Annotated in this window: 51 protein-coding genes and 1 pseudogene (1 of these 52 running past the window's edge); 30 read left to right on the top strand and 22 right to left on the bottom strand. The window is 72.1% G+C overall.

Annotated features, from left to right (window positions below; genetic code table 11):
* Nucleotides 1-108 precede the first annotated feature (108 nt).
* The 8 genes from ACCP09_RS32685 to tkt form a co-directional block, all read right to left on the bottom strand.
* Nucleotides 109-1302: a sensor histidine kinase gene (locus ACCP09_RS32685; protein WP_027928732.1), complete on the bottom strand. Its 1194-nt coding sequence runs from the start codon at nt 1300-1302 to the stop codon at nt 109-111.
* A gap of 132 nt (nt 1303-1434) precedes the next feature.
* Nucleotides 1435-2682 (bottom strand): serine hydrolase domain-containing protein, encoded by a 1248-nt coding sequence (locus ACCP09_RS32690; RefSeq protein ID WP_433752607.1) that lies wholly within the window; start codon nt 2680-2682, stop codon nt 1435-1437.
* Nucleotides 2683-2756: 74 nt separating this feature from the next.
* Nucleotides 2757-3536, bottom strand: coding sequence for a 6-phosphogluconolactonase (gene pgl / locus ACCP09_RS32695; protein WP_020421295.1), 780 nt, complete (start codon nt 3534-3536; stop codon nt 2757-2759).
* Nucleotides 3536-4522 (bottom strand): glucose-6-phosphate dehydrogenase assembly protein OpcA, encoded by a 987-nt coding sequence (opcA, locus tag ACCP09_RS32700; protein ID WP_020421294.1) that lies wholly within the window; start codon nt 4520-4522, stop codon nt 3536-3538. Before opcA ends, pgl begins: the two co-directional genes overlap by 1 nt.
* Nucleotides 4519-6051: a glucose-6-phosphate dehydrogenase gene (gene zwf, locus ACCP09_RS32705; RefSeq protein WP_123685949.1), complete on the bottom strand. Its 1533-nt coding sequence runs from the start codon at nt 6049-6051 to the stop codon at nt 4519-4521. The genes opcA and zwf overlap by 4 nt, the downstream gene beginning before the upstream one ends.
* Nucleotides 6048-7664 carry a glucose-6-phosphate isomerase gene (locus ACCP09_RS32710; RefSeq protein ID WP_378332324.1) on the bottom strand — a complete coding sequence of 539 codons (1617 nt, stop codon included), beginning with the start codon at nt 7662-7664 and terminating at the stop codon, nt 6048-6050. Before ACCP09_RS32710 ends, zwf begins: the two co-directional genes overlap by 4 nt.
* Before the next feature lie 4 nt (nt 7665-7668).
* Complete coding sequence (gene tal / locus ACCP09_RS32715; protein ID WP_027928737.1) at nt 7669-8778, bottom strand: transaldolase; 1110 nt, start codon at nt 8776-8778, stop codon at nt 7669-7671.
* A 23-nt stretch (nt 8779-8801) separates the two neighbouring features.
* Nucleotides 8802-10907 carry a transketolase gene (gene tkt / locus ACCP09_RS32720; RefSeq protein WP_433752611.1) on the bottom strand — a complete coding sequence of 702 codons (2106 nt, stop codon included), beginning with the start codon at nt 10905-10907 and terminating at the stop codon, nt 8802-8804.
* A gap of 295 nt (nt 10908-11202) precedes the next feature.
* Here tkt and ACCP09_RS32725 point away from each other — a divergent pair, with 295 nt between their 5' ends.
* The 6 genes from ACCP09_RS32725 to ACCP09_RS32750 all read left to right on the top strand — a co-directional run bounded on the left by ACCP09_RS32725 (nt 11203) and on the right by ACCP09_RS32750 (nt 17949).
* Complete coding sequence (locus tag ACCP09_RS32725) at nt 11203-12180, top strand: heme o synthase (RefSeq protein ID WP_026153203.1); 978 nt, start codon at nt 11203-11205, stop codon at nt 12178-12180.
* Between the two features lie 87 nt (nt 12181-12267).
* On the top strand, nt 12268-14556 hold the full coding sequence (locus ACCP09_RS32730; RefSeq protein ID WP_433752654.1) for an AAA family ATPase: 2289 nt from the start codon (nt 12268-12270) through the stop codon (nt 14554-14556).
* Nucleotides 14557-14565: 9 nt separating this feature from the next.
* A complete protein-coding gene (locus ACCP09_RS32735) occupies nt 14566-15153 on the top strand; it encodes an FKBP-type peptidyl-prolyl cis-trans isomerase (protein ID WP_017983021.1) in 588 nt (195 codons plus the stop codon).
* Between the two features lie 218 nt (nt 15154-15371).
* Entirely contained in the window at nt 15372-16166 is a 795-nt protein-coding gene (locus ACCP09_RS32740; RefSeq protein ID WP_433752614.1) for an SDR family NAD(P)-dependent oxidoreductase, read from the top strand.
* An 8-nt stretch (nt 16167-16174) separates the two neighbouring features.
* Nucleotides 16175-17152 carry a DMT family transporter gene (locus tag ACCP09_RS32745; protein ID WP_027928741.1) on the top strand — a complete coding sequence of 326 codons (978 nt, stop codon included), beginning with the start codon at nt 16175-16177 and terminating at the stop codon, nt 17150-17152.
* A 110-nt stretch (nt 17153-17262) separates the two neighbouring features.
* Entirely contained in the window at nt 17263-17949 is a 687-nt protein-coding gene (locus ACCP09_RS32750) for a hypothetical protein (protein WP_027928742.1), read from the top strand.
* A 159-nt stretch (nt 17950-18108) separates the two neighbouring features.
* Here ACCP09_RS32750 and ACCP09_RS32755 read toward each other — a convergent pair whose 3' ends face one another.
* Nucleotides 18109-18561 carry a winged helix-turn-helix transcriptional regulator gene (locus tag ACCP09_RS32755; RefSeq protein WP_027928743.1) on the bottom strand — a complete coding sequence of 151 codons (453 nt, stop codon included), beginning with the start codon at nt 18559-18561 and terminating at the stop codon, nt 18109-18111.
* Nucleotides 18562-18651: 90 nt separating this feature from the next.
* Here ACCP09_RS32755 and ACCP09_RS32760 point away from each other — a divergent pair, with 90 nt between their 5' ends.
* Both ACCP09_RS32760 and ACCP09_RS32765 read left to right on the top strand, forming a co-directional pair.
* Nucleotides 18652-19245, top strand: a complete 594-nt coding sequence (locus tag ACCP09_RS32760) for a dihydrofolate reductase family protein (protein ID WP_123685954.1) — start codon at nt 18652-18654, stop codon at nt 19243-19245.
* A gap of 75 nt (nt 19246-19320) precedes the next feature.
* On the top strand, nt 19321-21282 hold the full coding sequence (locus ACCP09_RS32765) for a phosphatase PAP2 family protein (protein ID WP_433752618.1): 1962 nt from the start codon (nt 19321-19323) through the stop codon (nt 21280-21282).
* A gap of 1 nt (nt 21283) precedes the next feature.
* Here the strand turns inward: ACCP09_RS32765 and ACCP09_RS32770 are convergent, their stop codons facing one another.
* Nucleotides 21284-22501 (bottom strand): PucR family transcriptional regulator, encoded by a 1218-nt coding sequence (locus ACCP09_RS32770; protein WP_378332331.1) that lies wholly within the window; start codon nt 22499-22501, stop codon nt 21284-21286.
* 136 nt (nt 22502-22637) lie between these two features.
* On the opposite strand from ACCP09_RS32770, the gene hpnC reads away from it, so the two are divergent.
* The 7 genes from hpnC to hpnH are packed head-to-tail and all read left to right on the top strand — an operon-like array spanning nt 22638 to nt 31123.
* Nucleotides 22638-23534, top strand: a complete 897-nt coding sequence (gene hpnC / locus ACCP09_RS32775) for a squalene synthase HpnC (protein ID WP_378332332.1) — start codon at nt 22638-22640, stop codon at nt 23532-23534.
* The gene (gene hpnD / locus ACCP09_RS32780; protein WP_027928747.1) at nt 23531-24385 is read left to right on the top strand and encodes a presqualene diphosphate synthase HpnD; all 855 of its coding nucleotides are present in this window, start codon (nt 23531-23533) and stop codon (nt 24383-24385) included. The genes hpnC and hpnD overlap by 4 nt, the downstream gene beginning before the upstream one ends.
* Entirely contained in the window at nt 24382-25737 is a 1356-nt protein-coding gene (gene hpnE / locus ACCP09_RS32785; RefSeq protein WP_433752621.1) for a hydroxysqualene dehydroxylase HpnE, read from the top strand. The genes hpnD and hpnE overlap by 4 nt, the downstream gene beginning before the upstream one ends.
* On the top strand, nt 25734-26744 hold the full coding sequence (locus tag ACCP09_RS32790; RefSeq protein WP_027928749.1) for a polyprenyl synthetase family protein: 1011 nt from the start codon (nt 25734-25736) through the stop codon (nt 26742-26744). The genes hpnE and ACCP09_RS32790 overlap by 4 nt, the downstream gene beginning before the upstream one ends.
* Nucleotides 26745-28646 (top strand): squalene--hopene cyclase, encoded by a 1902-nt coding sequence (gene shc, locus ACCP09_RS32795; protein WP_433752623.1) that lies wholly within the window; start codon nt 26745-26747, stop codon nt 28644-28646.
* On the top strand, nt 28643-30115 hold the full coding sequence (ispH, locus tag ACCP09_RS32800; protein WP_433752625.1) for a 4-hydroxy-3-methylbut-2-enyl diphosphate reductase: 1473 nt from the start codon (nt 28643-28645) through the stop codon (nt 30113-30115). The genes shc and ispH overlap by 4 nt, the downstream gene beginning before the upstream one ends.
* Nucleotides 30116-30118: 3 nt before the next feature.
* On the top strand, nt 30119-31123 hold the full coding sequence (gene hpnH / locus ACCP09_RS32805) for an adenosyl-hopene transferase HpnH (RefSeq protein WP_017983007.1): 1005 nt from the start codon (nt 30119-30121) through the stop codon (nt 31121-31123).
* A 35-nt stretch (nt 31124-31158) separates the two neighbouring features.
* Here hpnH and ACCP09_RS32810 read toward each other — a convergent pair whose 3' ends face one another.
* Together ACCP09_RS32810 and ACCP09_RS32815 are read right to left on the bottom strand one after the other, a co-directional pair.
* Nucleotides 31159-31560, bottom strand: coding sequence for a hypothetical protein (locus ACCP09_RS32810; protein ID WP_378332336.1), 402 nt, complete (start codon nt 31558-31560; stop codon nt 31159-31161).
* A gap of 49 nt (nt 31561-31609) precedes the next feature.
* The gene (locus ACCP09_RS32815; RefSeq protein ID WP_433752628.1) at nt 31610-32257 is read right to left on the bottom strand and encodes an ArsR/SmtB family transcription factor; all 648 of its coding nucleotides are present in this window, start codon (nt 32255-32257) and stop codon (nt 31610-31612) included.
* A gap of 90 nt (nt 32258-32347) precedes the next feature.
* On the opposite strand from ACCP09_RS32815, the gene ACCP09_RS32820 reads away from it, so the two are divergent.
* Genes ACCP09_RS32820 through ACCP09_RS32830 form a run of 3 tightly spaced genes read left to right on the top strand, consistent with a single transcriptional unit; the run spans nt 32348 to nt 35189 of the window.
* Entirely contained in the window at nt 32348-32632 is a 285-nt protein-coding gene (locus tag ACCP09_RS32820; RefSeq protein ID WP_433752630.1) for a hypothetical protein, read from the top strand.
* Nucleotides 32620-33975, top strand: a complete 1356-nt coding sequence (locus ACCP09_RS32825) for an MBL fold metallo-hydrolase (protein ID WP_433752632.1) — start codon at nt 32620-32622, stop codon at nt 33973-33975. Before ACCP09_RS32820 ends, ACCP09_RS32825 begins: the two co-directional genes overlap by 13 nt.
* Nucleotides 33972-35189 (top strand): MFS transporter, encoded by a 1218-nt coding sequence (locus ACCP09_RS32830; protein ID WP_433752634.1) that lies wholly within the window; start codon nt 33972-33974, stop codon nt 35187-35189. Before ACCP09_RS32825 ends, ACCP09_RS32830 begins: the two co-directional genes overlap by 4 nt.
* A 1-nt stretch (nt 35190) precedes the next feature.
* On the opposite strand, the gene ACCP09_RS32835 is transcribed toward ACCP09_RS32830, so the two are convergent.
* Entirely contained in the window at nt 35191-36162 is a 972-nt protein-coding gene (locus ACCP09_RS32835; RefSeq protein WP_027928757.1) for a quinone oxidoreductase family protein, read from the bottom strand.
* Between the two features lie 78 nt (nt 36163-36240).
* Between ACCP09_RS32835 and ACCP09_RS32840 the strand changes: the two genes are divergently transcribed.
* On the top strand, nt 36241-36546 hold the full coding sequence (locus tag ACCP09_RS32840; protein WP_027928758.1) for a hypothetical protein: 306 nt from the start codon (nt 36241-36243) through the stop codon (nt 36544-36546).
* A gap of 3 nt (nt 36547-36549) precedes the next feature.
* Here the strand turns inward: ACCP09_RS32840 and ACCP09_RS32845 are convergent, their stop codons facing one another.
* From ACCP09_RS32845 to mptB, 5 genes are all read right to left on the bottom strand, one after another.
* A complete protein-coding gene (locus ACCP09_RS32845) occupies nt 36550-37464 on the bottom strand; it encodes an acyl-CoA desaturase (RefSeq protein ID WP_051362450.1) in 915 nt (304 codons plus the stop codon).
* Nucleotides 37465-37575: 111 nt separating this feature from the next.
* Nucleotides 37576-38553 (bottom strand): COX15/CtaA family protein, encoded by a 978-nt coding sequence (locus tag ACCP09_RS32850; RefSeq protein ID WP_433752637.1) that lies wholly within the window; start codon nt 38551-38553, stop codon nt 37576-37578.
* 15 nt (nt 38554-38568) lie between these two features.
* A complete protein-coding gene (locus ACCP09_RS32855) occupies nt 38569-39294 on the bottom strand; it encodes an ABC transporter permease (RefSeq protein WP_431908054.1) in 726 nt (241 codons plus the stop codon).
* 65 nt (nt 39295-39359) lie between these two features.
* The gene (locus tag ACCP09_RS32860; RefSeq protein ID WP_123685968.1) at nt 39360-40286 is read right to left on the bottom strand and encodes an ABC transporter ATP-binding protein; all 927 of its coding nucleotides are present in this window, start codon (nt 40284-40286) and stop codon (nt 39360-39362) included.
* A gap of 24 nt (nt 40287-40310) precedes the next feature.
* The gene (mptB, locus tag ACCP09_RS32865) at nt 40311-41921 is read right to left on the bottom strand and encodes a polyprenol phosphomannose-dependent alpha 1,6 mannosyltransferase MptB (RefSeq protein WP_378365592.1); all 1611 of its coding nucleotides are present in this window, start codon (nt 41919-41921) and stop codon (nt 40311-40313) included.
* 223 nt (nt 41922-42144) lie between these two features.
* Here mptB and ACCP09_RS32870 point away from each other — a divergent pair, with 223 nt between their 5' ends.
* From ACCP09_RS32870 to ACCP09_RS32900, 7 genes are read left to right on the top strand one after another with little or no spacing between them, the layout of a single operon-like run.
* The gene (locus ACCP09_RS32870; RefSeq protein WP_037322116.1) at nt 42145-42912 is read left to right on the top strand and encodes a helix-turn-helix transcriptional regulator; all 768 of its coding nucleotides are present in this window, start codon (nt 42145-42147) and stop codon (nt 42910-42912) included.
* Nucleotides 42909-44357: a Fe-S cluster assembly protein SufB gene (gene sufB, locus ACCP09_RS32875; RefSeq protein ID WP_020421260.1), complete on the top strand. Its 1449-nt coding sequence runs from the start codon at nt 42909-42911 to the stop codon at nt 44355-44357. Before ACCP09_RS32870 ends, sufB begins: the two co-directional genes overlap by 4 nt.
* 1 nt (nt 44358) lies before the next feature.
* Entirely contained in the window at nt 44359-45525 is a 1167-nt protein-coding gene (sufD, locus tag ACCP09_RS32880; RefSeq protein WP_431908040.1) for a Fe-S cluster assembly protein SufD, read from the top strand.
* A gap of 41 nt (nt 45526-45566) precedes the next feature.
* Complete coding sequence (gene sufC, locus ACCP09_RS32885; RefSeq protein WP_433752640.1) at nt 45567-46337, top strand: Fe-S cluster assembly ATPase SufC; 771 nt, start codon at nt 45567-45569, stop codon at nt 46335-46337.
* Between the two features lie 48 nt (nt 46338-46385).
* Nucleotides 46386-47672: a cysteine desulfurase gene (locus tag ACCP09_RS32890; protein WP_027928766.1), complete on the top strand. Its 1287-nt coding sequence runs from the start codon at nt 46386-46388 to the stop codon at nt 47670-47672.
* On the top strand, nt 47673-48116 hold the full coding sequence (gene sufU / locus ACCP09_RS32895) for a Fe-S cluster assembly sulfur transfer protein SufU (RefSeq protein WP_017982994.1): 444 nt from the start codon (nt 47673-47675) through the stop codon (nt 48114-48116).
* Nucleotides 48113-48505, top strand: a complete 393-nt coding sequence (locus ACCP09_RS32900) for a metal-sulfur cluster assembly factor (RefSeq protein WP_017982993.1) — start codon at nt 48113-48115, stop codon at nt 48503-48505. The genes sufU and ACCP09_RS32900 overlap by 4 nt, the downstream gene beginning before the upstream one ends.
* 166 nt (nt 48506-48671) lie before the next feature.
* Here ACCP09_RS32900 and ACCP09_RS32905 read toward each other — a convergent pair.
* From ACCP09_RS32905 to ACCP09_RS32915, 3 genes and pseudogenes are all read right to left on the bottom strand, one after another.
* A pseudogene (locus ACCP09_RS32905) lies at nt 48672-49037 on the bottom strand (helix-turn-helix domain-containing protein); the annotation flags it as partial.
* 53 nt (nt 49038-49090) lie between these two features.
* Nucleotides 49091-49459: a hypothetical protein gene (locus tag ACCP09_RS32910; protein WP_433752643.1), complete on the bottom strand. Its 369-nt coding sequence runs from the start codon at nt 49457-49459 to the stop codon at nt 49091-49093.
* Nucleotides 49460-49602: 143 nt separating this feature from the next.
* Nucleotides 49603-51252, bottom strand: coding sequence for a GGDEF domain-containing protein (locus tag ACCP09_RS32915; protein WP_378332600.1), 1650 nt, complete (start codon nt 51250-51252; stop codon nt 49603-49605).
* A 164-nt stretch (nt 51253-51416) separates the two neighbouring features.
* Here ACCP09_RS32915 and ACCP09_RS32920 point away from each other — a divergent pair, with 164 nt between their 5' ends.
* The 3 genes from ACCP09_RS32920 to ACCP09_RS32930 all read left to right on the top strand — a co-directional run bounded on the left by ACCP09_RS32920 (nt 51417) and on the right by ACCP09_RS32930 (nt 55277).
* Complete coding sequence (locus ACCP09_RS32920) at nt 51417-52979, top strand: deoxyguanosinetriphosphate triphosphohydrolase family protein (protein ID WP_027928770.1); 1563 nt, start codon at nt 51417-51419, stop codon at nt 52977-52979.
* Nucleotides 52980-53261: 282 nt separating this feature from the next.
* Nucleotides 53262-54890, top strand: a complete 1629-nt coding sequence (locus ACCP09_RS32925) for an ABC-F family ATP-binding cassette domain-containing protein (protein ID WP_027928771.1) — start codon at nt 53262-53264, stop codon at nt 54888-54890.
* 177 nt (nt 54891-55067) lie between these two features.
* Nucleotides 55068-55277 carry a helix-turn-helix domain-containing protein gene (locus ACCP09_RS32930; RefSeq protein WP_017982988.1) on the top strand — a complete coding sequence of 70 codons (210 nt, stop codon included), beginning with the start codon at nt 55068-55070 and terminating at the stop codon, nt 55275-55277.
* Here the strand turns inward: ACCP09_RS32930 and ACCP09_RS32935 are convergent.
* Entirely contained in the window at nt 55264-56571 is a 1308-nt protein-coding gene (locus ACCP09_RS32935) for a glycosyltransferase 87 family protein (protein ID WP_433752646.1), read from the bottom strand. The two genes, ACCP09_RS32930 and ACCP09_RS32935, sit on opposite strands and share 14 nt — an antisense overlap.
* Before the next feature lie 167 nt (nt 56572-56738).
* On the opposite strand from ACCP09_RS32935, the gene ACCP09_RS32940 reads away from it, so the two are divergent.
* Nucleotides 56739-57203, top strand: the 5' end (the start) of a protein-coding gene (locus tag ACCP09_RS32940) for an ABC transporter ATP-binding protein (RefSeq protein ID WP_027928773.1). It continues 1404 nt past the right edge of the window; the window shows 465 of its 1869 coding nt (coding positions 1-465); it begins with the start codon at nt 56739-56741; the stop codon falls past the right edge of the window.

The following is a 57203-nucleotide window of genomic DNA, read 5'->3' on the forward strand; positions in this document are numbered from 1 at the left end:
GCCTTGACACGCCTGCTCGACCGCCAAAACACTGAAAGATCGGGTTCGGGAGGGGCAGACCGGGGCGTAGCGAAGCGAAGCCCGGCGCCCTACCCACCCGCGTAGCGGCTACACAGCCAAGGGATAACGAGCACGAACCCGAAACCCCCCATCCTCGGTGGAGCAGGTCTCCAAACTCCCGCCGAGCAACCGGGCCCGCTCCGCCAGCCCAGTCAACCCGTACCCGCCGGAAGGCAACTCAGCCACCGCCTCACAAGGCGGCCGCTCGTTGCACACCTCCACGCTCAACGCCCCGTCCTCGCCACGGACGAGCACCGTCGCGGTAGCCCCGGGCGCGTGTTTGCGGACGTTGGTCAGCGCCTCCTGCACCGTCCGGTACGCCGCGGCCGACACCTTCGGCGGCACCTCTTCCGGCACCTCGTCCATGGTCAGCCGCACGGCGACCGCGCTGTTGTGCACCAGCCGCCCCAGCTCGGCGATGCCCGGTTGCGGGCCCTCGTCGACCAGCCCGGACCGCAGCACCCCCACCAGCGACCGCAGTTCCTCCAGCGTGCGGGTGGACAGCTGCCGGATGACCTCGGCGGTCTGCCGGGCCGAGGGCGACTCCTGGGCGGTGAGCACCCCCGCCTGCATCGCGATCAGGGTGATGTCGTGGGAGACCACGTCGTGCATCTCGCGCGCGAGCCGGGCCCGTTCCTCGGCGCGCACGGCGTCCGCGGTGAGCTTGCGTTCCCGGTCGCGGCTGGCGGCCAGCTCACCCAGCTTCTGCGACAGCTGCGCGCGGGCGCCGATCAGCAGCCCGATCGCGATCGGCATCCCGGCCACCAGGACACCGTAAATGCCGTCCAGCACGTGCTCGCGCCAGCTCAGCTGCGCGAAGTCGCTCAACGGCCACTGCACGAACCGGCACATCCACACCAGCGCCGCGCCGACCCACACCTGCCAGTGGGTCTGCTTGCGGGTGGCGAGCATGCCCAGCGCGATCATCGCGGCCAGCTGCGACCAGCCGGTGAGGAACCCGGGCACGGTCAGCAGCACCACGCCGAACGGCATCCAGCGGCGCCCGGCCAGCGCCAGGCAGGCGAGCCCGGACAGGTAGATCGAGTACGGCGGCGCCTTCTCGGGGATGACGAGCCAGACGTCGAGCACGGCGATGAGGATCGCGGTGGCGTCGATCGCCAGCGGCGCCCACACCACGCGGCGAGCCAGAGCCGCGCGGCGCGAGCCGCGGTGCGCCCGGTCGGCGGCCCCCGCGCCTGGGCCGCCGACCGAAATCCCGATGGAGAGTCCCTCGGTGCTCATGGTTTGGACCTCACTCGTCTTGTGGACTGCCTATGAGAGTCCGAGATCACCCGATCGGGACGCGAGTGGGCGCAACAATGTGCGGATGCTAACGGGGACGTGTGGGGTGGCGGTGAACTCCGCGCCCGACGCTCAGAAGTAGGACGGGAACTGATCGCCCGACGGCCAGCTCGTCACCGCGCGGTAGGCGGTCCACAGCGCGGCGTCGATGTCGCTGTAGGACAGGCCGGACGCGTCGTCCCGCTGGTTGAACAGCACCGCCCAGCTCGCCCCCTGGTAGTTGCGCACCATCAGGGTGTAGGTGCCGGGCAGCGAGCCGTCGTGCCACGTGTTGCGCCCGGTGCCGCCGCTGACCGGGCGCACCAGCCAGCCCAGCCCGTAGTACGAGCCGCCGCTGCCGATCCCGGTCTCCGGTTGCGCGAACACCTGGCCCAGCGAAGCGCTGTTCAGCACCGCGGACGGCTGGTCGAACACGCGCGCCCAGCGGACCAGGTCGACCGCCGACGCGATCCAGCCGCCGTTGGCGCCGTGGACGCGCATGCTGAACGTGCCGTACGGGCTGGGCACGGTCGCCCCGGAGGAGTCGAGCACCGTCACGCCGCTGTACTGGGACCGGTACGGCACCTCGCCGGTGTGCCGGGCGATGCTCCAGCCCTGCGCCATCCGCGTGATCCCGAGCGGGGCGAGCAGCTTCTGCCGCACGTAGTCCGCGTAGGCCAGGCCGGTGACCTCCTCGATGACCCGCCCGGCGAGCAGGTACCCGAAGTTGGAGTAGGCGTACGTGGTGCCGGGCGTGTGGTCCAGCGGCCGCCCGGCCATGTAGCGGATGACGTCGTCCGGGTACAGCTCCAGCGGCACGCCGAGCGCACGCGAGATCGTGCGGTCGGCGAAGTTCGGGTCGCCGGAGATCGCGCGGTCCCAGCCACCCAGGTGCTGCAGCAGCCGTCGCACGGTGATCTGCGGCCAGCGGGCGTCGGCGGTGGCAGGCAGGTCCAGGATCGAGGTGACCGGCGTGTCCAGTGCCAGCTGCCCGTCCTGGGCGAGCCGCAGCACGGCGGCGGCGGTGATCGGCTTGGACAGGCTGGCGATCCGGAACAGCGACGTCGGCTGCACCGTCAGCGTGCTGTCGGTGCTGTAGCCGCGGGCGAGGACGAGCCGGCCGCCGTAGGTGACGGCGAGCTGCCCGGCCGGGATGCCCCGCGCCTGCATGAACGTCTTCATCTGGGCGTCGAAGGCGCTCAACGCCGCCACCGCGGTGCCGGTGGCCCGCCACGTCGCCGCGTGCGCCGTCCCGGTGAGCGCGCCACCGGCGAGGAGCCCGGCGCCGGCGGCGCCGGTGAGCCTGCCGAAGGTCCGCCGGGACAGGGGAGTGCGGTGCATGTGATCAGTCAACACGGGCCGCGCAAGCGAAAGGCCCGCCGGCGAGCGCCGGCGGGCCTTCGTCCTGACTCAGATCACGCCGTCGGCGGCTGGTACACGTTCGACAGCTTGCTCGCCGCCGTGCGGTCCAGCAGCCACAGCGTCCGCCGCTGGCCGCGGGCGCCCGCCACGGGCACCTGCACCTCGCCCGCGCCGGACAGGGCCAGCGCGACGGCGTCGGCCTTCGCCTCACCCGTCGTCATCAGCCAGACGTCGTGCGAGCGCCGGATCGCGGGCAGCGTCAGCGACACGCGCGTCGGCGGCGGCTTCGGGCAGTTGCGCACCGCCACCACCGACCGCTCCGTCTCGTACACCGCGGGCGACTCGGGGAACACCGACGCGGTGTGGCCCTCGCCGCCGAGACCGAGCAGGCAGATGTCGAACTGCGGCACGTCGCCGTGGTCCTCCGGCCGCGCGTTGTCCGCCAGCACCTGCGCGTACGCCGCCGCGGCCGCGTCCACGTCGTCGCCGAACTCGCCGTCCGACGCCGCCATCGCGTGCACCCGCTTCGGGTCGACGGGCACGTGATCCAGCAGCGCCTCGCGGGCCTGCTTCTCGTTGCGCTCGTCGTCGTCCGCGGGCACGAACCGCTCGTCGCCCCAATAGAGGTCCAGCCGCGACCAGTCCACCGCGTCCCGGGCGGGGGAGCGGCGCAGCTGCTCCAGCACCGCGATCCCGGTGCCGCCGCCGGTCAGCACCAGCGACGCCGAACCCTTCGCGGCCTGCAGGTCCACCAGCCGCGTCACCAGCCGGGCCGCCGCGGCAGCCGCCAGCAGCTCACCGTTGGCGTAGACCACCACTTCGGAAGAGGCCATCACGCGCTCGCCTTCGCCGACTTCGCGGGCTTCTTCGCGGGCGCCTTCTTCTTGGCGGCGCCCGCCGAACCCGAGGCCAGCTTGTCCAGGCCCTGCAGCGACGCCTCGAACACCTCGTCCGGGTCGAGCCGCCGCAGCTCCTCGATCAGGCAGTCCTTGGTGTTGCGCCGGTGCAGCGCGATCCGCCGCGTCGGCTGGCCCGGCTGCATGAGCGTGCCCACCTTGCCGTCCGGCCGGTGCAGCGCGATCGCGCCCGAGCGGCGCTCCAGCTCCACCGACACGATGCCCTGCGCGGTGGTCGTCTTGACCCGGCGCACCGGCACCTTCAGGTACTCGGCGAGCCAGCCCGCGAGCAGCTCCGTCGACGGCGAGTCGGCCTCACCGGTCACCGTGGCGCCGGTGACCTTCTCGTACGGCGGCAGGTCCAGCGCCGCGACCAGCTGGGCGCGCCAGTTGGTCAGCCGCGTCCACGCCAGGTCCGTGTCGCCCGGCACGTACGCCTTCCGGCGCGCCGCCAGAGCCCTTATCGGGTTGCGCTCCGCCGCCGAGTCGGTGATCCGGCGCTGCGCCAGCTCCCCGATCGGGTCCTGCGCCGGCACCTTCGGGCCGGAGCTGGGCCACCACGCCACGATCGGCGCGTCGGGCAGCAGCAGCGGGATCACCGCGCTCTGGCCCTGCGACGCCAGCGGCCCGTACAGCCGCAGGATGATGACCTCGCTCGCGCCGGCGTCGCCGCCGACGCGGATCTGCGCGTCGATGCGGGCCGCGGCTGTGCGCGACCCGCGGGCCAGCACGATCACCCGGCACGGGTGCTCGCGGCTGGCCTCGTTGGCCGCGTCGATGTGCTCCTCCAGGTGCTCGCCGTCGTCGTCGACGATCACCAGCGTCAGCACCCGGCCCAGCGCCACCGCGCCACCGCGCTCACGCAGTTCGACCATCTTGCGGTTGACCTGCGAGGTCGTGGTCGAAGGCAGGTCGATGATCACGGGCGCCTCCAGTTCCGGCCGCTGCGCTCCAGGACCTCGTCCGCCGACGGCGGACCCCAGGTGCCCGGGGGATAGGGCTCGGGCGTGCCGTTCTTCGCCCAGAACTCCAGGATCGGGTCGAGGATCTGCCAGGACAGCTCGACCTCTTCGTTGACCGGGAACAGCGACGGCTCGCCGAGCAGCACGTCCAGGATCAGCCGCTCGTAGGCCTCCGGCGACGACTCGGTGAACGCGTGCCCGTAGCCGAAGTCCATCGTGACGTCGCGGACCTCCATCGTGGTGCCCGGCACCTTCGAGCCGAACCGCAGCGTCACGCCCTCGTCCGGCTGCACCCGGATCACCAGGGCGTTCTGCCCCAGCTCCTCCGTCGAGGTGTAGTCGAACGGCAGGTGCGGCGCCCGCTTGAACACGACGGCGATCTCGGTGACCCGGCGGCCCAGCCGCTTGCCGGTGCGCAGGTAGAACGGCACCCCCGCCCAGCGGCGGTTCTGCACCTCCAGCGACACCGCGGCGTAGGTCTCGGTGGTCGAGTCCTTCGCGAACCCGGCCTCCTGCAGCAGGCCCGGCACCTTCTTGCCGCCCTGCCAGCCGCCGGTGTACTGGCCGCGCGCCGTCGTTTCGGCGAACGGCTGCATCGGCTTGGTGGCCCGCAGGACCTTGATCTTCTCCGCCCGCAGCGCGCGCGGCTCGAACGACAGCGGCTCCTCCATCGCGGTGAACGCGAGCAGCTGGAGGAGGTGGTTCTGGATCACGTCGCGCGCCGCGCCGATGCCGTCGTAGTACCCGGCGCGACCGCCGAGGCCGATGTCCTCGGCCATGGTGATCTGCACGTGGTCGACGTAGTTGGCGTTCCAGATCGGCTCGAACAGCTGGTTCGCGAAGCGCAGCGCGAGGATGTTCTGGACGGTCTCCTTGCCGAGGTAGTGGTCGATGCGGAACACCGACTCCTCGGGGAAGACGTCGTTGACGATCGCGTTGAGCTCCTTGGCGCTGGCCAGGTCGTGGCCGAACGGCTTCTCGATCACCACGCGGCGCCACGACTCGTCGTCGGACTGCGCCAGGCCCGAACGGGCCAGCTGCTTGGTCACCACCGGGAACGCGCTGGGCGGGATCGACAGGTAGAACGCGGTGTTGCCACCGGTGCCGCGCTCGGCGTCCAGCTCGCGCACGGTCTGCGCGAGCCGGTCGAACGCGTCGTCGTCGTCGAACGTGCCCTGCACGAACCGGATGCCCTCGGCGAGCCGGTTCCACACCGACTCGCGGAACGGGGTCCGGGCGTGCTCGGCGACCGCGTCGTGCACGAGCTGCCCGAAGTCCTCGTTCTCCCAGTCCCGCCGCGCGAAGCCGACCAGCGAGAACCCGGCGGGCAGCAGCCCGCGGTTGGCCAGGTCGTAGATCGCCGGCATCAGCTTCTTGCGGGAGAGGTCACCGGTGACGCCGAAGATCACCAGGCTGGACGGCCCGGCGATCCTCGGCAGCCGCTTGTCGCGAGGATCCCTGAGTGGGTTGCTCCACCCCTTATTGCTCACTCGGCCTCCTGTACCGCGCGCATGAGCTCAGCCAGGCCCGCGGCCCGGTCGGTCAGGTGCAGCCGCAGCACCGGACGGCCGCGCTCGGTCAGCACCTGGCCGTCGCCGAGCGCCTGCGCGTGCTGCAGCTGGCCCAGGGTGTAGGGCCGGTCCGGCACGTCGAGGTCGTCCTCGTTCGCGCCGGTGATCTGCAGGAAGATGCCGTTCTGGTGACCGCCCTTGTGGTACTGGCCGGTCGAGTGCAGGAACCGCGGCCCCCACCCGAAGGTGGTCTGCAGCCCGGTCCGCTTCGCCAGCTCGGGACGCAGCAGCGCCGCCGAGGCGTCGTCGAGCCGGTCCAGGTAGGCCTGCACCGCGAGGTAGCCGCCCTCCGGCGCGGTCGCCAGGAACTCCCGCAGCACGTCGGACAGCGAGCCGTCGCCCGAGACGCCGGCCGGGGCGAAGATCTCCACCGCGTCGTCCACCGTGGTCGGCGTCTCGCCGCCGGTCAGCTTCGACGGGTCGTCCAGCAGCGAACGGGCGGCCTTCTTCGCGGCCTCCACGTCCGGCTGGTCGAACGGGTTGATCTTCAGCAGCCGTCCGGCGATCGCGGTGGCGAACTCCCACAGCAGGAACTGCGCGCCGAGCGAGCCGGTGGTGGCCACCTTGGCGGCGCCGGTGACCGGGCCGATCGCGACCGGGGTCGCGTCGGCGCCCGCGTCGGCGAAGCCGGGGGCGGCCGGGCCGTCCACGGCGACCGGCAGCAGGCCGGTGCCGAGCTTGCCGGTGGACTCGGCGATCAGCTGCTCCGCCCAGTCGGCGAACCCGGTGATGCCGGAGCCGGTGTCGGCCAGCACGACCTTCTCCGCGCCGGCGTTGTGCGCGGCGGCCCACGCGGCGGCCAGCTTGACCGCCGGGTTGTCGGCGCTGTCGGCGCCGAGCACCTGCGCGGCGGCCGCGGCCTGGTCGAGCAGCCGGGCGATGTCCGCACCGGCCAGCCCGGCGGGCACCAGCCCGAACGCGGTGAGCGCCGAGTAGCGCCCGCCCACGTGCGGGTCGGCGAGGAACACCTTGCGGTACCCCTCCTTCTCGGCCAGCTCGGACAGCGGCGAACCGGGGTCGGTGACCACGACGATCCGCCGGGCCGCGTCGATCCCGTTGTCCGCGAACGCCTTCGCGAAGATCCGGCGGTGGCTGTCGGTCTCCACCGTGCCGCCGGACTTCGACGACACCACCAGCACCGTGCGCTGGAGGTCGCCGGCGAGCGCGTCGGCGACCTGGCCCGGGTCGGTGGTGTCCAGCACGGTCAGCGCGACGTTCTCGGTCGCCGCGATGACCTCCGGCGCGAGCGACGAGCCACCCATGCCGGCCAGGACGATCCGGTCGACGCCCTCGCCGCGCAGCTCCTCGCGCAGCGCCTCGATCTCGCCGATCAGCGGGCGCGACGACTTGTGCAATGTGGTCCAGGACAGCCGGATCGAGGCCTCGGACTCGGCGTCGGGGCCCCACAGGGTGGGGTCCTGCGCCGCGACCTTGGACGCGACCTGGTCGGCGACGAGCTCGTCGACCAGCGGGGCCGCTTGCGCGGCCAGCTCCTCGTCGCTGATCGTGACGGTCAGCTCTTCCCCCACCACGGCGTCAGCCCTTCGCCTTCTCGAGCTGCCCGGTGACGGTCTCCAGCAGCTCGGCCCAGGACTTGTCGAACTTCTCCACGCCCTCGTCCTCCAGCGTGCGGAAGACGTCCGGGATGTCGATGCCCACCGCGGCGAGCTTGTCGAACACCTCCTGCGCCTGTGCGCCGGTGCCGGTGACCTTGTCGCCCTCGACCTTGGCGTGGTCGGCGGCGGCGAGCAGCGTCTTCTCCGGCATGGTGTTGACCGTGCCGGCCACGACGAGCTGGTCCACGTAGCGGGTGTCCGAGTAGGACGGGTCCTTCACGCCGGTGGAGGCCCACAGCGGGCGCTGCGGCCGGGCGCCCGCGGCGGCCAGCGCCTGCCAGCGGTCGGTGGCGAACAGCTCCTCGTAGGCGGCGTAGGCCAGGCGGGCGTTGGCGATGGCGGCCTCGCCGCGCAGCGCCTTGGCCTCGTCGGTGCCGATCGCGTCCAGCCGCTTGTCGATCTCGGTGTCCACCCGGGACACGAAGAACGAGGCGACCGATTCGATCGTGGCGAGGTCGTGGCCGTTGGCCTTGGCCTGCTCCAGCCCGGCGAAGTAGGCCTCGATCACCGCGCGGTAGCGCTCGACCGAGAAGATCAGCGTGACGTTGACGCTGATGCCCTCGGCCAGGGTCTTGGTGATCGCGGGCAGGCCCTCCTCGGTGGCCGGGATCTTGACGAGGATGTTCGGCCGGTCGACGGTCTTCCACAGGTCCTGCGCCTCGGCGGCCGTCTTGTCGGCGTCGCGGGCCAGGCGCGGGTCGACCTCGATCGACACGCGGCCGTCCACCCCGTTCGTGCGGGTGTAGATGTCGCGGAACAGGTCCGCGGCGTTGCGCACGTCGGTGGTGGTCAGCTCGCGGACGGCGGCGTGCACGTCCGCGCCGCGGGCGGCCAGCTCGCGGACCTGGGCGTCGTAGGACTCGCCGTCGGCCAGCGCGTTGGCGAAGATCGTCGGGTTGGTGGTCACGCCGGTCACGTGACGGTCGCGGATGAGCTCGGCCAGGTTGCCGGAGTTCAGCCGTTCGCGCGACAGGTCGTCGAGCCAGATGGACACGCCGGCCTGAGACAGCTGAGCAAGGTTGTCGCTCATGACTTCATCCCCTTTGCGGTGATTCAGGAGTTCTTGGTCTTGGCGAGCGAGCGGCGCGCGGCGTCGACCACGGCGTCGGCGGTGAACCCGAACTCGCGGAACAGGGTCTGGTAGTCGGCCGAGGCCCCGAAATGCTCGATCGAGACGATCTCACCGGCGTCGCCGACCCAGCGGTACCACGGCTGCGCGATGCCGGCCTCCACCGACACGCGGGCCTTTACCCCGCTGGGCAGGACCGACTCGCGGTACGCCTCGTCCTGCGCCTCGAACCACTCGACGCACGGCACCGACACGACCCGGGTGGGCACGCCGTCGGCCTCCAGCGTCTTGCGCGCCTCGACGGCCAGCTGGACCTCCGAACCGGTCGCCATCAGCACGACCTCCGGGGTGCCGGAGGAGGCCTCGGCGAGCACGTAGGCGCCCTTGGCGACCTTGTCCGCCGTGGTGCCCTCGAGCACCGGGACGTTCTGGCGGGTCAGCGCCAGGCCCGACGGGTGGCGCTTGTCCTCCAGCGCGGCCTTCCACGCGCCCGCGGTCTCGTTGGCGTCGGCGGGCCGGACCACGTTCAGGCCCGGGATGGCGCGCAGCGAGGCCAGGTGCTCGATCGGCTGGTGCGTCGGGCCGTCCTCGCCGAGGCCGATCGAGTCGTGCGTCCACACGTAGATGACCGGCGCGTGCATCAGCGCGGCCAGCCGCACCGGCGGGCGCATGTAGTCGCTGAACACCAGGAAGGTGGCGCCGTAGGGCCGGGTGCCGCCGTGCAGCGCGATGCCGTTGAGGATCGAGCCCATGGCGTGCTCGCGGACACCGAAGTGCAGCGTGCGGCCGTAGGGGTTGGCCTTCCACATGCCGGTGGAGGCCTTCTCCGGGCCGAACGAGTCGGCGCCCTTCATGGTGGTGTTGTTGCTCTCGGCCAGGTCGGCCGAACCGCCCCACAGCTCCGGCAGCACGTCGGCCAGCGCGTTGAGGACCTCGCCGGAGGCCTTGCGGGTCGCGATGCCCTTGGCGTCGGGCTCCCAGCTCGGCAGCTTCTCGGCCCAGCCCTCGGGCAGGTCGCGGGTGGCCAGCCGGTCGGCGAGCTTCTTGCGCTCCGGGTTGGCGGCGGCCCACGCATCGAAGCGCTCCTGCCACGCGGCGCGCTCCTGCTTGCCGCGCTCCAGCGCCTTGCGCGTGTGCTCGATCACCTCGTCGTCGACCTGGAAGCTGCGCTCCGGGTCGAAGCCGAGGATCTTCTTGACCGCGGCGACCTCCTCGGCGCCCAGCGCGGCGCCGTGCGCCTTGCCGGTGTTCATCTTGTTCGGCGCCGGGTAGCCGATCACGGTGCGCAGCAGGATGAACGACGGGCGGGTGGTCTCCGCCTTGGCGGCCGCGATGGCCTCCTCGATCGCGACGACGTCCTCGCCGCCCTCGACGACCTGGACGTGCCAGCCGTAGGCCTCGTACCGCTTCGCGGTGTCCTCGGACAGCGCGATGTTGGTGTCGTCCTCGATCGAGATCTTGTTGTCGTCGTAGATGACGACCAGGTTGCCCAGCTCCTGGCGGCCCGCGATGGACGACGCCTCGGAGGTGACGCCCTCCTCGATGTCGCCGTCGGAGGCGATCACGAAGATGTGGTGGTCGAAGATGCTCTCGCCGGGCGCGGCGTCCGGGTCGAGCAGGCCGCGCTCGCGGCGGGCGGCCATCGCCATGCCGACCGCGTTGGCCAGGCCCTGGCCGAGCGGGCCGGTGGTGGTCTCCACGCCCTTGGTGTGCTGGTACTCCGGGTGGCCCGGGGTCTGCGAGCCCCACTTGCGCAGCTGCTTGAGGTCCTCCAGCTCGAGGCCGTAGCCGGCGAGGTACAGCTGGATGTAGAGCGTCAGGCTGGAGTGCCCGGCGGACAGGACGAACCGGTCACGCGCCGGCCACTCCGGGTCGCTCGGGTCGTGGCGCATGATCCGCTGGAAGAGCGAGTACGCCACCGGCGCCAGGCTCATCGCGGTGCCGGGGTGACCGCTGCCGCAGTTCTCGACCGCGTCGGCGGCCAGCACCCGGACGGTGTCGACCGCGCGGGTGTCGAGGTCGGTCCAGTCGGCGGGCAGGTTCCGCCGCAGCAGTGGGTTGTTCTCGCTGATGGAGGCGATATCGGACACTGAACTCGAACTCCCCGTCCTTGTCTGTGACTTCTTCTGTCGTGGGGGTCTTCGCGCGCGCAGGCTCCACTCATCTCAATCGATCCCGAAGAGACGATATTCCTGCTAGCGGGCGTGCGCACGACCACAAGCGCAAACCCCGGCGCCAGCCTAGTAGGTCGGGTACCCGGCGGCTCCGGGGCCGACACACGCGGCTCGCGCACCCCGGTGCGCGCAGGGTGCGAGCCCGGCGATTACGATCGGTTGCGGTGCCGGGCTGCCCCGGTGCCACCCGAATCTGACTCAGGGAGCGGAATTGTCGTTGGTGAACGCTGCGCACGGGCGCAGTGACAGCACCAGCGCTGTCGACCCCGGAGGCGAGCGCCCGCGTGGTCTGCGGCGCGTGAGCCGGATCGTCGGCGCCTACGTCGCCCTGACCAAGCCTCAGGTCATCGAGCTGCTGCTGGTCACCACCATCCCGGCGATGTTCCTCGCCGCGCGCACGATCCCGTCGCCGTGGCTGATCCTGGCGACGCTGGTCGGCGGCACCATGGCCGCGGGCAGCGCGAACGCGCTGAACTGCGTGATCGACGCCGACATCGACAAGGTGATGAACCGGACCAAGCGGCGCCCGCTGGTCCGCGACTCGGTGCCGCGGCGCAACGCGCTGGTGTTCGCGCTGGCGCTGGGCGCCGGCTCGTTCGCGATGCTGTACTTCACGGTGAACCTGCTGGCCGCCGTGCTGGCGATCGCGACGATCCTGTTCTACATCTTCGTCTACACGCTGGTGCTCAAGCGGCGCACGGCGCAGAACGTGGTGTGGGGCGGCGCGGCGGGCTGCATGCCGGTGGTGATCGGCTGGGCCGCGGTCACCGGCACGGTGCAGTGGCCCGCGTTCGTGATGTTCGCCGTCATCTTCTTCTGGACGCCGCCGCACACCTGGGCGCTGGCCATGAAGTACCGCGACGACTACGAGCGCGCCGGCGTGCCGATGCTGCCGGTGGTCGCCACGCCGGAGCACGTGGCCCGCCAGATCCTCATCTACTCGTGGGTGATGGTCGGCTGGACGCTGCTCCTGCTGCCCGCGACGAGCTGGCTGTACGCGAGCTTCGCGGTGCTGGCCGGGTCCTGGTTCCTCTTCTACGCGCACCGCCTCTACTCGGGCGTCCGGCGCGGCGTGGAGACCAAGCCGATGGCCCTGTTCCACCGGTCGAACACGTACCTGATGATCCTGTTCTGCGCGCTCGCGGTCGACTCGGCGATCGGTCTGCCCACGCTCGGCCTGCCGTTCTGACGCTCGGCCGGGAATCTTCCGGCGCTCGCCTTCGTTGGGTTCCAGGCCGACTTGTCACCCGATGCCGAAAGCAGGTTGCTCTTGTCCGTGGCTGAGGACCGGGAACCCCAGAACACGACCGACCTTCAGCACGAGCAGGACTACGTGTCCATGCTCTACCGCAGGCTCGACGCCGAGCGCACCACCGCCGAACGGCGCCTGGAGCGGGCGCTGCGCTCGCACGGGGAGACCCCGCAGGAGAGCGCCGAGCGGGACGCCGCCAGCAGCCTCCACCACGAGCGGCTCGCGCAGCTCGGCTCCGTCGAGCAGGGCCTGTGCTTCGGCAGGCTCGACTTCCACGGCGAACAGGCGCCCGCCTACATCGGGCGGCTCGGCCTGTTCGACGAGGACGGCGACTACGAGCCGCTGCTGCTGGACTGGCGCGCGCCCGCCGCGCGGCCGTTCTACCTGGCCACCGCCGCCTCACCGGAGGGCGTGCGGCGCCGCAGGCACATCCGCACGCTGAGCCGCAAGGTCGTCGGCCTCGACGACGAAATCCTCGACCTGCGCGCCGTCGACGGGCAGCAGGCCGACCTGGGCCTGGCCGGCGAGGCCGCCCTGCTCGCCGCCCTGGAGCGCAAGCGCACGGGTGAGATGAGCGACATCGTCGCCACCATCCAGGCGGAGCAGGACGACATCATCCGCGACGACCTCAGCGGCGTCGTCGTGGTCCAGGGCGGGCCGGGCACCGGCAAGACCGCCGTGGCCCTGCACCGGGCCGCCTACCTCCTCTACACCTACCGCCAGCAGCTCGCCTCCCGCGGCGTGCTCGTGGTCGGGCCGAACAGCACGTTCCTGCACTACATCGGCCAGGTCCTGCCGTCGCTGGGCGAGACCGGGGTGCTGCTGTCCACGATCGGGCAGCTGTTCCCCGGCATCCGGGCGCGCGGCGCGGACAGCCGCGCGGCGGCCGAGGTCAAGGGCAGGCTGGCCATGGTCGACGTGCTCACCAGGGCCGTCGCCGACCGCCAGCAGGTGCCGGAGGAGCGGTTCGAGGTCGCCTTCGACGACGACGTACTGGTGCTCGACCGCGCCGTCGTCGAGCGGGCGCGCGACAAGGCCCGGCGCACCCGCCGCCCGCACAACCTGGCGCGCCGCGTGTTCGTCGACGCGATGCTGGACGCGCTGACCGAGCGGGCCGCTGTGCGCATGGAGGTCGACCTCTTCGAGGGGGTCCCCGACATCCCGCTCGCGGAGGGCGAAGACGCCGACGCGCCCGTGCTGGACGCGGGGGACCGGGTGGAGATCCGCAAGGAACTCGCCGAATCCGAGACCGTCGCCGCGGCGATCGACGAGCTGTGGCCGAAGATCACCCCGCAGCGGCTGCTGCGCGACCTGTTCGCCGAGCCGGACCGCCTGCTGTCCGCGTCCGGGGGGCTGCTCTCCGACGACGACCGCGCGGCGCTGAAGCGCCCTGCCCGCTCGCCCTGGACGCCGGGCGACGTGCCGCTGCTCGACGAGCTGGCCGAGCTGCTCGGCGAGGACGACGAGGCCGAGCGCGCCGCGCGCGAACGGCGCGAGCGCGAGGAGCGCGCCTACGCCGAAGGTGTGCTCGACATCATGGACCAGGACGAGGAGCTCCTGGACGAGGACCAGATCAACATCGCCGACATCCTGGACGCCGAGCTGTTCGCCGAGCGGCAGGAACGCAGCAGCCACCTGACGGCGGCGCAGCGCGCGGCCCGCGACCGCACCTGGACGTTCGGGCACGTCATCGTCGACGAGGCGCAGGAGCTGTCCGCGATGGACTGGCGGCTGCTGATGCGCCGCTGCCCGAGCCGGTCGATGACCGTCGTCGGCGACGTCGCCCAGACCGGCGCGCCGGGCGGCGCGTCGTCGTGGCGGGACATGCTCGGCCACTACGTCGGGGACCGCTGGCGGCTGCGTGAGCTGACCGTCAACTACCGGACCCCGGTGGAGATCATGAACCGGGCCGCCGAGGCGCTGCGCGAGGTGGACCCGGACCTGCGGGTGCCGACGTCGGTGCGGGAAACCGGCGTCGAGCCGTGGCGTGCGCCGCTCGGCGAGCGCCCGCTGGCGTCCATCGTGGACGAAGAGGTGGCGGCCGCGGACGGCGGCACCGTCGCGGTGCTGGTCCCGGCGGCCAGGCTGGGCACGGTCCGGTCCGAACTGGACGGTCACGGCGACGCGGTGTCGGTGCTCACCGTCGCCGAGGCCAAGGGGCTCGAGTTCGACGGCGTCGTGGTGCTCGCGCCGGAGGAAATCGTGGCGGAGTCGCCGCGCGGCTGGAACGACCTCTACGTCGCCTATACCCGTGCCACGCAACGGCTCGGCATCTTGTACTCCGCCGGACGGCCGACGTCAACGCCCGGTTAAGGTGTCGCCATGCGTAACGCTGGCAAGATCGTGCTCGCGGCGGCAGCCGCCCTCGCTCTCGGGGCCTGCGCGCCCGACCAGGACCCGTCTTCCTTCCCGCCCGGTGGCGGCCCGACCTACCCGGCGCCCGAGCCGGCGGCGGCGTCCGCGAGCGCCTCGGCGGGGCACGACACGGGCAGCGCCGCGCACGAGTGCACCGCGGACGACATCACCGTGACCGGTGACTTCGGCGCCAAGCCGACGATCACGATCCCGGACACCTGCAGCGCGCCGACCAAGCTGCTGACGAAGGACCTGAAGCCGGGCACCGGCGCCACCGCCCACGCCGGCAGCACGCTGCAGATGGACTACGACCTGGTGACCTGGTCGGACAAGGTCGACCAGCAGAACTCGTTCGGCTCGGCGCCGTTCTCGTTCGCGCTGGGCGAGGGCACCGCGATCCCGGGCTGGGACCAGGGCCTGGAGGGCATCAAGCAGGGCGGCCGCCGCCTGCTGGTCATCCCGCCGGACCTGGGCTACGGCGCCCGCGGCAACGGCCCGATCAAGCCGAACGAGACGCTCGTCTTCGTCGTCGACGCCGTCCAGGTCGCCGGCTGACGCTCGGTGACAGCCGCGGGGGAGCCGGGCCGGCGGCAGGGTCCGCTGGCGGATGAGTGACCCCGGGCTCTGCCTGCGGCAGTCGGCCTCGTCCGGGTGATGGCCGGGCTGTCGGGCCACGGGCCGGGTAGCGGGCCTTGCCCCGCCGCGGACGGTGGCCGCGAGCGCGGCTGAAGAGTGGTCGGCGCCCGGGCGCCGACCGGATCGGAGTCTGACGGATGGACGTCCGCGGAGCGGTCGCGGTGGTCACCGGTGCCTCGTCGGGCATCGGGGCGGCCACCGCGCTCCGGCTGCACGAGGCCGGTGCTCGCCTCGTGCTGCACGGCCGGGACGGCGACCGGCTGGACGCGCTCGCGGAGCGCACCGGCGGGATCACCGTCCGCGCCGACTTCGCCGAGCCCGGCGCGGTGGAGGCCGCTGCGGAGGAGATCGCCGCGCGGGCCGGCCGCGTGGACGTGCTCGTCAACAACGCCGGGATGGGCTACGCCGGGCCGGTGTCCGGGATGTCCGGTGCCGACGTGCGGCGGTTGCTCTCCGTGAACCTGGCCGCGCCGGTCGAACTGACCCGCGCCCTGCTGCCCGCGCTCCTCGACCGCCCCCGGTCGGTGGTGGTCTTCGTCACGTCCATTGCCGGCCGGGCCGGGGTGGCGGGGGAGTCGGTGTACTCGGCGACCAAGGCGGGGGTGGACGTTTTCGCCGAGAGCCTGCGGCTGGAACTCGCCGGTACCGGGGTGCGGGTCGGGGTGGTCGTGCCCGGGGTGGTGGACACCGAGTTCTTCGCCCGCCGCGGCCGTCCCTACCAGCGGCGCAGCCCCCGGCCGGTGCCCGCGGACAAGGTCGCCGCGGCGGTGCTGGCGGCGATCACGGCGGAACGGGCCGAGCAGTACGTCCCGCGATGGCTGAGGTTGCCAATTGCGGTGCGGGGGACCGTGCCCGCGGTGTACCGTGCACTATCTGCCCGGTTCGGGGGTTCGGCTGAGTTCCCGGAATCTTTCCGCCACTGGAAGCGCTGACAAGTGACGTGTTAGTCCCGGTATTCCTCGGATTCGCCGCGGCGTTCCTGTTCGCGGCGTCAGCCGCGCTTCAGCGACGCGCGGTGATCGAGGTTGCCGACAGTGACGTCGACGGGCGCGCCGCGCGGCATCGCGTCCCCGTACTGTGGCTGATCCGCAAGCTCTTGCGCAAGAGGGTGTGGCTCGCGGGATGGGCCACGAACCTGTTGGGCTTTTTCAGCCAAGCCGCCGCGCTGCACTTCGGCTCGATCGCGCTCGTGCAGCCGCTGCTGGTCACCGAACTGCTCTTCGCGCTGCCGATGGCCTCCGCCGCGATCCGCCGCTGGCCGCCGCTGCGGGACTGGCTGGCCGGGCTCGCCATCACCGGCGGCGTGGTGGTGTTCCTCGCGGTCGAGGGCACCGCGCCGCTGGGCGGGTCGCCTGACCAGGGCCGCCTGCTGATCGCGGTGCTGATCGCCGCGGCCACCGTCGTCACCCTCGTGCAGGTGGCCCAGAAGCGGGGCCCGCTGATGCACAGCGCGCTCATCGCCACCGCGGCCGGCATCTGCTACGCGATCAGCGCGGCCATGATGAAGGTGACCACCGACCTGCTGTTGAACGAGGGTGTCGCTCACACGGCGCTCACCTGGCCGGGGTACGTGCTGGCGCTGTCGACCTTCTCCGGGCTGCTGCTCGGGCAGCAGGCTTACGGGTCGGGTTCGCTGTCCGCGGCGATCGCCGTGATGTCCATCGTGAACCCCGCCGCCAGCTATTTCCTGGGGCTACTGGCGTTCAACGCGACGCTGATGACCTCGCCGGGCCCGCTCGCGGCGACCGCAGGCGCGGCCCTCCTGCTGATCCTCGGCGTGTTCGGGCTCGCGCACTCGCCGAGCGTGCAGGCGGAGACGACCCGGTCGGCCCAACACGGGGTTTATCCGGGAAGTGGTAAATTCTCGGGAACCGTTCCATCTCGGTCCCGTTCTTCGGACTCCTTCGCTCAGGATTAATTCAGGTAGCCGGCGTAGGTTTCGGGACCGGCGGGCGGTGGAACCTACAGAGCCTGTCGAGAGTGCGCTGCCCCCGCGCACCCCAGGCAGACCCTTGGAGGCTGGAACCCGTGCACCACCGAGCGTCGTCCGGCGACCGCCATTTGGTGATCGAAATACCGCACCTGCGGAAAACGATCAAGGATGCGGCGATTCTGTTGCTGGAAACGGTCGTCATCCCGTCGGTTCTGCTGGCGTTGTTGTTGCATTTCGTCGGCCTGGTTCCCGCGTTGTGCGCGGTTCTCGGCTGGGCGGCGTTCGTCATCGGCGCGCGGCGCCTGATGAAGCGCGACATGCCCCGCACGTTGCTGCTCTGCACGGCGATGCTGGTCGGACGGGCGGCGTTCGCGCTGGTCACGTCCAGTGCGGTGGTGTACGTGCTGCAACCGGCCGTCGGCTCGGTGCTGATGTTCCTGATCTTCGTCGGCAGCGCGATGATCGGGCGCCCCATCACGGCGCGCCTGGCCAAGGACTTCGTGCGGCTGCCCGCGGAGCTGTTCAAGCACCGCACGGTGAACCGCGTGTTCATCGAGGTGGCGCTGCTCTGGGGCGGCTCGCGGCTGATCGACGCCGCGATGACCATCGGGTTCCTGCACTGGGGCGTCGAGGCGGGCCTGATGTCGCGCGGCATCCTCAGCGGGCTGCTCACCGCGCTGACCGTCGCGGCCTGCGTGGGCCACGGGTGGCGCAAGCTCCGCCGCGACGGCGTGACGCTCCGGCTGGCCGGCCGCCACAGCCCCGCACCAGCCGCCGCCTGACCCCTCCTACCCGCGAGTCCCAGGCTGGAGCGCGCGAGTCCCACACTCCCGGCCGCGAGTTCTGCGTTCGCGCTCGCGAGGTTTCCGTTCGGGTGCGCCGTCAGCGTGAGCCTCGAGCGTGCGTGAGTTTCGCGCTCACTGGGGGAGCGGCCCGGTGGCTCAGGCAGCCGCGCCGGGGCCGGGCAGCAGGTCGACATCCCCGGCGTGCATCGCCTCGCCGCAGTGGTCGCAGCGCAACCCGGCGCCGCTGACCTCGCCGCACGCCCGGTGCCGGTACACCACCGGCGGCCCCGCCTCGCCCGCCAGCCACCGGTCGCCCCAGTGCGCCATCGCCATCAGCACCTCGACGAGCTCCGCGCCCCGCTCCGTCAGCACGTACTCGTAGCGCGGCCGCCGGTCATAGGGCCGTCGCTCCAGCACACCACGCTCCACCAGGTGGTTCAGCCGCTCGGTCAGCACCTTCCGCGAGATGCCCAGATCGGCCTGGATCTGGTCGAACCGGGTCATCCCCGCCCACACGTCCCGCAGCACCAGCGGTGACCACGGTTCCCCGATGACGTCGAGCGTGCGCGCGATCGAGCACGCCATCCCGCCGAAGTTCGTCCGCTGCACGGCCCCGAGTCTACCAATCGGGGTTCCCTGAAGGAACTCATACTGCTACCGTCGGAGTCTCTTGAAGGAACTCTGGGAGGAGCAACCGAGATGAGCAAGGTCATCGCCGCGCACGCGGTCTCCGTCGACGGCTTCATCACCGGCCGCGACCCGCGCCCCGGGCACGGCCTCGGCGACGGCGGGATGCTGTTCGACTGGTACTTCGACGGCGGCACCCCGAGCGGCGTGTTCGACGGCTTCCGGCTGAGCGAGCCCAGCGCCCGGGTGTTCGACGCCCTCGCCGGCCGGGTGGGCGCGATCGTCGCCGGGCGCAACACCTACGAGGACTCCGACCGCTTCGGCGGCGGCAGCCCGCACCCGAAAGCGCGGCTGGTCGTCCTCACCCACCGGGAGGCCCCGGAGATCACCGAGCGGCAGACCCTCGTCACCACCGGCGTCGAGGACGCGATCGCCAGAGCCCGCGAGGCCGCAGGCGGCCGGGACGTCGGCCTCATGGGCGGCGGTGTGGTGACCTCGGCGCTCGCCGCCGGCCTCGTCGACGAGATCGTCCTCCACCAGGTCCCTGTCCTGCTCGGCGCGGGCAGGCGGTTCTTCGGCGAGCTGCCCGCGCACGTGCGGCTCCGCCTGGTCGAGGCCGTCCCGGCGCCGGGGGTCACGCACCTGCACTACGCGGTCGAGCGGTGATTCGCGCGAGCGCCGCGGCCACGAAGCGTGGTATATGACGGTGTGCTCACCGTCGGTTCCACCTCACGGTCCCCGGTGGTCCTGGACGCCCGCGCGGCGGCCGTCCAGCGTCCGGGCTGGTGGGGTGAACTGCTGCTCGGGATCGGCCTGTTCGGGATCTACCTGCTGGTCGAGGCGTTCCCGCTGCCGGGCCGCGAACCGCGGGCGCACGCCAACGGCGAGGCGCTGCTGGCGTTCGAACGCTGGATGCACCTGGACTTCGAACTGCCGGTCAACCTGTGGCTCGCCGACCAGGGCTGGATCCGCGTGTTCGCCAACTACGAGTACGCGATCACCTACATCGCGAGCGCGATCATCCTGCTGATCTGGGTGCACGCCCGCCACCCGGTGCACTACCGCTCGGTGCGCAACAGCTTCGTCTGGCTCAACCTGTTCGCGCTCGCCTGTTTCTGGCTCTACCCGGTCGCGCCGCCGCGGATGCTCGAGGGCGCCGGGTTCGTCGACACCGTGCGGCTCGGGCACACGTTCCTGTCCTGGGGCTCGCCGGCGTTGCAGGGCGCCAACCAGCTGGCCGCGATGCCGTCCCTGCACGTCGGGTGGGCGCTGTGGGTCTCGGTGGTCCTGGCGCGCATCCGCGGCGGCTGGGCCGTGCAGATCGTCAGCGCGGTGCACGTCGCCATCACGTTCGCGGTCATCATCGCGACCGGCAACCACTACTGGATCGACGCCGCCGCCGCCGTGGTGTTCATCGCCGCGGCCACCTGGATCGCGCAGGTCGCCCGGCCGGTCGACCGGGTGCCCGCCTCCGACACGTTCTTCCTGCACGTCGAGACCCCGGCCTACCCGCAGCACGTCGGCGGGCTCATCATGCTCGACACCACCGCCAACCCCGCCGGGCCGACCCGGGAGTGGGTGCAGCAGGCCATCCGCGACAAGCTGCCCGAGATGCCCCGCTACGCGCAGCGCCTGTCGGACTACTCGCCATGGCGCCGCCAGCACTGGGTGCCGCACCCGGACATCGACTGGGACTGGCACGTCCCCGACTTCGACCTGACCCGCCCGGACGGCACGCCCGGCGGCATGGGGGAGCTGCACAAGCTCGTCGCGCGGTTCCAGAGCGAGCCGCTGCCGCGGGACCGGCCGCTGTGGCGGTTCGCCGTCGTGCGCGGCGTCGAGGAGAACACCGCCGCGGTGATCTCGCTGGTGCACCACGCCGTCGCGGACGGCATCGGCACGATCAGCCTGATGCTGGAGCTGTTCGACTCGCCGAGCCTGCTCGACGGCCTCAACGAGACCCGGCGGCCGAACGCGCTGCAGAAGGCCGCCGCGGGCGCCGTCGGGCTGGCGCAGCTGGCCACCGACGGGCGGCCCAAGACGCGGCTGCCCGCGGGCGACCCGCCGGACCGCCGCTACGCCACCCTGCAGATCCCGCTCGACGACGTGCGTGAGCTGGCGCGCAAGCACGGGGTGCGGGTCACCGACCTGCTGCTGGGCGGGGTGGCCGGCGCGCTGCGGCGCGTCGCGGTGGCGCCGCTGCCCGAGTCGATGCTGACCTCGGTCACGTTGATGGCCGCCGAGCCGCGGCCCGGCGCCGAGGGCAACGTCACCGCCGCGGTCATGGTGGACATCCCGCTGGGGGACATGCCCGAAGCCGAGCGGCTGAAGCGGATCGCCAGGGCCACCAAGCGGTTGCGCACCGGCACCCGGGTCGTCGCGTCCCGGTTCGTGCAGCACACGCTGGCCGGGCTGATGCCGGCGTTCTTCCACCGCTGGTTCGCGCGGACCGTCTACAACGAACGGTTCTTCAACGGCACCGTGTCCAACATGCCCGGTGCCGCGTGGCAGGTGGACTTCCGCGACTTCCCGCTGCGCACGGCGTTCGCCATCATCCCGCTCGCGCCGGGCACCCCGTTCACCATCGGCGTGCTCGGGTGGTACGGATCGTTCTCGATGAGCGCCACGGTCGACGCGACGCTGGTGGACAGCGTGGACGGCTTCCTCGCCGAATTCCGCGCGGTGCTCGCGGAACTGGCCTGAACTACACGTCGCCGGGGTCCGAGGTGCCCCAGGCGAGGGCGAGCGTGAGGCGGCGGCGGTTGTCCGGATCGTCCAGGCTCTCGCCGAACAGCTCACGCAGCTGGGTCATCCGGTAGCGCACCGTCTGCGGGTGGATGTGCAGTTCCTCCGCCATCGCGCGGCGGTCGCCGAGGTGCCGCAGCCAGCAGGCGAGCGTCTCGCACAACCGCTTGCGCGTCACCGGCCCGAGGTGCGCCAGCGGGGCGAGGCACTGGTGCCGCATCGCGTCGAACAGCTTCGCGTCACGGTGCACGATGATCGAGTCCAGGTGCTCGTCCACGAACACCGGGTCGTCCTCCAGCACGTGCGTGCGGCGCAGCTGCGCGGCCAGCTCGGCGACGTGCATGCTGGCGGGCAGGCGTTCCAGCGGCACCGCGTGCCCGACCACCGCGCCCGCGCCCCGCAGCGCCGACGCCAGCCGCTCCCGCCGCTGCGGCCCGTCCGGATCGGGCACGATGGCGCAGACCAGCCGCTGCCGCCGGACGTGCAGCGACGAGTTCCCGAGCCGCCCCAGCAGTGCGCTGCCGACCGGGTTGTCCGGCTCCACCAGGACGACCGCCGCCTGCCGTGGCAGCGGCCAGTCCACCCGGGCCGCGGCGTCGCGGATCGCGGCGGAATCGGAACGGTCGGACAGCAGCATGTCCGCGAGCTCGTCGCGCAACCGCTCCCGCATCGCGGCGGATTCGGACTGCTCCAGCACGTAACCGCGCGCCGACGCCGAGGACAGCTGGTCCACGAAGATGAACACCGCCTCGGCCAGCGAGGCGAACATGTCGGAGGGGACACCGACCTCGAGCGCGACCTCGGCGACGTGGTGCCACGCCACCCGCGCGCCGATCTGGTACGCCGACAGCAGGCTCGTCAGGTCGCGGCCCTGCTGCCACTGCGCCCGCCCGATCTCCTCGAACAGCGGCTGCTCGCCGAACCGGTCCGCGCCCTGGTCCGCGATGCCGGACAATTCCGCGATGTCCCATTTGGCCATCCGCAGCAGCCGCTGCAGGAACATGTTGGCGGAGACCAGGACCTCGTCCCGTTCGGTGACGATGAACTCCGCGTAGTCCGGCCAGTGCTCGTTGAGCAGCCGCGCCACGTCGTCCAGCATGCGCGGCAGCCGTTCCGAGGTCGCCTTCGCCAGATCGGCCAGCGTGCCGTCGCTGGTCTCCGTGCGTCTGCCCGTCATCTCGTGGACCCCCACTCGCCTGCCCGCGTGCCGTCCATCGTCCGGGTCAATACTGTCAGCTCGTGACAACCGTGGCTTCTCCATTTTTGTTTCCGGAGCGAAGAATTGACCGCGGCCGCGGAGTGATTATGAGGCGATGGCTCCCGCACCCCCTGGTCCCGGCACGGTCGGCGACCGCGTGCTGCGTGAAAAGGAACGGGCCGAGAACTTTCCGGTAGCACTGCGGATACTTCCCCGTGACCTGCGCGCGGACCTGGTGGCGGTGTACGACGTCGCGCGTGTCATCGACGATCTGGGTGACGAGTCAGCAGTCGAGGACCGCACGCCCGGGTTATTGCGATTCCAGCGCGATCTGGAACGTGCCTTTCAGGGGGATCAACCACACGAACGGGTATTGCGTGATCTTCTTCCCGCGATTCACCGGCGCGATCTGGAACTCGACCCGTTCAATCGCCTGGTGCGGGCGAACCTCCAGGACCAGCGCGTCGCGTCCTACGCCACGCAGGCCGAACTGGAGGACTACTGCGTGCTCTCCGCCGATCCGGTGGGCCGGATCGTGCTGCGTGTCTTCGGTGTGCGCGACCCCGTCGCCGAGCGCCTGTCCGACCGGGTGTGCACCGCGCTGCAGCTGATCGAGCACTGCCAGGACGTGGCCGAGGACCGCCGCAACGGGCGGGTGTACCTGCCCAAGGCCGGCCTGGCCGCGTTCGGCGCGACCGAGGCCGACCTGGACGCCACCACGACGAGCCGGCCGGTGCGGCTGGCCGTCGCCGCCCAGACCGCCCGCGCGCTCGACCTGCTCACCGAGGGCGCGGCGCTGCTGGACCGGCTGCACGGCTGGGCGCGGCTCGCGGTGGCCGGCTACGTCGCCGGGGGACTGGCCACCCTCGACGCGCTGCGCCGCGCCCGCTGGGACGTCCTGGCAGGCACCCCGCGCCCGCGCAAGACCGACGTCCTGGCGCACCTGATCGCCCTGCTGGTGCGCCCGTCCGCCCATGTCCGACGGATCCGGGAAGGTGGTCGGCTCAGATGACCACGATCGAACAGGCCTACGCCACCTGCGAGGACATCACCAGGACGGAGGCCCGCAACTTCTACTGGGGCATCCGGCTGCTCACCCGTCAACGCCGCTCGGCGCTGTGCGCGGTGTATGCGCTGGCGCGGCGCGTCGACGACATCGGCGACGGCGACCTGCCGGTCGAGGAGAAGGCCGCGCAGCTGGAGATCGTGCGCAAGGAGCTGGCCGCGCTGGACCGCAGCACCGACCCGGTGATGGTCGCGGTCGCCGACGCCGCCCACCGCTACCCGGTGCCGCTGGAGGCGTTCGAGGAGCTGCTCGACGGCGTCTGGATGGACATCGAGGGCCGCCGCTACGGCACCTTCGACGAGCTGACCGAGTACTGCCGGTGCGTTGCCGGGTCGATCGGACGGTTGTGCCTGGGCGTGTTCGGGCACAAACCGCACCCGCAGGCCGCCCGCTACGCCGACGCGCTCGGCATCGCCCTGCAGCAGACGAACATCCTCCGCGACATCCGCGAAGACCTCCTGAACGGCCGGATCTACCTGCCGACGGAGGACCTCGACGCGTTCGGCGTCGAGCTGCGGATCACCGACGGCGCGCTGGCCGATCCGGACGGCGGCCTGGCGAACCTCATCCGGCACAGCGCGGCCCGCGCCCGCGAGTGGTACGCCGACGGCATGCGGCTGGGCCCGCTGCTGGACCGCCGCAGCGGCGCGTGCTGCCTGGCGATGGCCGGCATCTACCGGCAGCTGCTCGAACGGATCGCCGACGACCCCGCCGCGGTGTACGACAAGCGGCTTTCGTTGTCCGGGCGGGAAAAGCTGGGCGTCGCGGTCCGCGCGCTGGGCGGGCGGGCGGCATGAGGCAGCGGGTCGCGGTCGTCGGTGGCGGTCTCGCCGGGATCACCGCGGCCCTGCGCTGCGCCGACGCCGGGCACGAGGTGACGCTGCTGGAGTCTCGCGGCCTGCTGGGCGGCCTGACGCACTCGTTCACCCGCGACGGCCTGCACGTCGACAACGGGCAGCACGTGTTCCTCCGCTGCTGCACCTCGTACCTGGACTTCCTGCGGCGGCTCGGCGTGATGGACCGCGTGCACCTCCAGCCGCGCCTGGAGATCCCGGTGCGCTCGCCGCGGCTGCGCCGCCCGGTGTGGCTGCGCCGCAACCCGCTGCCCGCGCCGCTGCACCTGGCGGACTCGGTGCTGCGCTACACCCCGCTCGGTCTCGGCGACCGGATGCGCTTCGCCGGCGCCGCGCTCGCGCTGAAGTCGGTCGACCCGGCCGCGCCCAGCTCCGACCGGCGCACGTTCGGCGAATGGCTGTCCGCGCACGGGCAGAGCCGGGACGCGATCACGAAACTCTGGGACCTGGTGGGCATCGCGACACTGAACGCCCCCGCGGAGCGGGCGTCGCTCGGCCTGGCCGCGACCGTCTTCCAGGTGGGCCTGCTGACCGACGCCGACGCGGCGGACATCGGCTGGGCGACCGTCCCGCTGCGGCGGCTGCACGGCGAGCCCGCGCTGGCCCGGCTGACCGAGGCGGGCGCCACCGTCCGGCTCAACGCCAAGGTGACCGGGCTGTCCCGTGCGCACGGCTGCTGGCGGATCGGGACCGACGAGCCGGTCGAGGCCGACCAGGTCGTGCTCGCCGTGCCGCCCCCGGTCGCGGCGAAACTGCTGCCCGAGGGCGCGGTCCGGCTGCCCCCGGACTTCGCCGGTGAGCTGGGCAGCTCGCCGATCGTCAACGCGCACGTCGTCCTCGACCGCCCGGTCACGGACGAGCCGTTCTTCGCCGTCGTCGACTCGCCGCTGCAGTGGGTGTTTGACCGCACCGCCTCGGCCGGTCTCGACCGTGGCCAGTACCTGGCGATCTCGCTGTCCGCGGCCGAGGAGGAGATCGACCTGCCGGTGCGGGCGCTGCGGGAACGCCTGCTGCCCGCGCTGCGCGAGGTGCTGCCCGCCGCCCGCGGCGCGGAGGTGCTCGACTTCTTCGTGACACGTGAACGGCACGCCACGTTCCGTCCCGCGCCGGGCAGCGCGGGACTGCGCCCGCAGGCCCGCACCCGCGCCCCGGGGCTGGTCCTGGCGGGCGCGTGGACCGCCACCGGGTGGCCGGCGACCATGGAGGGCGCCGTGCGCAGCGGTGAGGCGGCCGCCCAAGCCGTGCTCGGGGTCTCCACAGGGGCGCCGGGCCGATCGGAAGGGATACCCGCATGACCGCTGTACTCGATTCCCTGCAGCAGGGCAGGCAGGCCGTCCTGCCCGCGATGCGGGCCGCCGTCGACCGGCTCGACCCGGCCAGCCGCGCCATCGCCTACTACCACCTCGGCTGGACCGACCTGGACGGCAACCCGACCTCCGGCGGCGGCAAGGCCGTGCGTCCCGCCCTGGCGCTGCTGTCCGCCGAGGCCGCGGGCGCGCCCCCGGCCACCGGGCTGCCCGGCGCGGTCGCGGTGGAACTGGTGCACAACTTCTCGCTGCTGCACGACGACCTGATGGACGGCGACACCGAGCGGCGGCACCGGCCGACCGTGTGGGCGGTGCGCGGCGCGGCCAGCGCCATCCTCACCGGCGACGCGATGCTCGCCCTGGCCAACGAGGTCCTGCTGGACGCCGAGGGACCGGGCGCGGTCGCCGCGGCGCGCCTGCTGTCCGAGGCGGTCGGCGAGCTGATCCGCGGCCAGGTCCTCGACGTCGCCTTCGAGCAGCGCGACGACGTGAGCCTCGACGAGTGCCTGGACATGGCGGGCGGCAAGACCGGCGCGCTGCTGTCCGCCAGCTCCGCGATCGGCGCCGTGCTCGCCTGCGCGCCCGCCCGCACGGTCAGCGCGCTCGCCGAGTTCGGCGCCGACCTCGGCCTGGCGTTCCAGCTCGTCGACGACGTGCTCGGCATCTGGGGCGAACCGTCGGTCACCGGCAAACCGGTGCACTCCGACCTGCGGGCCCGCAAGAAGAGCCTGCCGGTCACCTACGCCGTCACCCACGGCGGCGCGCCCGGCCGGGAGCTCGCCGCGTGGCTGACCGACGGCGACGTCGCCGACGACGCGGCCGTGCGCCGCGCCGCCGACCTGGTCGACCTGGCAGGCGGCCGCGCGTGGGCGCTGGAGGAAGCCCACCGCCGGATGGCGGCGGGACGGCAGAAGCTCGAGGACGCCGAGGTCCCGGGACGGGTGCGCGAGGAACTGCTGGCCCTCGCGCGGTTCATCGTGACCAGGGAGGCCTGAATGACGCAGACCGCTGACCCGGCGGCGAGATCCGCCGCCGGCGCCGCCGAGACGCTGGACCGCGCTGTCGCCCACCTCAAGGGGCTGCAACGCGACGGCGGCTGGTGGAAGGGCGAGCTGCAGACCAACGTGACCATGGACGCCGAGGACCTGCTGATGCGGGAGTTCCTCGGCATCCGCACCGCGCGCGAGACCGAGGAAGCCGCGCGCTGGATCCGCTCGCAGCAGCGCGCGGACGGCACCTGGGCCACCTTCCACGGCGGCCCCGGCGACCTGTCGACCACGCTGGAGGCGTGGGTCGCGCTGCGGCTGGCCGGTGACTCGCCGGACGAGCCGCACATGCGGCGGGCCGCGGAGTTCGTCCGCGCAGGCGGCGGAGTCGAGGCCAGCCGCGTGTTCACCCGGATCTGGCTGGCGCTGTTCGGGCTGTGGTCCTGGGACGACCTGCCGAACATGCCGCCCGAGCTGGTGCTGCTGCCGTCCTGGGTGCCGCTCAACGTCTACGACTGGGGCTGCTGGGCGCGGCAGACCGTGGTGCCGCTGACCGTGGTCAGCACCCTGCGGCCGGTCCGCCCGCTGTCGTTCGGCATCGACGAGCTGCGCACCGGGGTCAAGCGCGGCGGCGGGCTCGTCGCGCCGTGGACCTGGTCCGGCGCCTTCCACTACCTCGACAAGGCCCTGCACCTCTACGCCAAGGTCGCGGTCAAGCCGGTGCGGGAGTTCGCGATGCGGCAGGCCGCGGAGTGGATCCTGGCCCGGCAGGAGGCCGACGGCGGGTGGGGCGGCATCCAGCCGCCGTGGGTGTACTCCCTGCTCGCGCTGCACCTGCTCGGCTACTCGCTGGACCACCCGGCGATGCGCGCGGGCCTGCAGGGCCTGGAGGGGTTCCTGATCCGCGAGGAGACGCCCGAGGGCACCGTGCGGCGGCTGGAGGCCTGCCAGTCGCCGGTGTGGGACACCGCGCTGGCGATCACCGCGCTGCTGGACGCGGGCGCGCCCGCCGACGACCCGCACGTGCTCAAGGCCGTCGACTGGATGCTCGGCGAGGAGATCACCGTGCGCGGCGACTGGGCCGTGCGGCGGCCCGGCCTCGACCCGGGCGGCTGGGCGTTCGAGTTCGCCAACGACCTCTACCCGGACACCGACGACACCGCGGAAGTCGTGCTCGGCCTGCGCCGCGTCGCGCACCCGGACCGGGAGCGGCTGTCCGGAGCGCTGGACCGCGCCGTGGCGTGGGTGACCGGCATGCAGTCCCGCGACGGCGGCTGGGGCGCGTTCGACGCCGACAACACCCAGGAGCTGACCACCAAGCTGCCGTTCTGCGACTTCGGCGCGGTGATCGACCCGCCGTCCGCGGACGTCACCGCGCACGTGGTCGAGATGCTGGCCAAGGAAGGCAAGGCCGGCAGCCGGGAATGCCGCCGCGGCGTGAAATGGCTGCTGGACCACCAGGAGCCCGACGGGTCGTGGTTCGGCCGCTGGGGCGCCAACTACGTGTACGGCACCGGCGCCGTCGTGCCCGCGCTCGTCGAGGCGGGGGTCCCGGCGTCGGCCACCGCGATCCGGCGTGCGGTGCGGTGGCTGGCCGAGCACCAGAACGCCGACGGCGGCTGGGGTGAGGACCTGCGGTCCTACCGCGACCCGTCGTGGGCCGGGCGCGGTGAGTCGACCGCGTCGCAGACCGCGTGGGCGCTGCTGGCGCTGCTCGCCGCGGGGGAGCGGGACTCCGAGGTGACCGCGCGCGGCGTCCGGTGGCTGGCCGAGACCCAGCGCCCCGATGGCACGTGGGACGAGCCGCAGTTCACCGGCACCGGCTTCCCCGGCGACTTCTACATCAACTATCACCTGTACCGGCTGGTGTTCCCGGTGACCGCGCTCGGCCGGTACCTGGAACGGTCATGAGCGGCGTCGTGGTCGCGCCGATGCGCGTCGAGGCTTCCGCGCTGCGGACGCCGGGCCTGGTCGTGCTGCGTGGCGGGATGGGACCGCGCCGCGCGGCGGAATCGGCCCAGCGGCTGGCCGCGGCCGGGCGGCCGGTCCTGGTCGCCGGGGTCGGCGGGGCGCTGGTGCCGGAGGCGCGGCCGGGCGACCTGGTGGTGGCGACCGAGATCGACGGCCCGGACGGGCGGGTGCCGCTGCACTCGGCGCCGGTGCTCGCCGCGGCGTTGCGGCGGCTCGGGTTGACCGTCCACCTCGGACCGATCGCGTCCGCGCCCTCCGTCGTGGACGGTGCGGAACGGGCCAGGTATGCGCGGAACGGCGCGCTGGCCGTCGACATGGAGTCCGCGGAGTTCGCTTCCCTGGCCGGCCCGGTCGCGGTCGTGCGGGCCATTGTGGACACCCCGGACCAGCCGCTGTGGCGGCCGGGCACGGTGCTGCGGGGCCTGACCGGCCTGCGGTCGCTACGGGCCGCGGTCCCCGCGCTGCGCGAGTGGTGCGAGGCGGCGGGGGAGGGCGAACTGCTGCTCGCCAGCCCACGCTCGTTCTGCGCCGGCGTCGAACGCGCCATCGAGATCGTCGAGCGGGCGCTGGAGCGGTACGGCGCGCCGGTCTACGTGCGCCGCCAGGTGGTGCACAACGCGCACGTGGTGCGGCGGCTGGAGGCGCTGGGCGCGGTGTTCGTGCAGGAGGTCGAGGAGGTGCCGCGCGGCGCGACGACGGTGCTGGCCGCGCACGGCGTCGCCCCGGTCGTGCGCGCCGCGGCGGAGGCACGGGACCTGCGGGTGATCGACGCGACCTGCCCGCTGGTGATGAAGGTGCACACCGAGGTCAAGCGCTACACCGGCCGCGGTGACACGGTGTTCCTCATCGGGCACGCCGACCACGAGGAGGTCGAGGGCACGGTCGGGGAGGCGCCGGAGCGGATCGTCGTGGTCGAGGACGCCGAGGCGGCCGCGCACGTGCGGGCGCCCGAGGGCGGCGTGGCCTACGCGATGCAGACCACACTGGCCGTGGACGAGGCGGAGGAGATCGCCTCGGTGCTGCGCTCGCGGTTCCCCGGCATCGAGGGCCCGCGGCGCGACGACATCTGTTACGCCACCACCAACCGCCAGCGCGCGGTGACGGCGGTGGCCGAGGAGGCGGACCTCGTCCTCGTGGTCGGCTCGGCGAACTCGTCCAACTCGTTGCGCCTGGTGGAAGTGGCGCGGCGGCGGGGAACCCGGGCCAGGCTCGTCGACGACGTGTCCGAAGTGGACCTGCGCTGGCTGGCCGGGGCGAAGCGGATCGGGATCACCGCGGGCGCCTCGGCCCCACCGGACCTGGTGGCGGAGCTGGTGCGGTGCCTTCGCGGGCTGGGCCGGTCGACGGTGACCGAGAGCGCGGAGGCCGTTGAGGACGTGGTTTTCACACTACCCCGGGAGGTGAGCTAGACCATGGGCATGCCATTACGCCAGTCGATCCGGCTGGGTGCGTTCCTGGCCAAGCAGAAGCTGCTGCGCAAGGAGAAGTTTGCGATCCTGGTCGAGCTGGAACCGTTGTTCGCGTGCAACCTCAAGTGCGGTGGCTGCGGGAAGATCCAGCAGCCCGCGCACCTGCTGAAGCAGCGGATGCCGGTGCAGCAGGCCGTGGGCGCCGTGGAGGAGAGCGGCGCGCCGATGGTGTCCATCGCCGGCGGTGAGCCGCTGATGCACCCGCAGATCCACGAGATCACGCGGATCCTGCTGGAGCGCAACAAGATCGTGTTCCTGTGCACGAACGCGCTGCTGCTGCCCAAGCACATCCACAAGTTCAAGCCGCACCGCAACTTCACCTGGATGGTCCACATCGACGGGCTCGAGGAGAAGCACGACGCGTCGGTGCGCAAGGAGGGCGGTTTCCAGGCCGCGGTCGAGGCGATCCAGCTCGCGAAGTCCAAGGGCTTCAAGGTGATGACGAACACGACGTTCTTCAACACCGACACCCCGCAGGACGTCATCGACGTGCTGGACTACCTCAACGACGTGGTCAAGGTCGACAACATGCAGCTCTCGCCGGGGTACGCCTACGAGAAGGCCCCGGACCAGGAGCACTTCCTCGGGGTGCAGCAGACGCGGGAGCTGTTCTCCAAGGCCTTCGCCGACGGGCGCCGCAAGAAGTGGCGGCTCAACCACTCGCCCGTGTTCCTCGACTTCATCGAGGGCAAGCGGGACCTGGAGTGCACGCCGTGGGGGATCCCGTCGTACTCGCTGCTGGGCTGGCAGCGGCCGTGCTACCTGCTCGACGACGGCTACGCCAAGACCTGGCGGGAGCTGATCGAGGAGACGGAGTGGGACAAGTTCGGCCGCGGCAAGGACCCGAGGTGCGCCAACTGCATGGCGCACTGCGGCTACGAACCGACGGCCGTGATCGCGACGACGAGCAGCCTGAAGGAGACGATCCGCGCCGCCGTGAGCGTGTAGGTCTTCCGGCCCCGCCTCCTCGTCGGGGGGCGGGGTCAGCTCTCGAAGAACTGGTGGTCCACGGCGATGCGCCCGTCCGCGGCGAGGGTCAGGATCTCCAGCCCGGTGCTGCGCGCCTGCCCGGTGCCGTCGACGAGCTCCCAGTTGAACTTGACGGTGTCGCCGAGCTGGTCGGTGTTCCCGCGGGCGGCGAGCGTGACGCCGGCGGGCGCCAGGAAGTCCTCGTGGCCGCGGCGTACGCGCTGTTCGATGGCGGCGTGACCGCGGGCCGCCAGGACCGCTCGGTCAAATCCGAGGGCCGTTGCCCGGTCCCGCATCTCCCGGGGCGGTTGCAGCAGGTGCACGCCGTCCTCGGACCACAGCAGCTCGATCAGCTTCCGGCGCGCGCTCGCGTCGGTTTCGTTCCACAGCGCGACATAGCGTTCGACGAGATCCATGGTGGCAGCTTCGCCGCAGCCGGGACCGCGGACAATTCCCGCGCGGGTATCAGGGGCGCGCCGCGGCCCACTCCGGGTAGCCGTCCTCCAGTCGGGCCGCCTGGCGGCCGGCCGCGGTCAGCAGCCGGACCGCTTCGTCCGCGTAGACGCAGTACGGGCCGCGGCAGTAGGCGACCACCTGGGCGCCGTCCGGGACCTCCGTCAGCCGCGTCCGCAGTTCGCCGATCGGGATCGACACCGCGCCCGGGATGTGGCCCGCCGCGAACTCCGGGGCCGGGCGCACGTCGAGCACCACCACATCGCCGTCGCGGAGCCGCCGGTCCAGTTCGTCACGCGTGATGGTGTCCAGGCCGGACCGGTCGCCGACGTACTCCTCGGCGAGCCGGGCCAGGCCCTCGACGTGCTGCTCGGCCGCCGCGCGCATCGCCAGCCACAGCTGCGCCACCGCGGCGCCGGCCAGCGAGTAGAACACCCGCGTGCCCTCCCGGCGGGTCCGCACCAGGCCGGATCGCAGCAGCCGCTGCAGGTGCTGGGAGGTGTTGGCCACCGACTGGCCGATCTCGGCGGCGAGCTCGTCGACCGGCCGCTCACCCTGCGCGAGCACGTCCACCAGCTCCGCGCGCCGCCCGCTGGCCAGCGCCTTCGCGGTCTCGGCCAGCGCGTCGTACAGCTCGCTCTTCGCGGCTCGATCACCCATGCGACCAGCATATTCAAGAGAACTCTTGACAAGCAACACAGCACGGGTCTCTTATTCAAGAAGACACTTGAACAAGCGCGGAGGTGCGCGATGACCACCGGCGTGGACACCCGGGCCCTGGAGACCCGGGTCAAGCGGATGTACGAACTGGTCACGATGGAGCCGCTGCGGCCGCGCGGCCGGCCGGCCGTCGCCGACATCGTCAGCGAACGGCCGCTGCCGGAATCCGCGGTGTGCAACGCCGACCCGTGGGCCTCCGGCATCGGCGGCGCCACTCCACGGGACCACTACCGCGACGCCGCGCGAGCTACGGCGTGCGCAGCGTTTCCGAGCTGGCAAGCAAACCCCGGCGGTGACCGATCATGTCCACTGTAGACGTCCTGCCGCTCGTGGACGAAGGGCTCGGCAACTCCGCCTACCTGGCCGACCTCGGTGACGGCCGGGCGCTGGTCGTCGACGTGAGCCTGGACCTGCGGGCCGCCCGGCGCGCGGCCGCGCGGCGCGGTCTGCGGCTCGCCTTCGCCGCCGACACCCACCTGCACGCCGACTTCGTCTCCGGCGCCCGGCAGCTCGCGGCCACCGACGGCGCCCGCGTGCTCGCCTCGGCCGCGGGGCGCCGCGAGTACCGCCACGACGGCCTGCGCGACGGGGACGAAACCGACCTCGGCGGGCTCCGCCTGCGCGCCCTGTTCACCCCGGGCCACACCCACGAGCACCTGTCGTTCCTCCTGCTCGACGGCGCCGCCCCCGTCGGTGTGTTCACCGGCGGCTCGCTGATCGTCGGGGCCGCCGCCCGCACCGACCTGGTCCACCCGGCCCTGACCGACGAGCTGGCCCGCCGCCAGTACGCCTCCCTGCGGCGGCTGGCGAGCCTGCCGGACGAGGTCGCGGTGTGGCCCACCCACGGCGCCGGCTCGTTCTGCTCCGCGCCGCCGGGCGCACGCCGCACCAGCACCATCGGCGCCGAGAAGGCGACGAACTCGTTGCTGCGCGTGGAAAACGAGGACGCCTTCGTCGCCGCGCTGCTGGGGTCGCTCGGCAGCTTCCCGTCCTACTTCCGCGAACTGGCCGACACCAACCGCCGCGGCCTGGTCCTGCCGGGCGATCCGGTCCTGCCCGGCCTCGACGTGGACCGGGTGCGCGCGCTGGCCGCCGACGGTGCGGTGGTCGTCGACGCCCGCCCCGCCGCCGACTTCGCCGCCGGTCACGTGCCCGGTGCGCTGTCGATCCCGCTGCGCCCGGCGTTCGCGTCCTGGCTCGGCTGGCTCGTGCCCGCTGATCGCCCGATCGTGGTCGTGCGCGGCGGCGACCAGGACCCGTCCGAAATCGCCTGGCAGGCGGTCAAGATCGGCCGCACCGGCCTGGCCGGCGAGCTCGACGGCGGGCTCGCCGCGTGGACCGCGGCCGGGCAGCCGGTGCGGCGCACGCCGGTCGTCACGGCCGACGGGATCGGCGGGCGGCCGGTGCTCGACGTGCGCCAGGACGCGGAGTTCGCCGCAGGCCACCTGCCCGGCGCCCGGCACCGCGAGCTGGGCCGCCTCGACGGGCGCGAGCTGCCGCGGGAACCGCTGGTGGTGATGTGCGGCCACGGTGAACGGGCGATGAGCGCCGCCAGCCTCCTCGAACAGGCCGGCCACCGGGACGTCTCGGTGGTGCTGGGGGGCGGGCCCGCGGACTGGGCCCGCGCGACCGGGAAGGCGCTGGTGACCGGCGCGTGACGGTCCGGCTGGGCCTGCGGGCCAACCTCGCCCAGTTCAGCCTCCTGGTCGCGGTCAACGCCCTCGTCGGCGGGGTGCTGGGCCAGGAACGGACCGTCCTGCCGCTGCTGGCGGGCCCGGTGTTCGGCCTGACCGGCTACACCGTCCTGCTCACCTACGTGCTCGCGTTCGGCCTCACCAAGGCCGCCGCCAACTACCTGGCCGGCACCCTGTCCGACCGGTACGGGCGCAAACCCGTGCTGCTGGCCGGGTGGCTGATCGCCGTGCCGGCGCCGGCGCTGCTCGCCCTCGCCCCGGACTGGGGCTGGATCGTCGCCGCCAACGTCCTGCTCGGCCTCAGCCAGGGGCTGACCTGGTCGACCACCGTCATCATGAAGATCGACCTCGCCGGCCCGCGGCGGCGCGGCCTCGCGATGGGACTCAACGAGGCCGCCGGGTACGGCGCGCTGGCGATCACCGCGGCCGCCACCGGCTACCTCGCCGCGCGCCACGGTCTGCGCCCCGCCCCGTTCCTCCTCGGCGCGGCCTATGTCGCGCTGGGCCTCGGCCTGACCGCGGTGTTCGTGCGGGAGACGCGCGGCCACGCCCGCTTCGAGTCCCGCGGCCACGCCGCCGGGGGAGAACTGAGCGGCTGGGCCGTGTTCGCCCGCACCAGCGTGCGTGACCGCGCGTTGTCCGCGGCCAGCCAGGCCGGGATGGTCAACAACCTCAACGACGGCCTCGCGATGGGCCTGTTCCCGATCCTGTTCGTCACCGCGGGCCTGTCCGTGGCCGGCGCCGGCGTGCTCGCCGCGCTCTACCCCGCGGTCTGGGGCGCCGGGCAGCTCGTCACCGGCCCGATGTCGGACCGCTGGGGCCGCAAGCACCTGATCACCGCGGGCATGCTGGTGCAGGCCGCCGCGCTCGGGCTGACCGCGCTCGCCTCCGGCTTCGCGACCTGGGCGGTGGCGATGGTGCTGCTCGGCGCGGGCACCGCCATGGTCTACCCGACGCTGCTCGCGGTGGTCGGCGACGTCGCCCATCCGGCGTGGCGGGCCCGTGCCGTCGGCGTCTACCGGCTCTGGCGCGACAGCGGATTCGCGGTGGGGGCGGTGGTGTCCGGGCTCGCCGCCGACCTGTGGGGCGTGCGGGCGGCGGTGGCGGTCGTCGCCGCGCTCACCGCCGCCTCCGGCATCGCGGTCGCGATCCGCATGCCCGAAACCCACCCCGCCTGACCTACGGGATCAGCAGCACCTTGCCCGTGGTGCGGCGGCCCTGCAGGTCCTCGTGCGCCTTCGCGGCGTCCGACAGCGCGTACTTGGCGCCAACGCGGACCTTGAGCGCGCCCGAGGTGACCGCCTCGAAGAGCTCGTTCGTGCGCCACTCCAGCTCGTCGCGCGTGCGCACGTAGTGGGCCGACGTCGGGCGCGTCAGGTAAACCGAGCCCGCCGCGTTCAGCCGCTGCGGGTCGACCGGCGGGACCGGCCCGCTCGCCGCCCCGAACAGCACCAGGAACCCGCGCACCCGCAGGCTCGCCAGGCTTCCGTCGAAAGTGGACTTGCCGACCCCGTCGTACACCGCGGCCACACCTTCGCCGCCGGTCAGTTTCCGGACCTCCTCGGCGAAATCGACCTGGTCGTACCGGATCACCTCGTCCACACCGGCCTCCCTGGCCAGCGCCGCCTTCTCCGCGGTCGAGACCGTGCCGATCACCCGCGCGCCACGCGCCTTGGCCAGCTGCGTCAGCAGCAGCCCGACGCCGCCCGCGGCCGCGTGCAGCAGGATCGTGTCGCCCTCCTGCACCTCGTACGTCGACCGCACCAGGTAGTGCGCGGTGACGCCCTGCAGCATCGTCGCCGCGGCGGTCTCCAGCGACACGCCCTCGGGCACCGCGACCGCGGCGCTCGCCGGGATCCGGGCCTGCTGCGCGTACCCGCCGAGCACGCCCTGCCACGCCACCCGGTCACCGGCCGCGAAGCCCGTCACGCCCTCGCCGGCCGCGACGACCGTTCCGGCGCCCTCCATGCCCAGCGTCACGGGCAGGTCGATCTTGTAGATCCCGCTGCGCTGGTAGGTGTCGATGTAGTTCACGCCCGCGGCGGCGACGTCGACCAGCAGCTCACCCGGCCCGGGATCGCCGACCTCGACCTCACCGGCCTCCAGCACCTCGGGTCCGCCGGTCCGCCGAATCTGCACTGCCGTGGGCATCGCCTGTGTCCTCCTGACGTGGTCGGGTTCACCTCGCACAACCGGGTGGGTCGCGCGGATCTTCCCTAAGATGCCGACATGGCTGAAGAGACCGAGGCACCGGCGCCCACCGCCAAGCAGCTTACGACCGCCCGCCGCTTCGTCGCCGAGCACGGCAAGCCGGCGAAGGCCGTCGTGGAGAACATCGGCCGCGCCGGGGCGCGCGTGGTGCTCGTCGGCCACGACGGCGCGATGGGCGACGTCGTCGTCCCGTCCGTGGCGACCGGGCAGAAGCTCGTCGAGGCCGTGGCGGATCTGGAACCGGCCGAGTGGGACGCCGAGACCGTCAACTCCACGCAGATCGGGCCCGGCCACCGTCGCCGGATGGCCGGGCACGCCCTGTAGGAACTAGGAAGCGGGTTCGAGCCGCTTCGCGGCGAGGCGCTCGGCGCGCGGCCACCGCACGTCGCGCGCCCAGCCCAGCTTCTCGAAGATCCAGATCAACCGCGCGGACACGTCCACCTGCCCGCGCAGCACGCCGTGCCGGGCGCACGTCGGGTCCGCGTGGTGGGAGTTGTGCCACGACTCGCCCATCGACAGGATCGCCAGCGGCCAGAAGTTCGCCGCCTTGTCCCGGCTGGCGAACGGCCGGTCGCCGATCATGTGGCAGATCGAGTTCACCGACCACGTCACGTGGTGCAGGAACGCGATCCGCACCAGCCCGGCCCAGAAGAACGCGGTCACCGCGCCCCACCACGACCAGCTCAGCAGCCCGCCGAGCAGCGTCGGCAGGCCCAGGCTCAGCACGATCCACAGCCAGAACAGCCGGTTCACCACGCGCAGGTCGTCGTCGGCCAGCAGGTCCGGCGCGAACCGCTCGTAGTTGGTCACCTCGCGCTGGAACATCCACCCCATGTGCGCGTGCCAGAAGCCGCGCAGCAGCGCCGCCGGGCTGGTGCCGAACAGCCAGGGGGAGTGCGGGTCGCCCTCGCGGTCGGCGAACGCGTGGTGGCGGCGGTGGCTGGCCACCCAGAAGATGACCGACCCCTGCACGGCCATGCTGCCCGCGATCGCCATCGCGACCCGCAGCGGACGACCGGTCTTGAACGCGCCGTGCGTGAAGTACCGGTGGTAGCCCACCGTCACCCCGAGGGTCGCGACGACGTAGAAGAACACCGCCAGGCCCAGGTCGAGCCAGGTCAGGCCCCAGCCCCACGCCAGCGGAACGGCGGTGATCAGGGCGAGGAACGGGATCAGCAGGAACGCTTTGAGCACGATCATCTGACCGGAGGACCGGCGATGCGAGATCAGCGGTTTCGTCATGGGCGGCAGTAACCTCTCTTTCCGGCCCCACCGTACGGAGCCGTCTTGGCGAATACCCCCCTCGGGCGTTACTACCGCATGACGGGCGGCGGAACCCCGCCCCAGCCGCGGTCAGCTGCGGGTCGCGGTCAGCTCCGGTTCGCGCGGCGCCGGGCCTGCCGAGGTGACCGGCCCGCGATCGCGGGAGCCGCACCACAGGGCGGCCGTCGCCACGATCACCAGCGCCGACCCGAGGACGTGCAGCGACACCAGCGCCTCCGGGATGCCGAGGGCATATTGCACCGAACCCAGCACGCCCTGCGCCAGCGCGACCACCCACACGATCGCGTAGCGCCGCCACAGCGCGGCCGGGGTGCCGCCGCGCATCAGGACCAGGCCGAAGACCGCGAGCACCAGCAGGTAGCAGACCAGCAGTCCGCCGTGGACCTGCGCGAGGACCTCGATCGGCGCGTCCAGCCGGTGGGTCTCCGGGTCGCCGCCGTGCGGGCCGGCGCCGGTGACCGTGGTGCCGGCGATCAGGATCGCCCACAGCGCCACGACGAGCGTGACCAGCAGCTGCTTCGCCGCCGGCGGGATGAGCCAGCGGGCGGGCTCGTCGCCCTCGTTGAACGCGCGCAGCAGCAGGACCGCGAGCCACACGAGCGGGGTGGAGGCGAGGAAGTGGATCGCGACCGTCCACCACTCGAGCTTCGCGAGCACCGTGATGCCGCCGACCACGGCCTGCAGCACCACACCGCCGGGCATCGTCCAGGCGAGTTTCACCAGGCGCTTGCGCTCGGGGTGGGCGATCTGCACGCGCCACGCGGCGAGCACCGCCAGCGCGGAGACCAGCACCACCACGACGGTGAGCAGCCGGTTGCCGAACTCGATCCACTGGTTGAGCGTGTCGAACTCGGGGTGCGCGACCGGCACCATGCTGCCCGGGAAGCACTGCGGCCAGGTGGGGCAGCCCAGGCCCGAACCGGTGACCCGGACGACCGAGCCGGTGACCCCGATGCCGGCCTGGGCCACGATCGCGGCGACGGCGATCGCGCGCTGCACCGGGCGCGACGGGTAGGGCAGGCGGGCGATCAGGGAGCTCAGGGCCACAGCAACATCCTAGAGTTATGTCAGTTTTGTCGTTTTCGCGGCCACCGCTGCCGCCAGCACGCCCCACACGGCGAGCACGAGGACCGGGCCGACGGCGAATTGCCCGTCGACCAGCGCCGCCCGCAGACCTTCGGCCAGCGCGCCGGAGGGCAGCAGTTGGATGACGGTCGCGGCCGCCGACGGCAGCGTGGACGGCGCGAGCAGGATGCCCCCCGCGAGCAGCAGCACGAACCACACGATGTTGGCCAGCGCCAGCACCGCCTCCGCGCGCAGCGACCCGCCGAGCAGCACCCCCAGCGCGCCGAAGCTCAGCGTGCCGAGCACCAGCAGCAGCACCGCCTCGGCGATGCCCGCCGGCGACGGGCTCCAGCCGAGGAACGCGGCGACCACGCCGAGCACCACGACCTGCAGCAGCACCACGACCAGGGCCGCGACGATCCGGCCCGCGACCAGCAGCCAGCGCGGGATGGCGGTGGCCGACAACCGCTTCAGCACGCCGTAGCGGCGGTCGAAGCCCAGCGCGATCGCCTGCCCGGTGAACGCCGACGACATGACCGCGAGCGCGAAGATCCGCGGCGTCACCCAGTCCGCTTTGGACACCCCGTCCAGGTCGCCCGCGGGCAGGATGTCCAGCAGCGTCAGGCCGATCAGCAGGGCCAGCGGGATGAGCAGGGTGAGCAGGATCTGCTCGCCGTGCCGCAGCGTGAGGCTGGTCTCCAGCTTCGCGTGGGTGAACAGCATGCGCGCGCGGCTGCCCGCGCCCGGCGCGGGGGTGAAGGTGCCGGCGGGGAACCGGGCCGGTGCGGTCACGAGCGCAGCTCCCGTCCGGTCAGCTCGAGGAAGACCTCTTCCAGGTCGCGCTTGCCGACGTGCAGCTCCTCGGCCAGCACGCCCTGCTGCGCGCACCACGCCGTCACCGTGGACACCACCTGCGGGTTCACCTTCCCGGAGACCTGGTAGCTGCCCGGCGCGGACTCCTTGACGTGGTAGCCCTCGGGCAGCGCGGCGGAGAGCAGGTCGGTGTCCAGCCCGGCGCGGGCCTTGAACCGCAGCTGCGCGGTGTCGGCGTCGTCGGCGGTCAGCGCGCTCGGCGTGCCCTCCGCGATGACGCGGCCGTTGTCGACGATCACCACGTCGTCGGCCAGCGCCTCGGCTTCTTCCATCAGGTGCGTGGTGAGCAGCACGCTGACGCCGTCGGCCCGCAGCGCGCCCAGCAGTTCCCACACCAGGCGGCGGGCCTGCGGGTCCATGCCCGCGGTCGGCTCGTCGAGGAACACCAGCTCCGGCCGCCCGACCAGGGCACAGGCCAGCGACAGGCGCTGCTGCTGGCCGCCGGAGAGGCGCTTGAACGGGGTGCGGCGCGCGGGGGCGAGGCCGAGGACGTCGAGCAGCCACGCGGGGTCGAGCGGGTTGGCGGCGCACGCGGCGACCAGGCCCAGCATCTCGCCGGCGCGGACGCCGGGGTAGGCGCCGCCGCCCTGCGGCATCACGCCGATGCGGGGGCGCAGCGCGGCGCCGTCGCGGACCGGGTCCAGGCCCAGCACCCGCACCGAGCCGGAGTCGGCGCGGCGGAAGCCCTCGCAGATCTCGACCGTGGTGGTCTTGCCGGCGCCGTTGGGACCGAGCAGCGCGAGCAGGCGCCCGCGGTCCATCTTGAGGTCCAGGCCGTCGACCGCGGTCTTCGAGCCGTACCGCTTCACCAGCCCGGTGATCTCGACGGCAGGTGTGCTCACGACTGTCAAGCGTACGACCTCGGCTCAGGCCACCGGCTGCGGATCCCTCTTCAGCAGAAGAGGTGCCCTGCGCCACACGACGACCATCGCGACGGCGACGACGAGAGCCGCGGCCAGGTAGGCCTGCGGCACCACGAACGAGCGGCCGTCGAACGTGCTGCCCGGCGGCGCGGCGAGGAAGGCCAGCGCGACGCTGGCGACGCTGGCGGCGACCCGGAACCGGGAGGTGCCCGCCGCGGCGGCGAGCGGGATGACCGCCCACAGCAGCCACCACGGCTGCATCGCGACGTGCAGCATCATGAACGCGCCCAGCGACACGCCGAGGCCGATGATGGGCCGGTAGCGCCAGCGGAAGCTGTCCCAGAGGAACTTGGCCGTGATGAGCCCGGCCAGCGCGGTGCCGGCCAGCTGCAGGATCGACACCAGCGCGTTGGTGTGGTTGCCCAGGCCCAGCGCGATGCCCAGGACGCCGCCGAGGTTGGCCAGCTCGGCGGTGGGGGAGATCCAGCTGCGCACCAGGCCGGGCGTGCCGAGGGCGCCGACCCAGCCGAAGCCGAGCCCGGTGCCCAGGCACACGGCGACCATGACCGCGGCGAACACGCCGGTGACCAGCGCCGCGGCACGCAGCAGGTCGGTGATGCGGCCGTGCCAGCGGCGGGCGATCATCACGCCGAAGAAGCCGAGCGCGATGATCGCGTTGATCTTCACCGCCGCGCCGAGCGTGATGACGGCCGCGCCGAGCACGATGAACAGGACCTCACCGCGCGCCAGCGGCGGCGCCGTGTCGCCGGTGACCCGCACCGGGAGGCGGCGGATGCCCAGCTCCAGGCCGGCGACCATGAGGCCGATGCCGAGTGCCTCGTTGTGCGCGCCGGCGACCAGGTGGAACAACACGAGCGGGTTGGCCGCGCCGAGCCACAGCGCGGTCGCCGGTTCGACGCCGAAGCGCTGCGCCAGCCGCGGCAGGGCCCAGATGATCAGGGCGACGCCGGCCAGCGCGAGCGCGCGCTGCAGAAGCACCCCGGCGACGATGTTGTCGCCGACGACCGCGGAGATCCAGCTGCCCAGCTTGAGGAACAGCGGGCCGTAGGGGGCCGGGGTCTCCCGCCACATGTTGGACACGCCGCTGGTGAGCGGGTCGGCGACGCCGAGGGCCTGCGCCGGGCCCAGTGAGTAGGGGTCCATGCCGCGGTGCACGATCTCGCTCTGCGCGAGGTAGCTGTAGACGTCGCGGGAGAACAGCGGCGGGATGAACATCAGCGGCGTCAGCCACATGACGAGGGTGCGGGTGAGCTGCGCGCGGGTGGCGAGGCGGGCGCGCCCCGGCCGCGCGAACCGGCCGAGCAGCAGCCAGCCCACGACGAGCATGCCCATGCCGGCGAAGCAGATGGCCAGCGAGACGGTCGGGATGCGGGCGAACAGGCGCAGGACGGGGATGTCCTGGACCGGGTTCAGCACCGGAGCCGCCCCCGCGCCCAGCGAGCCGAGCGCGAGCAGCAGGGCGCCGATCGTGCCGAGGCGGCGGACGATGTCGAGCGCGCGCAGTTCCCGCTGCTCCAGCGGCCCGGCCTCGGGGGGCCGCACCGGGGACAGCGGTACCGCCACCGCACCGCCACCGGTGCTCTGCTCGCCCAATGCCACACACAGAGGGTATCGACGCCGTGAAGGGCGCTCGTGAAGGGCGGTGGCCCGGGTTGATCATGACCGCGGCCCGGAACCCCGGGTCCACCGCCGCCACCCACCCGAGCGACCCGCCGTCATCCGCGAATCCGCCGTCGACCAGCGCGGTCACGTGACTCCGGTCACCGGCAGCCGACCTGTCTTTGCCTCCCCGCCCGAAATACGACACACTTATGTTGTGAAAAACAGCGGGCCCACCCAGCACCAGGACGGCGCGAGCCGTCCCGCTGCCGTGGTGCCCGCACAGGCCACCCCGGAAGGGCGGACTCGCCACGAGGTCGCCCGCCTCCTGCTGGAGGACGGCCCCATGACGGCGGGTGTCGTCGCCGAGCGGCTGGGCATCAGCCCGACCGCCGTGCGCCGCCACCTGGACGCCCTGGTCGCCGACGGGGAGGCCGAGACGCGGGACGCGCCCCGGCGCGGACCGCGTGGCCGGGGCCGCCCGGCCAAGCTCTTCCTGCTCACCGAGACGGGACGGGCGCGGTTCGGGCACGCCTACGACGACCTCGCGGTCGCCGCCATCCGGTTCCTCGCCGAGCACGCGGGCGAGGACGCGGTGCGGGCGTTCGCGGAGCGCCGGGTGGCCGCGCTGGTCGAGCCGCACCGGGCCGCGGTCAACGCGGCCGACGGCCCCGCGCACCGGGCGGAGGCCCTGGCCGCCGCCCTGACCAGGGAAGGCTACGCTGCGTCCACCCGCCAGGTGGGTGCATCGGCCACCGGTGCCGGCGCGCAACTGTGCCAGCACCACTGCCCGGTCGCCCACGTCGCCGCTGAGTTCCCGCAGCTGTGCGAGGCGGAGACCGAGGCGTTCGCCAAGCTGCTGGGCACCCACGTCCAGCGGCTGGCGACCATCGCACGCGGTGACGCCGCGTGCACGACACACGTCCCTGCGGAAAATCCGCCGGGTCTGCAAGCGAAAGCTCCGGACGGAGGGGAACGCGAATGACTGCCGCTGCCGAGCAGCGCAATCCCACCACGACGCCGCTGTCCCAGGAAGAGACCATCGAGTCCCTGGGCAACTACGCGTTCGGGTGGGCCGACCCGGACGCCGCGGGCGCCAGCGCCCGCCGCGGGCTGAACGCCGACGTGGTGGCTGACATCTCCGCGAAGAAGAGCGAGCCGGAGTGGATGCTCGAGGCGCGCCAGAAGGCGCTGAAGCTCTTCGAGCGCAAGCCCATGCCGAACTGGGGCGCGGACCTGTCGGGCATCGACTTCGACAACATCAAGTACTTCGTCCGCTCCACCGAGCAGCAGGCCGCCAGCTGGGACGAGCTGCCCGAGGACATCAAGAACACCTACGACAAGCTGGGTATCCCGGAGGCGGAGAAGCAGCGCCTGATCGCCGGTGTCGCGGCCCAGTACGAGTCGGAGGTCGTCTACCACAAGATCCGCGAGGACCTCGAGGCCCAGGGCGTCATCTTCCTGGACACCGACACCGGCCTCAAGGAGCACCCGGAGCTGTTCCAGGAGTACTTCGGCTCGGTCATCCCGGCCGGTGACAACAAGTTCTCCGCGCTGAACACCGCGGTGTGGTCCGGCGGGTCGTTCATCTACGTGCCGCCGGGCGTGCACGTGGACATCCCGCTGCAGGCCTACTTCCGGATCAACACCGAGAACATGGGCCAGTTCGAGCGGACCCTGATCATCGTCGATGAAGGTGCGTACGTCCATTACGTGGAAGGCTGCACCGCGCCGATCTACAAGTCGGACTCGCTGCACTCGGCCGTCGTCGAGATCATCGTGAAGAAGGGCGGCCGCTGCCGCTACACGACGATCCAGAACTGGTCGAACAACGTCTACAACCTGGTCACCAAGCGCGCCAAGTGCGAAGAGGGCGCGACCATGGAGTGGATCGACGGCAACATCGGCTCCAAGGTGACGATGAAGTACCCGTCGGTCTTCCTGATGGGTGAGCACGCCAAGGGCGAGGTCCTCTCGATCGCCTTCGCGGGCGAGGGGCAGCACCAGGACGCGGGCGCGAAGATGGAGCACCTGGCGCCGCACACCTCCTCGACCATCGTGTCGAAGTCGGTGGCGCGCGGCGGCGGCCGCACCTCCTACCGCGGCCTGGTCAAGGTCGCCAAGCGGGCGCACCACTCCGCCTCCACGGTGAAGTGCGACGCGCTGCTGGTCGACACCATCTCCCGCTCGGACACCTACCCCTACGTCGACATCCGCAACGACGAGGTGTCGATGGGCCACGAGGCCACGGTGTCCAAGGTCTCCGAGGACCAGCTGTTCTACCTAATGTCCCGCGGTCTCACCGAGGACGAGGCCATGGCGATGGTCGTGCGCGGGTTCGTCGAGCCCATCGCGCGCGAGCTGCCCATGGAGTACGCGCTCGAGCTGAACCGCCTGATCGAACTGCAGATGGAAGGAGCCGTCGGCTGACATGACGGTGGCTGCTGAAAACACCGCCGCTGCTGCGGAGGCCGTCGTCCCGGCGGCCTCCCGCGCGGAGCGCTTCACCGGGTACGACGTCCAGGCTTTCGAGGTCCCCAGCGGCCGCGAGGAGAACTGGCGCTTCACCCCGATGAAGCGGCTGCGCGGGCTGCACGACGGCACTGCCACGGCCTCCGGCGAGGTCAAGGTCGACGTCGACGCCGCCCCCGAGGTGCGCGTCGAGACCGTCGGCCGCGAGGACGAGCGCCTCGGCCAGGCCGGCGTCCCGAGCGACCGGATCGCCGCGCAGGCGTACAGCTCGTTCGCCGCGGCGACTCTGGTGACGCTGCCCAAGGAGACCAAGGCGTCGAAGCCGACCGTGCTGCGGCTGACCGGCCCCGGCGAGGGCAACACCGCCTACGGCCACGTGCAGGTGCGCGCCGAGGCCTACGCCGAGGGCGTGGTCGTGCTCGACCACCTCGGCTCGGGCACCTACGCCGACAACGTCGAGTTCGTCGTCGGCGAGGGCGCCAAGCTCACCGTGGTCAGCGTCCAGGACTGGGCCGACGACGCGGTGCACGTCTCCGAGCAGCACCTCCGGCTCGGCAAGGACGCCACGGTCAAGCACATCGTGGTCACCCTGGGCGGCGACCTGGTGCGCGTCTCGCCGACCGCGACGTTCGCCGACCGCGGCGGCGACGTGGAGATGCTGGGCCTGTACTTCGCCGACGCCGGGCAGCACCAGGAGCACCGCCTCTTCGTCGACCACGCGGTCCCGAACTGCAAGTCGAACGTGATGTACAAGGGCGCGCTGCAGGGCGACGACGCGCACGCGGTGTGGATCGGCGACGTGCTGATCCGGGCCGCGGCCGAGGGCACCGAGACCTACGAGCTCAACCGCAACCTCGTGCTCACCACGGGCGCGCGCGCCGACTCGGTGCCGAACCTGGAGATCGAGACCGGTGAGATCGCCGGCGCCGGGCACGCGAGCGCCACGGGAAGGTTCGACGACGAGCAGTTGTTCTACCTGCAGTCGCGCGGGATCGAGGAGGAGCAGGCGCGGCGTCTGGTCGTCCGCGGGTTCTTCCACGAGATCCTGATGAAGATCGACGTTCCCGAGGTCCGCGAGCGCCTGGCCGAGGCGATCGAGGCCGAACTCGAAGCCGTCGGCAGCTGAGCCACTCCTTCCACCACGAGAGACAGAGACGAAAAAGGGCCATGGCCACACTGGAAATCAAGGACCTGCACGCGAGCGTCAACACCGACGAGGGCGCCAAGGAGATCCTGAAGGGCGTCAACCTGACGATCCGCTCGGGTGAGACGCACGCGATCATGGGCCCGAACGGCTCGGGCAAGTCGACCCTGTCCTACGCCATCGCCGGCCACCCCAAGTACGAGGTGACCTCCGGCGAGGTGCTGCTGGACGGCGAGAACGTGCTCGACATGTCGGTTGACGAACGCAGTCGAGCGGGCATCTTCTTGGCGATGCAGTACCCCGTCGAGGTGCCGGGCGTGTCGATGTCGAACTTCCTCCGCACCGCGGCCACCGCCGTGCGCGGCGAGGCGCCGAAGCTGCGCCACTGGGTCAAGGAAGTCAAGGACGAGATGGCCAAGCTGGAGATCTCGGCCGAGTTCGCCGAGCGCAGCGTCAACGAGGGCTTCTCCGGCGGTGAGAAGAAGCGCCACGAGATTCTGCAGCTGGCGCTGCTCAAGCCGAAGATCGCGATCCTGGACGAGACCGACTCCGGCCTGGACGTCGACGCGCTGCGGATCGTCTCCGAGGGCGTCAACGAGTACAAGGCGAACAACGAGGTCGGCGTCATGCTGATCACGCACTACACGCGGATCCTGCGCCACATCACCCCCGACTTCGTGCACGTCTTCGCCGACGGCAAGGTCGTCGAGTCCGGCGGCAAGGAGCTGGCGGACGAGCTGGAGGAGAACGGCTACGTCAAGTACACCGGCAAGAAGGAAGCCGCGGCGGTCTGACGTTGTTGTACCTCCCGAACTGACACCGCGAGAGAGGAGTTGGCGCGCATGACCACCACAGCCGCGGCCAACACGCCTTTGGACGTCGCTGCGCTGCGCGCCGACTTCCCCATCCTGTCGCGCACCGTGCGCGACGGGAAACCCCTGGTGTACCTGGACTCCGGCGCCACCTCGCAGCGGCCCACCCAGGTGCTGGACGCCGAGCGCCGGTTCCTGGAGACCTCGAACGCGGCGGTGCACCGCGGTGCGCACCAGCTCGCCGAAGAGGCCACGGACGCCTACGAGTACGCCCGCGCCCGCACCGGCGAGTTCGTCGGCGCGGACCCGGGCGAGCTGGTGTTCACCAAGAACGCCACCGAGGGCATCAACCTCGTCGCGTACGCGATGAGCAACGCGGCGACCGCGGGCCCCGAGGCCGAGCGGTTCCGCATCGGGCCGGGCGACGAGATCGTCATCACGGCCATGGAGCACCACGCGAACCTGGTGCCCTGGCAGCAGCTGTGCCAGCGCACCGGCGCGACGCTGCGGTGGTTCGACCTGACCGACACGTTCCGGCTGGACCTGTCCAACCTGGACGAGCTGGTCAACGAGCGCACCAAGATCGTCGCGTTCGCGCACCAGTCCAACGTGCTCGGCACGATCAACCCGGTCGAGCCGATCGTCCGCCGGGCCCGTGAGGTGGGCGCGCTGACGCTGCTGGACGCGTGCCAGTCGGTGCCGCACTTCCCGGTCGACTTCCACGCCCTCGGCGTGGACTTCGCGGTGTTCTCCGGGCACAAGATGCTGGCCCCGTCCGGCATCGGCGTGCTCTACGGGCGCCGCGAGCTGCTCGAAGCGATGCCGCCGTTCCTCACCGGCGGGTCGATGATCGAGCTGGTCACCATGGAGCGCACCACGTTCGCGCCGCCGCCGCAGAAGTTCGAGGCCGGCGTGCCGATGACGTCGCAGGCCGTCGGGCTCGGCGCCGCCGTGGACTACCTGACCGCGATCGGCATGGATCGGGTGGCCGCGCACGAGCACGCGCTCGTCGAGGCCGCGCTGGCCGGGATCGCCGAGATCCCCGGTGTCCGGCTGATCGGTCCCGGGGACAGCGCCGACCGGGGCGCGACCGTCGCGTTCGTCGTCGACGGGGTGCACCCGCACGACGCCGGCCAGGTGCTGGACAGCCTGGGCATCGCGGTGCGCGTGGGTCACCACTGCGCGTGGCCGCTGCACCGGGTCTGCCAGGTGCCCGCCACCGTGCGGGCGACGTTCTACCTGTACAACGATCTGTCCGAAGTGGACGCGCTGCTCGGTGGTGTCCGCGAGGCGCAGAAGTTCTTCGGGGTGGCGTAGGTGAACCTGGAGAGCATGTACCAGGAGATCATCCTGGACCACTACAAGAACCCGCACGGCCACGGCTTGCGGGAGCCCTTCGACGCGGAGTCGTTCCAGGTGAACCCCACCTGCGGCGACGAGATCACCCTGCGGCTGAAGGTCGAGGGCGACAAGGTCGCCGACGTCTCCTACGAGGGACAGGGCTGCTCGATCAGCCAGGCGTCCGCGTCGGTGCTGACCGATCTGGTGACCGGTCACACCGTGTCGGAGGCGCTGTCCACGATGGACACCTTCGTGGAGATGATGCAGAGCCGCGGCCAGATCGAGCCGGACGAGGATGTGCTGGAGGACGCGGTCGCCTTCGCCGGGGTGTCGAAGTACCCGGCGCGGGTGAAGTGCGCCCTGCTGGGCTGGATGGCGTTCAAGGATGCGCTGACCCGCACGAACGGAGCCGAGAAGTGACCGAGGAGCAGACGCGCGAAGGCCGCACCGCGGAGGACCTGCCCGAGCAGGCGCAGCCGCCTGCCGCGGACGTGGCCAAGATCGAGGACATCGAGGAGGCCATGCGGGACGTCGTCGACCCCGAGCTCGGCATCAACGTGGTCGACCTCGGGCTGGTCTACGACATCCGCGTGGAGCAGGACAACACCGCCACGATCGACATGACGCTGACGTCGGCGGCCTGCCCGCTGACCGACGTGATCGAGGACCAGACGGCCTCGGTGCTGGTCGGCCAGGCCGGCGTGGTGAAGGACTTCCGGATCAACTGGGTCTGGATGCCGCCGTGGGGCCCGGAAAAGATCACCGACGACGGCCGGGAGCAGCTCCGGGCGCTGGGCTTCACCGTCTAGATCTGGATTTTCACCCGCGGAGCACCGCCGCCGCACTCGGGACGCCCTCCGGGGAACTCGAGCTGCGCGGCGGTGTTCTGCGTTGTGGGGCTCTCGCACCCGCTAGTCGTGATGTTCAGGGAGGTTGGTCAGCCGGGTGAGAGGTGGCTTGCCGCCGGTTGAGCTGGACATCAACATGGATCAGTGAGCCGGGGTGATCGTGTTCGTAGCGGCGCAGCGGCTCGCCGGTGACCCGGTCGATCCGGGAGAGGCGGTTGATCCGGCAGCGCACCTGCACCGCGTGCACGGTGGAGGCGGGCAGGCCGAGCCGGCCGGCGATCTGGACCGGGCCCAGCCGGTGGCGCCAGCGCAGCCGCACCATCGCCCGCAGTAGGTGCTCGGGGGTGCGGGCCGGGCTGTGCAGTGGGCGTGAGCTGCGGTCAGCCATCCCGGCTGGGCCTTCGTCACGGTAGCGCTGCGCCCACTTCGCGGCGGTCTTGGCGGCGACCATGAACATCTCGGCCGCTGCGGTGCAGGTCCAGCCTGTCTGCACGACAGGCCGTCACCGGTCACCTCGAATCGGAACAACGTCCCTGGACATCACAGCTAAACCCGCACCGTTGCCTGCGGTACGCCGCCTCCGCAGTCCGGGCCGTTCGGGTACACCAGCTGGGCGGCGGTGGTCTGTGTCGTGCGGTCCAGCTCGGCACCGGACGCGTCGGTCAGGACCACCGTGATCTCGACCGGCCCTTCACGCAGGTCGGCGACGTCGACGAACGCGTACCAGCCGCCGGTCTCCACCACCCGCGCCGAGCAGCTGTCGTCCGGGCCGGCGCCGGTGCAGCCCTGCGGTTCGGCGGCCGTGGCGCGGTGCAGGTCCGGCCGCCAGGTGCGGCAGTCAGCGCCCCAGCAGGCGGTCACCTCCGCGCCCGCGACGTCCGGCCGGGGCGCCACGTCGAGACTGATCCCCGGCATCGCACCGATCATCGTGCAGGCCCGCTCACCGCCCGCTGACCCCTCCGACGCCCCGCACGCCGTCAGCACAGCCAGCCCGAGCGCCAACACCGGCAACATCCGCATGCTTCCCAGACGGACCACGCGGCCCGCCGGTTGCACACCTACCCGGCGCGGCTCAATCCCACCGGACCGGCGGGTCGTTGCTCCGGCAGCGCGTGCCGCGAACGGCCGCGCAGCACCTCGACCCGCTCGGAGCCCGGGCGGCCCAGCACCCAGCTCGACCCCGGCACCGACTTGGCCTGCTTCTTCAGCGGCGCCAGCAGCCGCGACGCCTCGCGGTAGGACTCGATCGTCGCCGTGGCGCAGACCAGCGTCGCCAGCGACACGGTCACCGGCATGCCCTCCGCGGTCCACGGCGTGTCCAGCAGCGCGCCCGCGATCGTGCCGATCTCGTCCACGTCGCAAGCGATCAGGAAGTCGTCACCGCCGACGTGGCTCACCACCATCCGCGGCAGCCGCGACGCCAGGTCCGTCAGGGTGCGCCCGATCGCGCGGATCAGGTCGTCCCCGGCGGCGAAACCGGCGTTGTCGTTGACCGCCTTGAACGAGTCGACGTCCAGCCACGCCGCGACGAACGCCTCCCGGCTGCCGATCCGCCGGTCCACGTCCCGCGCCACCGTGTCGCTGCCCGGCAGCCGCGTCAGCGGGTTCAGCGCCGCCGCCTCCTCGACCTTCGCCTCGGCGACCCCGCGCACCACCTCGGTCACCAGCACCACACCGAGGCAGCGGCCCGCGTCGTCGACCACCACCACGTCGTCGCCGGTGCGGCCCCAGTCCGCGTCGGTCACCAGCTCCAGCAGCTCCAGCGCCCCGGCGTCGGCGTGGATAGTGTGCGGCGTGTCCGCGAGCCGCTCCGCGCTGCGCTTCGCGTGCAGGGCGTGCCCGTACGGGCCGGTGACCGACACCAGGAACCGGGTGCGGTCGATCGACCACCGCGGCCGCCCGTCGTCGTCGATCCCGACGATGCCGCTGGGCGCGTCGCCCGCGGCCAGCGCGGTGCGCACGTCGTCGCAGGTCGCGTTGTGCGGCAGGGTGCTCGCCGGGCGCAGGAAGTCCCGCACGCGCGGCGTGGTGAGCGGCCCCGGCGTGAGGCGCTCCTCCGGGTCCGGGATGGCCGGGGTCAGCAGGTGCCCCAGGTGGACCCCGTCCCGGGCGGGGGCGAACAGGTTGCCCTGAGCGATGCGCACCCCCAGACGGCGCACCGCTCCCAGCTGCGCCTCGGTCTCGACCCCGGTCGCCACCAGTCGCGCACTGGTGCGGGCCGTGAAGTGCAGCAGGGACTCGACGACCGCGACCGAGCCCGCGTCGCCGGGGAGGCCGCGCAGCACGCTGCGGTCGAGTTTGAGGACGTCCACCGGCGCCGCCGCGAGCATCGCGAACGGCAGGTCGCCGCGGCCGAGACCGTCCAGCGCCAGCCGGAAACCCAGCTCGCCGAGCCGGTGCAGGCCGGCGAGCAGCTGTTCGGGCCACACCGAGCAGAACGGCGGCCCGACCTCCAGCACCACCTCGCGCGGCCGCTTGCCGACACGGGCGAGGGTGTCGAGCAGGGGATCCACCGCGGGCGCGGCCGCCGTGGCGGCCGTGATGTTCAGGTGCAGCGGCAGCAGCGTCTGCTGGTCGGCTTCCGCGCGGACGGCGTCGCACGCCAGTGCGATGTCGGTCTCGACGAGCCGCCGCTCGCGGCGCGCGGTGTCGAGCAGTTCGTGCACGGACCCCTCGGCGGGGCGGGCCAGCGCTTCGAGCGCGACCATGCCGCCGGTGTTCAGGCTGTAGAGCGGCTGGAAGGCGAACCGGACTGGGCGCACGGACCGATCTTCGCTGGTGAGGTGGCCGGTTTGAAAGAGATGTCGACTGATGTTCACCTGCGGGGCGGGCAGCGTACTCCCGCGGGGGTACGAGCGGGACAGATACGGTGATGCGCATGGAACCCGATCCGCGGACGCTACGCCGGGAGAACGCCAGCGAACCGGCGTGGTCCGACCTGGCCGACAACCCCTTCCGGGCCGACCGGGACCGCATCGTGGTGTCGCCGTTCTTCGCCCGGCTCGGCGGCGTGACCCAGGTGGTCAGCGCGGCCGGGTCCGGGCTGCTGCACAACCGGCTCACGCACAGCCTCAAGGTCGCCCAGGTCGCCCGCGCCATCTCGCAGCGGCTGCTGTCCTCGGTGGACTCCGCCGAGCTGATCGGCAAGCTCGGCGGGCTCGACCCGGACGTCGCCGAGGCCGCCGCGCTCGCCCACGACCTGGGGCACCCGCCGTTCGGGCACCTGGGGGAGCAGGTGCTGGACCGCATCGCCCGGCACCGGTTCTCGCTGCCGGACGGGTTCGAGGGCAACGCGCAGACGTTCCGGATCATCACCACGACCGACGTGCGTGGCCCGGCGGCGGTCGGGCTCGACCTCACCGCGGCTGTGCGGGCGGCGGTGCTGAAGTACCCGTGGGCGCGGCTGCACTGGCCCGACCCGCACCCGGCCGCGATGCGCATCCCGCCGCGGGGCGCGGCGGAGCCGGACGAGGCGCCGGGCACCGGGTCGAGCAAGTTCTCCGCGTACTGCACCGAGCTGGACGACGTGGTGGCCGCGCGCAGGCCGTTCGCCGGGCGGATCGAGCCGTGGCAGCAGACCGTCGAGGCGTCCGTGATGGACACCGCCGACGACCTCGCCTACGCGATCCACGACATCCAGGACTTCCACCGCATCGGGGTCCTGCAGCACGCCCCGGTGGCCGCCGAGCTGGGGGAGTGGCTCGATCACGCGGTAGAGCTGGCCGGCCTGGACAACGCGACGCTCGCCGCGCAGATCCGCCGCCCCGGCCGTTCACTGGAGCAGCTGCGGCGGCGCATGCACGCCAAGGACGCGTGGATCGTCGACGACGACGCCTTCGCCCACGCGGTGTCGCGAATCCGCGCCGAGCTGGTCGACGGCCTGCTGGCGGAGCCGTTCGACGGTTCGATCGAAGCGGAGCAGGCCACCGCGGCGTTCTCCGCGCGGTGGACGCACCGGCTGGTGGACGGCGTGATCGTGCTGCCGTCACCGTCCAGCCGGGCCGGGCACGTGTCCCTGCGGACCGCACAGTGGCACGAGGTGCAGGTGCTGAAGTTCGTGCACCGCCGCTTCGTGCTGCTGCGCCCGGAACTGGCCCTCCACCAGCGCGGACAGGCGTCACTGCTCACGACGCTGGTCGACGCGCTCGACGCGTGGCTCGCCGACCGGGACGAGGTGTCGCGGTTGCCCAGGCGCCTGCACGACCTGGTCGAGCTGGCGCAGTCGGAGTTCGAGGACCTGGCCCGGAACGCACCCGAACTGCTGGTCGGAGCGACGGGCGAGCCGGTCGCGGGCGCCGACGCCGTGCGGGGACTGGCCAGGGGGAGGGCGGTGATCGACTTCGTGTCGTCGCTGACGGACAAGCAGGCGGTCAGCCTGCTCGACGCGCTGTCCGGCCGATCCGGCCAGCCCTGGTCGGACAGCTTCGTGCTCTGAGCAGCACACCGCCAACCAACGCAAGCCGGCAACGAAAAGCAAGCGACTACCCCAACCAGACCTTCAGGGAGAGGGGGCGGGGGTGGTCGAAGGTGACCATTCGGCGCCGTGAGGCGCAGTTTCCGCGCGACAGCGCGGGGTGAGTCCCGCCACCGCACCGAAAATCGCTGGACGGTGATCCGTACACTGGGTTCCGTGGACGTCCAGTTGGAGTAGCTCCGGGCCGCCTGTCCGGCAGGCCCGTCGATGCCACCCGTCCACCCCCGCTATCCGGGAGTTCTCTTGATCACGGCCACCGGCCTCGAACTGCGCGCCGGGTCGCGCATTCTGCTTTCCGACACCACCCTGCGCATCCAGCCGGGCGATCGCATCGGCCTGGTCGGGCGCAACGGCGCCGGCAAGACCACCACCCTGAAGGTCCTCGCGGGCGAGGGGGAGCCCTACGCGGGCGAGGTGCGCCGCGGCAGCGAGCTCGGCTACCTGCCCCAGGACCCGCGCGAGGGCGACCTCTCCGTCACGGCCAAGGACCGCGTCCTGTCCGCCCGCGGTCTCGACGCCCTGCTGCGAGACATGGAGAAGGCCCAGACCGCCATGTCCGAGCTGGTCGACGACGCCGAACGGGACAAGGCGATCCGCCGCTACGGCCGCCTCGAGGAGCGCTTCGCCTCGCTGGGCGGGTACGCCGCCGAGAGCGAAGCCGCCCGCATCTGCGCCAACCTCGGCCTGGCCGACCGCGTCCTCGCCCAGCCGCTGCGCACCCTCTCCGGCGGTCAGCGCCGCCGCGTCGAGCTGGCGCGCATCCTGTTCGCCGCCTCCGACGTGGGCGCCTCCGGCCGCTCGGACACCATCCTGCTGCTCGACGAGCCGACCAACCACCTCGACGCCGACTCGATCAACTGGCTGCGCGGCTTCCTCAAGGGCCACGAGGGCGGTCTCGTGGTGATCAGTCACGACGTCGAGCTGCTGGCCGAGGTCGTCAACAAGGTCTGGTTCCTCGACGCCACCCGCGGCGAGCTGGACAACTACAACATGACCTGGAACCGCTACCTGGAAGCGCGCGCGACCGACGAGAAGCGCCGCCGCCGCGAGCGGGCCAACGCCGAGAAGAAGGCCGCCGCCCTGCAGGCCCAGGCCGCGAAACTCGGCGCGAAGGCCACCAAGGCCGTCGCGGCGAAGAACATGGCCCGCCGCGCCGAGCAGATGCTCGCGAGCCTGGACGACCAGCGCCAGGCCGACAAGGTCGCGCACATCAAGTTCCCGGCCCCCGCCCCGTGCGGGCGCACCCCGCTCACCGCCGAGGGACTGTCCAAATCGTACGGCTCGCTGGAGATCTTCACCGGCGTCGACCTCGCGATCGACCGCGGCACCAAGGTCGTCGTGCTCGGCCTCAACGGCGCGGGCAAGACCACCCTGCTGCGCCTGCTCGGCGGCATGGAGAAACCCGACACCGGCAGCGTCGAAGCCGGCCACGGGCTGCGCCTCGGCTACTACGCGCAGGAACACGAGACGCTGGACCACGACGCCAGCGTGTGGGAGAACATCCGCCACCTCGCCCCCGACACCGGCGCGCAGGAGCTGCGGAACCTGCTGGGCTCGTTCCTGTTCACCGGTGAGCAACTCGACCAGCCCGCAGGCACCCTCTCCGGCGGCGAGAAGACCCGGCTCGCGCTCGCGGGCCTGGTGTCCAGCGCTGCCAACGTGCTGCTGCTCGACGAGCCGACCAACAACCTCGACCCGGCCAGCCGCGAACAGGTGCTCAATGCCCTGCGCAGCTACACCGGCGCCGTCGTGCTGGTCACCCACGACCCGGGCGCGGTCGAGGCGCTGGAGCCCGAACGCGTGATCCTGTTGCCCGACGGCACGGAGGATCACTGGTCGGATGATTACTTGGAACTCGTCCAGTTGGCGTGAGGTAAACAAAGGCTCGATTGCTTAGTTGGACTAGGCAACCACCTTGAATGGCGCAATTTTTCCGCCATTGGGCAGGTTTTTCGCCCGTCGTCTGGCAAATTCCCGGTTCGTGTTCGATCATTGCGTGACGAGGCCCACTGTGGCCTGCCAACGCGATCTGGTGGAAGGCGGAACGACGTGGCTGACCTGAAGAAGGGCGCGCGGATCACCGGCAGTACGCGTGACAAGCTGGCCGCTGACCTGAAGAAGAAATACGAGAAGGGTGCCAGCATTCGAGCCCTGGCCGAGTCGACCGGACGCTCGTACGGCTTTGTGCACCGCGTGCTTTCCGAATCCGGTGTGCAGTTGCGCGGACGCGGCGGGGCGACGCGCGCTAAGAAGAAGTAGGCCGGGCACCTCCGGCCTCGGCGCGGCGGAAGCACAACATCGCACCGAGGAGCACGCACGGGTACACCAGGTACCCGAAGCGCGTCGCGGGCGTCAGGAGCGTGAACGCTCCCAGCCCGACGGCGATGCGCCACAACGCGTCCGACCCCGCCACGGGCGGACGCCGCAGCAACCAGACGAGGATCGCGGCAGCGGCGCCCGCGAGCAGGACGAACGCGGCCACTTTCCCGGCCGGTCCGGTACTGGCGATGAGATAGCCCGGCAGCGGGCTCGCCGCCGGTGACGTCACCTGGCCCAGGCCGGCCGGGAACCGGATCACGTGCTCCACGAAGGCCCGCGGGTTCACCAGGAACACCGGGATGTTGAGCACCGCGCACGCGACCACCGTCGTGGTGAGGAAGCGCGCCAGGGCCCTGCCGCCCAGGCGGGCGAAGACGAGCACGGCCAGCACCACCGCGGCCGGTGCGACGATGAGCTTCGCGCTGATCACCAGCGCGAGGACGATCCCGCTCGCCGCCGGACGGTCCCGGGCCGCGAGCGCGGCGGCGACGAGCATGAGACCGACGATCGCCAGGTCCGGCCCGGCGACCGCCCAGGTCAGCGCGGTGAGCGGGCACGCCATCGCGAACTGCGCCGCGCGTACCGGAACCCGCGGCGTCCGGGACAGCCGGATCGTCAGCCACGCGCACACGCACGCGGTCAGGGCGAACACCAGCCGCGCGTCGGTGAGCGCGTCGGCCACCGGGCTCCCGCCGAACAGGGCGCGGGGCAGCCCGAACACGGCCATGACCGGGCCGTAGGGCGTGTAGTCGTTGACCTCCGGCGCGCGGGTGAGCGCCTCGACGTCCACGTACGGCGTGCCGTTGTCCAGCAGCAGGCTCGCCGACCGCTCGATCACCCACACCTCGGGCTGGGCGCTCCAGGAGAACGGCGTGTTCAGCCAGTCGGTGCCGGTGAGCCGCCGGACCACCAGGACCGTCAGGGGCAGCAGCATCGACAGCACGCCGATGCCGGCGATCCCCACCCAGCGGGAGCGCAGCAGCCCGCCCTGCCGGCGGGTGGCGATCAGCCAGCCGGTGTGGGCGGTGGCGAAGCCGTAGCCGAACGCGGCGCACGAGCCCCAGATGCGGAAGCCGTAGAACTGGTTGGTGAGGGCCAGCGCGATCGCGTAGACGGTGCACCCGAGGTAGAAGACCAGCTCGACGGTCAGCGGGTGCGCGGCGAGCAGGGCCCGCCAGCGGTCGAGGGCGGCGGCGGGGACCGGCCGGCGCACCTCGGTGCGCTCAGTGGTCATCGCGGGCCGCCGGGTGGTCTCGCACCGGTTTCGTCCCTCCCCATGGGCAAAGGTTACCGAGGGCGGAATCGCGGGCAACGCCTGGGAAGCTTTTGGTGACCTTCCGCGTTGACCTCTGCGTCTTCGGGGTAGACATCAAGTAATGTCGAACTTTTAGGGTGGGCGGCGTGGACAACACCTGGTCGTTGATGAGTTCGGCGATGCGCGCGGCGAACGCGCCGAAGGGCCTCGCGCCCGGAACCGTGCGGCGGGTCGCGCGCTTCGCCCGCCCGTACTGGCGCAGCCTGCTGGTCTTCCTGGCGCTGACCGTGGTGTCGGCGGTGATCGCGGTCAGCACGCCCGTGCTGGCGGGCAAGGTCGTCGACACGATCGTCGGCGGCAAGGACGCCGGCCTGGTCGTGCTGCTGGCCGTCGTCGTGGCCGGGCTGGCGATCGCCGACGCCGGGTTCGGGCTCGTCGAACGCTGGCTGTCCGCCCGCATCGGCGAGGGACTGATCTACGACCTGCGCCGCGCGGTGTTCGAGCACGTGCAGCGCATGCCGATCGCGTTCTTCACCCGCACCCGCACCGGCGCGCTGGTCAGCCGCCTGAACAACGACGTGATCGGCGCGCAGCGCACGTTCACCGCGACC

This window comes from Amycolatopsis sp. 3B14, assembly GCF_050958625.1.
In the GTDB taxonomy this organism is placed as follows: domain Bacteria; phylum Actinomycetota; class Actinomycetes; order Mycobacteriales; family Pseudonocardiaceae; genus Amycolatopsis_E; species Amycolatopsis_E thermoflava.

Bases quoted from the DNA above. Each gene is read 5' to 3' on its own strand.
- sufB (WP_020421260.1), top strand. From the start codon at position 42,909: ATGACTGCCGCTGCCGAGCAGCGCAATCCCACCACGACGCCGCTGTCC.
- ACCP09_RS32820 (WP_433752630.1), top strand. From the start codon at position 32,348: ATGACCACCGGCGTGGACACCCGGGCCCTGGAGACCCGGGTCAAGCGG.
- ACCP09_RS32835 (WP_027928757.1), bottom strand. From the start codon at position 36,162: ATGCCCACGGCAGTGCAGATTCGGCGGACCGGCGGACCCGAGGTGCTG.
- ACCP09_RS32685 (WP_027928732.1), bottom strand. From the start codon at position 1,302: ATGAGCACCGAGGGACTCTCCATCGGGATTTCGGTCGGCGGCCCAGGC.
- ACCP09_RS32690 (WP_433752607.1), bottom strand. From the start codon at position 2,682: ATGCACCGCACTCCCCTGTCCCGGCGGACCTTCGGCAGGCTCACCGGC.
- sufD (WP_431908040.1), top strand. From the start codon at position 44,359: ATGACGGTGGCTGCTGAAAACACCGCCGCTGCTGCGGAGGCCGTCGTC.
- ACCP09_RS32910 (WP_433752643.1), bottom strand. From the start codon at position 49,459: ATGCCGGGGATCAGTCTCGACGTGGCGCCCCGGCCGGACGTCGCGGGC.
- ACCP09_RS32740 (WP_433752614.1), top strand. From the start codon at position 15,372: ATGGACGTCCGCGGAGCGGTCGCGGTGGTCACCGGTGCCTCGTCGGGC.
- ispH (WP_433752625.1), top strand. From the start codon at position 28,643: ATGAGCGGCGTCGTGGTCGCGCCGATGCGCGTCGAGGCTTCCGCGCTG.
- ACCP09_RS32825 (WP_433752632.1), top strand. From the start codon at position 32,620: ATGTCCACTGTAGACGTCCTGCCGCTCGTGGACGAAGGGCTCGGCAAC.
- ACCP09_RS32845 (WP_051362450.1), bottom strand. From the start codon at position 37,464: ATGACGAAACCGCTGATCTCGCATCGCCGGTCCTCCGGTCAGATGATC.
- ACCP09_RS32735 (WP_017983021.1), top strand. From the start codon at position 14,566: ATGCGTAACGCTGGCAAGATCGTGCTCGCGGCGGCAGCCGCCCTCGCT.
- tal (WP_027928737.1), bottom strand. From the start codon at position 8,778: ATGAGCGACAACCTTGCTCAGCTGTCTCAGGCCGGCGTGTCCATCTGG.
- ACCP09_RS32770 (WP_378332331.1), bottom strand. From the start codon at position 22,501: ATGACGGGCAGACGCACGGAGACCAGCGACGGCACGCTGGCCGATCTG.
- hpnC (WP_378332332.1), top strand. From the start codon at position 22,638: ATGGCTCCCGCACCCCCTGGTCCCGGCACGGTCGGCGACCGCGTGCTG.
- ACCP09_RS32760 (WP_123685954.1), top strand. From the start codon at position 18,652: ATGAGCAAGGTCATCGCCGCGCACGCGGTCTCCGTCGACGGCTTCATC.
- ACCP09_RS32920 (WP_027928770.1), top strand. From the start codon at position 51,417: ATGCGCATGGAACCCGATCCGCGGACGCTACGCCGGGAGAACGCCAGC.
- ACCP09_RS32855 (WP_431908054.1), bottom strand. From the start codon at position 39,294: ATGCTGTTCACCCACGCGAAGCTGGAGACCAGCCTCACGCTGCGGCAC.
- ACCP09_RS32890 (WP_027928766.1), top strand. From the start codon at position 46,386: ATGACCACCACAGCCGCGGCCAACACGCCTTTGGACGTCGCTGCGCTG.
- ACCP09_RS32810 (WP_378332336.1), bottom strand. From the start codon at position 31,560: ATGGATCTCGTCGAACGCTATGTCGCGCTGTGGAACGAAACCGACGCG.
- pgl (WP_020421295.1), bottom strand. From the start codon at position 3,536: ATGGCCTCTTCCGAAGTGGTGGTCTACGCCAACGGTGAGCTGCTGGCG.
- hpnH (WP_017983007.1), top strand. From the start codon at position 30,119: ATGGGCATGCCATTACGCCAGTCGATCCGGCTGGGTGCGTTCCTGGCC.
- hpnE (WP_433752621.1), top strand. From the start codon at position 24,382: ATGAGGCAGCGGGTCGCGGTCGTCGGTGGCGGTCTCGCCGGGATCACC.
- ACCP09_RS32935 (WP_433752646.1), bottom strand. From the start codon at position 56,571: ATGACCACTGAGCGCACCGAGGTGCGCCGGCCGGTCCCCGCCGCCGCC.
- ACCP09_RS32815 (WP_433752628.1), bottom strand. From the start codon at position 32,257: ATGGGTGATCGAGCCGCGAAGAGCGAGCTGTACGACGCGCTGGCCGAG.
- shc (WP_433752623.1), top strand. From the start codon at position 26,745: ATGACGCAGACCGCTGACCCGGCGGCGAGATCCGCCGCCGGCGCCGCC.
- ACCP09_RS32790 (WP_027928749.1), top strand. From the start codon at position 25,734: ATGACCGCTGTACTCGATTCCCTGCAGCAGGGCAGGCAGGCCGTCCTG.
- sufC (WP_433752640.1), top strand. From the start codon at position 45,567: ATGGCCACACTGGAAATCAAGGACCTGCACGCGAGCGTCAACACCGAC.
- hpnD (WP_027928747.1), top strand. From the start codon at position 23,531: ATGACCACGATCGAACAGGCCTACGCCACCTGCGAGGACATCACCAGG.
- ACCP09_RS32840 (WP_027928758.1), top strand. From the start codon at position 36,241: ATGGCTGAAGAGACCGAGGCACCGGCGCCCACCGCCAAGCAGCTTACG.
- ACCP09_RS32915 (WP_378332600.1), bottom strand. From the start codon at position 51,252: ATGGTCGCGCTCGAAGCGCTGGCCCGCCCCGCCGAGGGGTCCGTGCAC.